Origin of the sequence: Magnetospirillum sp. SS-4, from assembly GCF_902729425.1 — a bacterium.
Classification (GTDB): domain Bacteria; phylum Pseudomonadota; class Alphaproteobacteria; order Rhodospirillales; family Magnetospirillaceae; genus Phaeospirillum.
In genome coordinates this window covers 7501-63293 of the sequence record NZ_CACVCH010000001.1, presented here as the reverse complement: position 1 = coordinate 63293, position 55793 = coordinate 7501, and the positions used below count along the sequence as shown (strand labels likewise).

Sequence of the window (55793 nt, the reverse complement as noted above, 5' to 3'; positions counted from 1 at the left end):
GCCGACACCACACCCAATGTGGAAATGGTCGCCTTCGCCGATCTCCGGCCGGATGCCCTGGCCTTGGCCCGCAATGCCGGCACGGTGCAGAATCTGAAGGACCGTCGCTTCGATCTCTACTCGGTCACATGGCGCCGACGCGGATAGCCCGCGCAACCGCTCCAGAACACCTTTTACGCTTGGTTCGTTCCCATCATTCCGGCTGACCTGCCTTGGAAGTTTCATCCAGCCGTAAGTAGAGCCTTGGGCGAAGTTACGCCGTGTGGCCCGGCCCCATTGCATGTGGAGCGCTTCCTGGGCGAGATTCGTGCCGGGGAATCCGGGCAAAAGCTTCACGTATAAAACTATTTCCCGGCGCGACCAGATGCTTTATACATAAAGCAACGTGGCGGAAGGGCCGCCACGCCAAGGGAGCTACGCCGATGGACGAGTCCAAGAAGATCAAGCTGCTGTCCAACATCCTGCGCGCCTCGCATTTCGAGTGGCGCCGCGCCGCGCTGAAGACCAATCCCGGCCAGGACCCCATGGAACTGATCGGCGCGTTCTGGACCGAGGTCGCCATCGACACCGCCAGATTCTATGCCCGCAACATCGATCCCAAGGGCGACGTCGCCCGCCAGTTCGCCGACCTGTTCGTCGGCAGCAGCCAGGCCATGGACGAGGACTGCACCTATACCGGCGTCGACGAGGCCGGCTGCCACACCGTCACCCACACCGATTGTCCGTGGTATCACTGGCACAAGAAGGAAGGCCTGCTGGCCGAGGACCGGCCCGGCTGCGACCGCTGGCTGGAGAAGACCGCCGCCGAGGTCAACGCGGCGCTGGGAACGTGCATCCGCTTCGCCACCGACGAGACCATTCCCGATGGTGGCGCCGTCTGTCGGCGGCGGTTCTGGGTCGAGGGTTGAAGACGCCGCCCCAATGGTGCTACCCCTGAGTGGGGAACCCTAATATAGCAGGTGGGCGGTGAGCGGGACGATCAACTCGGTTCGCAACGTGGTCATCCTCAGCGGGTGCCAGGCGTTGTCCATGAGCGGCTCGGTGCTGGTGTTCGCGGTGGTGGCCCTGGCCGGGGCGACGCTGGCGCCGTCGCCGGAACTGGTGACCCTGCCGCTGGGACTGCACTTCGTCTCCATGATGGCGGCGACCATTCCGGCCTCGCTGGTGATGGGGCGGCTGGGCCGGCGCTTCGGCTTCACCCTGGGCCAGTCCATCGGGCTGGTCGGCGCCTTGCTGTCGGTGTGGGCCTTGCTGTCCGGCTCGTTCTGGGGATTCGTGGCCGCGGCGGTTCCCATCGGCGTTCATAACGGTTTCTTCCAGTATCTGCGCTTCGCCGCCGCCGACACCGCCAGTCCCGACTTTCGTCCCCGGGCCATCTCCTATGTCATGGCGGGGGGCGTGGTCGCCGGCTTTCTGGGGCCGGAACTGGCCAAGCGGACCGCCGAGGGATTGCCGGTGATGTTCGCCGGGTCGTATCTGGCCCTGGCCGGGCTGTGCGTCCTCAGTATCGTCGCCCTGCAAGCCATCCGCATTCCGCGGCCGGCGCAACTGGCCCGGCACGAGACTGGACGCCCGCTGCGTGAGATCGGCCGTCAGCCCGTTTTCGCGGTGGCGGCGCTGTCGGCCATGATCGGCTACGGCGTGATGAATCTGGTCATGGTCGCGACGCCGCTGGCGATGGTCGGTTGCGGCTTCACCTTCTCGGATTCGGCCGAGGTCATCCGCTGGCATGTGCTGGGGATGTTCGTGCCCAGCTTCTTCACCGGCAGCCTGATCCGCCGCTTCGGCGTATTGCGCGTCATCGCCGCCGGAGGGGCGCTGTTGCTGGCGGCGCTCGCCATCAATCTTTCGGGAACCGCCTTCACCAGTTTCTGGGGGGCGCTGGTCCTGCTGGGCATCGGCTGGAACTTCATGTTCATCGGCGGCACCACCTTGCTGGCCGAGTGCCACCGGCCGGAGGAGCGGGCCAAGACCCAGGCGTTCAACGACCTGCTGGTGTTCAGTACCACGGCGGTCACCAGCTTCGCCTCGGGCGCGGTTCAGGGCGCGCTGGGCTGGCAGGCGGTCAACGCCCTGTCGCTGATCCCCGTCCTTCTGGCGCTGGGGGCGGTCGCCTGGCTGGTCCGCTCGCGTCAGGCCGCCGGCGGCTGACCGTCGAGAATGCCGTGGGCGGTCATGGTGTAGAAGGTCTCGATGATCTGCTCCACCGTCACGTCCTTGGACGGGTCGTACCAGCGCGACAGCCAGTTGCACATGCCGAGAATGCCGAAGGCCACCATCTTCGGATTGAGAGCGCTCTTGAAGGCGCCGCGCTCCTGGCCCTCGGCCACCAGCCGGGTCCACAGGTCGCTGTATTCGCTCCACGATCGGCGCAATTCCTTCAGCTTGGGATCGTCGTCGAGGAAATGTTCCTCGCGCAGCGCCACCGTCATTTCCAGGTAATTGGGGTTGAAGCTGTCCAGGTGATTGCGGATGGCCGCCCGCAGCTTGTCGGCGTCGCTGACGTTGGAATTGATGATTCCCTGCAAGGCCATCGTCATGGATGTGCTCTGCGGTAGTATGATCCTAAGCAATATTTCTCCGCGACTGCGGAAGTAGTAGTATATCGCTTCGCGCTTGACGCCAACTGCCTTGGCGATATCCTCGATAGACGTCCTGTTTACGCCTTGTCGCTCGAACACTTCCGTCGCTCGTCTTAGAATTTCTATTCGACGGCTCATGTTGGACTGACCTCTCGGCTGGCATCACCCTAGTGTCACCCTAGCGGCAGAGCGGGCGGAACGCAACGAATTTTACATAGTCGTAAAATTGTGTTTTACAGGTGCGTAAAACCGGAGTAGCGTTCCTATAGACATGAAATGACTGAGCGCCTCGCGGGGGCGTCAGCGACGGGACCATCCAGGAGGGAGGAGTTCATGCTCGACCAGGGCATCGTGGGCAAGACTTACGCCCCGTTCACGGTGGAGGTGGAAAAGGGCCGCCTTCGCCTGTTCGCCAAGGCCATCGGCGAGACCAATCCGGTCTATACCGACGAGGCCGCCGCCAGGGCCGCCGGCTACCGCTCGCTGCCGGCGCCGCCGACCTTCGGCTTCACCATCGCCATGGACGCCGAGCAGCCCTTCCTGATTCTGGACGACCTGGGGGTCGACAAGACCCGCTCGATGCACGGCGAGCAGTCCTTCGTCTATCGGGGCGACATCTGCGCCGGCGACGTCATCACCGGCCAGCAGACGGTGCTGGAGATGTATTCCAAGAAGGGCGGCGCCCTCTGGTTCATCGTCACCGAGACCGCCCTGGTCAACCAGGACGGGCAGCCGGTCTGCGACCTGCGCACCACCATCGTCGTCCGGACCTAGAGGAGAGCCGCCATGACCGTCCGCTTCCAGGATATCTCCGTCGGCGATGCCATTCCCGACCTGGTCAAGCCGGTGATCACCCGCACCCAGCTGGCGCTGTTCGCCGGTGCCTCGGGCGATCACAATCCCATCCACCTCGACGACGAGCAGGCCAGGAACGGCGGCCTGCCCGGCGTCATCGCCCACGGCATGCTGTCCATGGCCTTCCTCGGCCAGGTGCTGACCAACTGGGCGCCGCAGAAGGCGGTGCGCTCCTATTCGGCCCGCTTCACCGCCATGGCCTTTCCCGGCGACACCATCACCTGCAAGGGCGTGGTCAAGGCCAAGGGCGAGGAGGCCGGCGAGGCCTATGTGGACCTGGACATCACCGCCCTGAACCAGAAGGGCGAGCAGACCCTGGCCGGTCAGGCCCGCATCGCGCTGTCATAAGGAAATCCTTCCATGACCTATGTCGCCGAGATCCCCTATGGCTGCTACTGGACGACGCCGTTCGTCCGCTGGCAGGGCAGCTTCGCCCATCTTCACTCGGTGGAGTTCGCCGCCCATGTGGCCAAGGCCGAACTGAAGAAGCGCGGCATTCCCGCTTCCGCCTTCGATTACGGCGTGATGGGCATGTCGGTGCCGCAGAAGCATTGCTTCTACGGCCTGCCGTGGCTGATGGGGATGATCGGGGCCGAGCATGTGGGCGGGCCGACCCTGTCGCAGGCCTGCGCCACCGGCGTCCGCTGCCTGCTGGCCGCCGCCCAGGAAATCCAGTCGGGACTGGCCGCCTCGGCCCTGGCCTTGACCTGCGACCGCACCTCCAACGGACCGCACATCTACTATCCCGCCCCCCAGGCGGCCGGCGGCACCGGCGAGTCCGAGGACTGGGTGATGCAGAACTTCTCGTTCGACCCGTTCACCCGCAAATCCATGCTGGTGACCGCCGAGAACGTCGCCGCCGAGTTCAAGGTGGACACCGGCCGCCAGCACGAGCTGGTGCTGCGTCGGGAAGAGCAGTACCGCGCCGCCACCGCCGATGATTCCGCCTTTCTCAGGCGCTTCATGACCCTGCCGTTCGAGGTACCGTCGGCCAATTACAAGAAGGTGGCGGGCAGCCTGTCCGGCGACGAGGGCATCAACTTCTCGACCGCCGAGGGGCTGGCCCGGCTGAAGCCGATCCTCGACGGCGGCACCGTCACCTTTGGCGGCCAGACCCATCCCGCCGACGGCAATGCCGGCATCGTGGTCGCCGCGCCCGGCCGGGCGCGCGAGATGTCGAAGAATCCCAAGATCGCCATCCGCCTGCTGGGCTTCGGCCTTGCCCGCGTCCAGCCCAGCCTCATGCCCAAGGCGCCGGTCCCCGCCGCCCGGCAGGCGCTGGCCCAGGCGGGTCTGGACATCCGCCAGATCGATGTGGTCAAGCTGCATAATCCCTTCGCCGTCAACGACATCGCCTTCGCCGCCGAGATGGGCATCGACGTCATGACCATGAACAATTTCGGCTCGTCGCTGGTCTGGGGCCATCCCCAGGCGCCCATGGGTGCCCGCGGTGTCATCGAGGTGATCGAGGAACTGGTACTGAAGGGCGGCGGTTACGGCCTGTTCAGCGGCTGCGCCGCCGGTGACACCGCCATGGCGGTGGTGTTGCAGGTCACCGACGCCTGAGGGAGCGGGAACCATGACGACGATGCCCCCCCCATCCTTCGAGACGGCCCTCACGGGCCTCCTCAGGATGAGGATTCGGGATGACCTCACCCTGAGGAGCAAAGCGTCTCGAAGGGCGAGGTCACCGCAAGACGGCTCTTGCCGGAATGCACCACTCGGGGAGGAGAGGTGATGAACGTCGCGGATTGGATCGATCGCTGGGCCGGATTTCACGGCGACAAGCCGGCGCTTCGCTGCGAGGAGCGCGCCTGGAGCTATGCCGAGCTGTCCCGGCGCATCGGCCAGGTCGCCCATGTGCTGGACCAGGGGCTGGGGGTCCGTCATGGCGACCGGGTGGCGTGGCTGGGACTGAACAGCCCGGAATCCCTGGTGCTGCTGTTCGCCTGCGCCCGGCTGGGGGCCATGTTCATGCCCATCAACTGGCGGCTGGCCCCGGCCGAGGTCGACGTTCTGTTCCACGACGCCTCGCCGACCGTGCTGGCGGTCGAGCCTGATTTCGCCGCCTTGATCGAGCAATACGGCAAGGGCTTCGGCGATTGCCGCCGGGTGTGCACCGGCGGCCCGCGCCCCGGCTGGCTGGACTGGGACGCCATGGCCGAGGCGGCGATTCCGCTGGCCGACAAGGGCACCGGCCGTTATTCCGACCTGCTGCTGCTCTGCTACACCTCGGGCACCACCGGCACTCCCAAGGGCGCCACCCTGACCCAGGAAGCGGTGCTGTGGAACGCGGTCAATTCCATCCACATGCACGACCTGACCAGCCAGGACCGGGTGCTGACCACCCTGCCGCTGTTCCATGTGGGCGGGCTCAACATCCTGACCCTGCCGGCGCTGCATTCGGGCGCCACGGTGACGCTGCACCGCAAGTTCACCCCCGAGGCGGCGCTGGCCGCCATCCGGGCCGAGCGCATTACCCTGACCGTGCTGGTGCCGACCCAGCTGGACATGATGATGGCCAGCCCGGATTGGGCCAGGACCGACTTCTCGTCGCTGCGCTGCGTCACCACCGGATCGACCATCGTGCCGGTGCGGCTGCCGCAGGCGCTGGCCAAGGATGGCATCAAGCTGATCCAGGTCTACGGCTCGACCGAGACCGGCCCCATCGCCGCCTATCAGCGTCTCGCCGACGCCGGGCGCCTGGGCGTCACCGGCAAATGCGCCATCCATTGCGAGCTGCGCATCGTCGATCCGGTGGGGTCCGAGGTGGGCCGCGGCGAGGCCGGCGAGATCCTGGTCAAGGGTCCCAACGTCATGGCCGGCTATTGGCGGGACGAGAAGTCCACCGCCAGCGCGCTCCAGAACGGCTGGTTCCATACCGGCGACGTCGGCGAGCTGGACGACGACGGCTATCTGGTGGTCAAGGACCGCAAGAAGGACATGATCATCTCGGGCGGCGAGAACATCTATCCCGCCCAGTTGGAAATGGTCCTGGCCGAATGCCCCGATATCGCCGAGGCCGCCGTGGTCGCCCGTCCCGACGAGCGCTGGGGCGAAGTGCCGGTGGCGGTGGTGGTGCCCCGGCCGGGGGTCCGGCTGACCGTCGAGCGGGTTCTGGCCCTCTTCGAGGGGCGGGTGGCCCGTTACAAGCATCCGCGCGGCGTGGTGTTCCTGGACCAGTTGCCGCGCACCAGCATCGGCAAGCTGATCAAGGCCAGAATTCGCGAAATCGTCAAGGACATGCCCTGGCAGACGTCCAAAGAGCCGGAGAAATCCCTATGACCCTGAAGATTGGCATCGACGTGGGCGGCACCTTCACCGACTTCTTCGTCGCGGAAGAGGGCGCCGAGCCCATGATCCACAAGGTGCTCTCCACCCCCCACGACCCCTCCATCGCGGTGGTGCAGGGGCTGGAGGAGATCGCGGCGATGATGACCCCGCCCGAGACCCTGACCCATTTCGCCGGGCGCATAGACACCATCGTGCATGGCACCACGGTGACCACCAACGCCACCTTGACCCACACCGGCGCCAAGTGCGGCCTGATCACCACCAAGGGGGTCAAGGACGCCCTGGAGATGCGGCGCGGCATCAGGGAAGAGCAGTACAACAACCGCTACACCAATGTGCAGCCGCTGGTGGAGCGTTACCTTCGCGTCGGCGTGACCGAGCGCGTCGACCGCGACGGCGCCGAGCTGGCCCCGCTCAGCCTCAAGGAGGTCGAGGCCGCCATCGAGCTGTTCAAGGCCGAGAAGGTCGAGGCGGTGTCCATCTGCTTCCTCAACGCCTTCGCCAATCCCGAGCACGAGCGCCAGGCCGCCGAACTGGTCCGCGCCAGGCTGCCCGGCGCCTACCTGACGGTGTCGACCGACCTGCTGCCCTCGATCCGCTTCTACGACCGCATCAGCACCACGGCGCTGAATTCCTATGTGGGGCCGAAGCTCAGCCACTATCTGGACCAGTTGATCGGGCGGCTGAAGGATGCGGGCTTTCGCAACCTGCTGCTGATCATGCAATCCAACGGCGGCGTGATGACGCCGCAGGTGGCCCGCGACAATTCCGCCCTGACCCTGCTGTCCGGTCCGGCGGCGGGACCGGGAGCCGGTCTGGCCTATGCCCGCGTCCACGGTCAGAACAAGTGCATCACCGTCGACATGGGCGGCACCAGCTTCGAGGCCTCGCTGGCGGTGGACACTCCGGTGATGGTCAACGAGGGCGAGATCGACCGCCACCGCATCGCGCTGCCCATGCTGGGCATCCACACCATCGGCGCCGGCGGCGGCTCGATCGGCTGGATCGACGAGGGCGGCATGCTGCGCATGGGGCCGGCCTCGGCCGGCGCGGCGCCCGGCCCGGCCTGCTACGGCCGGGGCGGCAAGCGCCCCACCTCCACCGACGCCAATCTGGTGCTGGGCTATCTCAACGCCGAGTACTTCGCCGGCGGCAAGATGAAGATCGACCTTCAGGCCGCCCGCGACGCCATCGAGGAATACGTGGCCAAGCCGTTGGGCATGTCCATCGAGGACGCGGCGGCCGGCATGTACCGGGTCATCTGCAACAACATGGCCCAGGGCGTGCGCGAGGTCACCATCAAGCGCGGCTTCGACCCGCGCGAGTTCCCGATGATCGTGGCGGGCGGCGCCGGGCCGATCCATTCCTGCCTGATCTGCGAGGAACTGGACATGCCGTTCCAGATCGTTCCCCGCGAATCCTCGATCCTGTGCGCCTACGGCATGCTGATGAGCGATCTGAAGCACGATTTCGTGCGCACCTTCGTCTCGCGCCTCGACGCCATCGACTGGCCGCGCCTGAACGGGCTGATCGACGACATGGTGGACGAGGGCCGCAGGCTGCTGAGCGAGGAGCGCATCGGCACTGATCGCCAGCAGGTCCACGTCAAGTTCGACTGCCGCTACCTGAAGCAATACCACGAGGTGTCGTTCGAGGTGCCGGCCGAGGCGGTCAAGGCCCGCGACATCGCCGCCATCACCACCTTGTTCCACGCCGAGCACAACCGGCTGTACGGCTATTCGCTGGAAGCCCAGAAGGCCCCGGTCGAGATCATCAACGTCCGTGTCCAGGCGGTGGGCCACACCGACAAGCCGGCCCAGCCCAAGGAACCCTGGCACGGCACCGACCCCAGGGCGGCGCTGAAGGGCGAGCGTCCGGTCTACATCCCCGAGGCCAAGGCCTTCCGGACCATTCCGGTCTATGACGGCCACAAGCTGCGCCACGGCAACCTGATCGAAGGCCCGGCCATGATCGAGGAGATCACCACCGCCATCTTCGTCAGCGAGGCCAATTCCTGCGTCTGCGACGCCACCGGCTCCTTCGCCATCTTCCGCAAGGGCCGCGAGGATCTCGTCGTCTCCACTCTGAAGAAGGGCTGACCGCCATGACCAAAGTCGATCCCATCCTGCTGTCGGTCTATGCGCGCACCTTCAAGTCGATCACCGACGAGATGAGCATATCGGTGCAGAAGACCACCCGCTCGCCCATCCTGTGCGAGGCCAAGGACTTCGTCACCGGTCTGTACGACGCCGACGGCAACATGCTGGAGCAGACCGAGAACCTGCCGATCCTGGCGTTCTCGCTGGCCCCGGTTTGCAAGTACATCCTGGAATACTTCAAGGGCGACATCCACCCCGGCGACGTCATCTTCCACAACGACGTCTTTTCCATGGGCAACCAGAACAACGACGTCGCCGTCTACAAGCCGATCTTCCTGGACGGAACCCTGGTGGGCTGGACCGCCGTCAAGGGCCATCAGGCCGACATCGGCGGCAACGTGCCGGGCGGCTACAATCCCAACGCCAAGGAAGTGTGGCAGGAGGCGCTGCGCATCCCGCCGGTCAAGATCTACGACAAGGGCGTGTTCCGCAAGGACGTTTGGGACCTGATCTTCGCCAACATCCGCCTCGACATCGTCCAGCACGACATGCGCGCCCAGATGGGCGCCTGCACGGTGGGCGAGCGCCGGTTCCTGGAATGCCTGACCAAGTACGGCCTTTCCAGCTTCCTGGCCCACAAGCAGGCGCTGTTCGACGCCACAAGGCGGATGATGGAGGCCGAACTGGAAAAGATCCCCAACGGCACCTATTCCGGCGAGGGCAAGGTCTATTACGACGGTCATCACGAGGGCACGGTGTTCACCATCCGGGTCGACATCACCGTCAGGGACCGTTCCATCACCTTCGACTATACCCGGTCCGATCCGCAGACCGACGGCTTCGTCAACGGCACCTTCACCTCGTCGGCCTCGGCCACCGTGCTGACCCTGCTGCAAATGGTGAACCCGGACATCCCCCACAACGAGGGCATGATCAAGCCGATCGAGATCATCATTCCCGAGGGCACCATCCTCAACGCCAGCTATCCCAAGGCCACCACCTTCGGCAACCATCTCTGCCCGCCCAACGCCGATTCCATCATCCGGGCGCTGGCCCCGGTGATCCCGGACCGGGTCACCGCCGGCTGGAACAACCTGCTGTGCTCGCTGACCACCGGCATCGACCCCAAGCGCGGTGAAAAGTACGTCGATATCGGCTTCATGGGGCTGAAGGGCGGCTCGGGCGCCATGCTGGGCACCGACGGCTATGACCATATCGGCATGATCGACGCCTCGGGCGGTCTGTTGGACCAGGATTACGAGATGTTCGAGCAGACCACGCCGCATCTGCTGGTCAAGCACGAATACACCGCCGATTCCGCCGGCCCCGGCCAGTGGCGCGGCGGCCTGGGGGTCGAGACCGAGTTCGTCATCGGCTCGGACGATACCCAGTTGGTCACCTTCGGTGACGGCGATTTCGAGCCCGCCTTCGGCCTGTTCGGCGGCGGCGATTCGACGTTGAACCTGATCGAGCTGATCTATCCCGACGGCAAGCGGGTGGTGCCGCGCAACAAGGACCTGATCACCGGCGTGCCCAAGGGGACCGTCTATCACCAGCTGGCCGGCGGCGGCGGCGGCTATGGCGACCCCACCAAGCGCGACCGCGCCCAACTGGAGCGCGAGATCCGCAACGGCGTCATCTCGACCGGGCAGGCGCGTTCGGCCTATGGCTGGAAGGGCTGAGACCGATGGACTTCGACCTGACCGAGGATCAGCGGGCCATTCAGGAGACCTTCGCCCGCTTCGTCGATCGCGAGGTGGCCCCCGCCGCCGCCGCGCTGGACGAAGCGCACGAATTCCCCCGGGCGCTGTTCGCCCGCCTCGGCGAGCTGGGCTTCTTCGGCATGCGCTATCCCGAGGAGGTTGGCGGTCTCGGCATCGATCTCGCCACCTTCTGCCTGGCGCTGTCCGAAATCGCCAGGGGCTCGCTGTCCCTGGCGGGCGCGGCGGCCATGCAGGCTTTGATGGGAACCAATTTCCTGCACCTGCTGGGCAATGGCGACATCAAGGACCGCCTGCTGGTCCCGGCGCTACGGGGCGAGAAGATCGGCGCCATCTGCATGACCGAGCCCAATGCCGGCTCGGATCTCAGTGGCATCAGCACCACGGCGACCAAGGTGGATGGCGGCTGGAAGATCAGCGGCCAGAAGACCTGGATCACCTCGGCGCCCATGGCCGACTTCTTCACGGTGTTCGCCAGGGCCGGCGCCGAGCGCAAGCTGACCATCTTCCTGGTGGAGAAGGGTTTCCCCGGCCTGACGGTGGGGCGTTCCATCGAGAAGATGGGGGTGTGGGCGCTGCCGACCTCCGAGGTCGCCTTCGACGAATGCTTCGTCCCCGACGGCAACATGCTGTCCAAGGAGATCGGCGACGGCGAGGGCCACCTGCGCACCATCTTGTCGGAAATCCGCATCATCACCGGCGCCATGGCCAACGGGGTGGCGCGGGCCGCCCTGGCCGAGGCGATCCGCTATGCCGGCGAGCGCAAGCAGTTCGGCAAGCCCATCGCCGCCTTCCAGGCGATTCAATTCAAGCTGGCCGAGATGGCCACCGATCTGGAGGCGGCCGAGCAGCTGGTCCGCTACGCCGCCTGGCTGAAGGACAACCGGCGTCCCCACGCCCAGCAGGCGGCCATGGCCAAGCTGTTCGCCACCGAAGCCGCCGCGCGGACCTGCGATCAGGCGGCCCGGGTGCTGGCCTCCTACGGCTTCGCCATGGAATACCCGGTGCAGCGCTATCTGCGCGACATCCGCTTCACCCTGATCGGGGGCGGCACCAGCGAAATCCTCAAAATGATCATCGGCAAGGAGCTTGCGTCATGACAGATCGTCGCATCCGCGTGCTGATCGCCAAGCCGGGACTGGACGGCCACGACCAGGGCGCCAAGATCGTGGTGCGCGGCCTGATGGCCGCCGGCTTCGAGGTCATCTACACCGGCCTGCGCCAGACTCCCATCGCGGTGGCCAACGCCGCGCTTGAGGAAGGCGTCGACGTCATCGGCCTCTCAAGCATGGCCGGCTCGCACATGCCGTTCTGCCGCAAGCTGAAGGTGCTGCTGGAGGAACGCGGCCTCCAGGACAAGGTGTGGATGATCGGCGGCAACGTGCCGGCCTCCGACCATGCCGAACTGCGCCAATTGGGCTTCACCGGCATCTTCCCGACCAGCAGCAAGCTCGACGAGATCGCCGCCTTCATCAAGGAGCAGGTGAAATGAGTGCCGACCGCCCCACCCAGCGCCGGGTCGTCAACGAATCCGGCATCGAGATCAAGACGGTCTACACGGCCGAGGACGTGGAGGCCACCGGTGGCCTCCAGCATGTGGGCGACCCCGGACAATACCCGTTCACCCGGGGCATCCACGCCCAGATGTACCGCAAGCGGCCGTGGACCATGCGGCAATACGCCGGCTTCGGCAACGCCCACGACACCAACCAGCGTTTCAAGTACCTGATTGCCAACGGCCAGACCGGGCTGAACGTCGCCTTCGACCTGCCGACCCAGATCGGCTTCGATTCCGACGATCCCATGGCCGAGGGCGAGGTCGGCCGGGTCGGCATGGCCATCGATACCCTGAGGGATTTCGAGATCGCCTTCGACGGCATCGACCTCGACGCCATCACCGTGTCGCTGACCATCAACGGCGCCGCCGCCATCCTGATCGCCATGTTCCTGGTGATGGCGGAAAAGCGCGGCTATGACGTGAAGAAGCTGCGCGGCACCGCCCAGAACGACATTTTGAAGGAATTCATCGGGCGCGGCACCTGGATCTTCCCGGTGGAGCATTCCATCCGGCTGGTGGGCGACACCATCGAGTACTGTGCCCAGCACGCGCCGAAATACAGCCCGGTCAGCGTCTGCGGCTATCACATCCGCGAATCCGGCGCCAATCCGGCCCAGGAAATGGCCTATGCCTTCTGCATCGCCAAGGCCTATGCCGACGAGACCCTGAAGCGCGGCCTCGCCATCGACGAGTTCGCCGGCCGGCTGTCATTCAACTTCAACATCTTCGGCAACCTGTTCGAGCAGGTGGCCAAGTTCCGCGCCGCCCGCGGCCTGTGGGCCAGGATCATGAAGGAGGAATACGGCGCCCAGGACCCCGGCTCCATGTGGATGCGCATGATCGCGGCCGGCGGCGGCGGCGGCCTGACCCACGAACAGCCCGAGCTGAATATCGTGCGCGGCGCCTATTACGCCCTGATCAGCGCCCTGTCCGGCACCCAGACCATGGCGCTGTGCTCGTACGACGAGGCCTACACCATCCCCACCGAGTATTCGGCCCGCATCTCATTGCGCACCATGCAGATGCTGGTCGAGGAAATGGGGCTGGCCGACACCGTCGATCCGCTGGCCGGGTCGTGGTTCGTCGAGACCCTGACCAACCAGATGCGCGACAAGATGGTCGAGATCATGGCCGATATCGACGCGCGCGGCGGCATCGTCAAGCAGATCGCCGACGGCACCGCCCAGGCGGCGGTCTCGGCCCAGGCCTACCAGATGCAGCGGCGCATCGAGACCGGCGATTTCCGCAAGGTCGGCGTCAATTGCTACCGCATCGAGGAGGAAGACCATGACGTGGAATTCCATCCCTACGACGAGGCCGACGCCAAGGCCCAGGTCGACGCCCTGAACAAGGTCCGGGCCGAGCGCGACAACGCCCAGGTGGCGGCGGCGCTCGACCGGCTGGAAAAGGACGCCCGCGCGGGTGTCAACGTCATGCCGGCCCTGGTGGACGCGGTCAGGACCTATGCCAGCGTCGGCGAGATGACCCAACGGCTGGTGGCGGCCTTCGGCCGCTACCGCGAACCGATCGTGTTTTGAATGCGTCCGTCATCCTTCGAGACGGCCCGTTCGGGCCTCCTCAGGATGAGGATGTGTGAATGCCTCATCCTGAGGTGCGAAGCCTCGAAGGATGAGGTCGGGATAGATCATAGGACACAAGGATGAACGGCCAATGACCGCCATCGAACGATACCTCGCCCCCGCCAGCCTCGACGACGCGCTTGCCGCGCTGGCCGGCGGCAACGCCACCATCCTGGCCGGCGGGACCGACCTGATGGTCCAGTCCCACGGCGGCAAGACGCGGCTCAGGCCCGTTCTGCTCAACATCCGCCGCCTACCCGAACTGGCCGGCCATTCGATCGAGGGCGAAAGCGTCCGCATCGGCGCGCTGACCACCATCAACCAGTTGCGGGAAGACGCCACCCTGGCCAAGGCGTTGCCGCTGCTGGCCGAGGCCGCCGACCGCTTCGCCTCGGACCAGGTGCGCAACATGGCCACCATCGGCGGCAATGTCTGCAACGCCTCTCCGGCCGGCGACACCCTGGTGCCGCTGCTGGTGCTGGATGCCGAGGTGGAACTGGCCTCCGCCTCCGGCCGGCGCCGCCTGCCCATCAACGGCTTCTTCACCGGACCGGGCCGGACCCTGCGCCAGCCCGAGGAACTGCTGACCGCCATCTACGTTCCGATGCCCCGGCTGCGCACCGTGTCGCGCTTCGTCAAGTTCGGCACCCGGCCGGCGCTCGATATCTCGGCGGTGTCGCTGGGCTTCAAGGCCGAGTTGACGCCGGCCGGCCTCGCCAATGTCCGGGTTGCCTTCGGCGCCGTCGGCCCCACTCCGATGCGCGGTCCCGGGACCGAGGCGCTGCTGGAAGGTCAACGCCTCACCCCCGCGCTGATCGCCAAGGCGGCCGAAACCGCCATGGCCGAGATCACCCCCATCGACGACGTGCGGGCCACCGCCTGGTACCGCCGCGAACTGGTCCACAACCTCCTGCGGAAGGTGCTGAACGATGTCGCCGACCATTGAGATCACCTTCACCCTGAACGGAATGCCCAAGCGGATTTCCGTCGATCCCACCCTCAGCACCCTGGTCATGCTGCGCGAGATCCTGGGCCTGACCGGCACCAAGTACGGCTGCGGCGAGGGCGAATGCGGCGCCTGCACCATCCTGGTTGACGGCAAGTCGGCCAACGCCTGCCTGATGTTCGCCGCCGATTGCGACGGCCGCGCCATCGTCACCATCGAGGGCGTCGCCATCGACCGCTCGGCCGATGGCTTGCGCCAGGCCTTCGTCGACCATGGCGGCGTCCAGTGCGGCTTCTGCACCCCCGGCATGGTGGTGCAGGCCAAGCACACCCTGGACAAGCAGCCCCATGCCGACCGCGCCACCATCAAGCGCGGCCTGGAAGGCAATATCTGCCGCTGCACCGGCTACAAGAAGATCGTCGACGCCGTCGCCGCCGTGAGCGGCACCAATTCGTGAGGCAATCGCCATGACCGTGATCGAGAAGGACAGCCTGATCGGCAAGCGCCTCACCAAGATGGACGCTCCCGAGAAGACCGCCGGCAAGACCCGCTATATCCACGACATCAACCTGCCGGGCCAGTTGGTCGGCATGATCCTGCGCACCGACCGGGTCCACGCCATCATCAAATCCATCGACACCTCGGCCGCCCGGGCGCTGCCGGGCGTCCACGCGGTGCTGACCGCCAAGGATCTTCCCCAGAAGGGATTGGGCGTCAACAAGGACAACCCGCCGCTGAAGGGCGAGCGCGTCCGCTGCGAGCGCGACGAGATCGCGGCGGTGGCGGCCGAGAGCGAGGAAATCGCCGCCCAGGCCCTCCGGCTGATCAAGGTGGAATACGAGGACCTTGCGCCGCTGTTCGATCCCGAGGCGGCGCTGCGGCCCGGCGCCCCGGTGATCCACGAGTCCAAGCCCGACAACGTCGCCATGGCGTTCGACTACAGCCACGGCGACGTCGTGGCGGGCGAGGCCGAATCCGACGTGGTGGTGGAAGATACCTTCACCCTGCACCGGGTGACCCATTGCTGCATGGGCGTCAGCGGCATCATCGCCGATTTCGAGGCCACCTCGGGCAACCTGACGCTGTACTCCAACACCCAGGTGCCGTTCCTGCACAAGCGCGAGTTCGCCGAGGTGCTGGGCATGGACCCGGGTCGCATCCGCATCATCCAGCCGCCCATCGGCGGCGGCTTCGGCTCGAAGCTCGACATCTATCCGTTCGAGCCCATCTGCGTCTATCTGGCCCAGGCCACCCGTCGGCCGGTCAAGCTGGTGTTCACGCGGGCCGAGGAATTCCTGGCGTCGCCCACCCGCCAGCCCGCCATCGTGCGGCTGCGCTCGGGCGCAAAGAAGGACGGCACGCTCACCTTCCGCACCGTCGACATCTTGCTGGACAACGGCGGCTACACCTCGTGGGGGGCCACCATCCCCTTCGTGATGATGCAGACCTTCTCGTCGCTCTACCGGGTGCCGCACTGCCTCTATCACACCAAGGCGGTCTACACCAACAACCCCTATGCCGGCTCGTTCAGGGGCTACGGCAACCTCCAGGCCACCTTCGCCATCGAAGCCCACATGGACAAGATGGCCGACGCCATCGGCATGGACGCCCTGGACTTCCGCATGAAGAACGCCCAGGTGGCGGGCGAGGTCACCCCCCAGGGGATGGATTTCAAGACCTGCGGCCTTCAGGACTGCCTGACCCTGGCGGCCAGGGACAGCGATTTCGCCGCCAAGCGCTCCGCCTACGCCGCCCGGAAGGGCGCCGTCGGCGGCGTCAAGCGCGGCATCGGCATGGCCTCGATGCTGCATGTGGGCGGCGGCGCCAAGATCTATCCGTCGGACGGTTGCGGCACCAACATCAAGCTGGACGATTTCGGCCACGTCACCATCATGACCGGCGCCTCCGAGATCGGCCAGGGCTCGGAAACCGTGCTGGCGCAGCTGGTGTGCGAGGAGCTGGGCGTGCCCATGAGCGCGGTCACCGTGGTCAACAACGACACCGACATCACGCCCTGGGACGTGGGCGTCCACGCCAGCCGCACCACCTTCATCGCCGGCAATTCGGCGGTGGGCGCGGCCCGGAAGGCCAAGGCCAAGATCCTGGCGGCGGCGGCCGGCCTGTCCAACCTGCCCGCCGAACAGCTTGACCTCAGGGGCGGCCACGTCATCCGCGCCGAGGACGGCGAATCGGTGATGCCGCTGGCCAAGCTGCTGCGCTCGCTGCATTTCTCGGACAAGGCCGAGCTGGTCACCACCAGCCATTACTACGAGCCGCCCAGCGTCCATCAGGACAAGGGCTTCAAGGGCAACGTCTCTGCCGCCTATGCCTGGGCCACCCAGGTGGTCGAGATCGAGGTCGACACCGATACCGGCATCGTCACTCTGCTGAAGGTGTGGGCGGCCCACGACGTCGGCCGCGTGCTCAACCGCCTCGGCATCGAGGGCCAGATCGAGGGTGGCATCGTCATGGGACAGGGCTATGCCCTGACCGAGGACATGATCATGGTGGAAGGCCACCTGAAGAACGCCGGCTTCACCGATTACAAGCTGATCACCGCCCCCGAGATTCCCGAGATGAGCATCGAGTTCATCGAGACCATGGACGGCGAGGGTCCCCAGGGCGCCAAGGGCGTCGGCGAGGCCCCGGCGATCTGCATGGCCGCCGCCATCGGCAACGCCATCGAGAACGCCACCGGCGTGCGGCTGACCAGTCTGCCCTTCACGCCCGAGCGGGTCTATCGCGGCCTGAAGCAGGGAGCGGCGTCGTGAAGCGCCGCACCATCCTCTCAATGGAACAGGCGCTGTCGCTGCCCTATGCGACGCTGCGCTTCGTTCACCTGGGCTGGCGGGTGATCCGGATCGAATCCTTCGGCTCCGGCCCCGGCCTGCCCGGCGATCCCAACCGCTATATCGGCAGCGTGGTGGCGGACGACGACCGCCGCTCGTACTTCGTCGCCCCCAATGTGGGCAAGGAAGCCATCGCGCTCAACCTCAAGGACCCCAAGGGCCAGGAGGTGCTGCACCGGCTGATCCGGGAACTGGACGCCGACGTGTTCTGCTGCAACACCCTGCCGTCGCGTTATGAACAGCTCGGCATCGATTACGACCGGCTGAAGACGGCCAAGTCCGACCTGATCTGGGCCGGCATCTCGGCCATGGGGCCGGATTATCCCGACATCCCCGGTTATGACCCGGCGCTTCAGGCCATGGTCGGCTACATGGAGCTGACCGGCGAGGCCGATGGCCCGCCCACCCTGGCCGGTGTGCCGGTGATCGACCTGAAGGCCGGCGACGAGGTGTTCGCGGGCGTTTGCCTCGCGCTGGCCGAACGCGCCGAGACCGGGCTTGGCACCCGCATCGACGTCTCCATGCTGCAAGCGGCGGCGTCGTGGCTGATCACCACCCTGCCGCTGGTGGATTTCGGCTGCCAGCCCAATGAGATTACCCGCTGCGGCAACGAGCACCGCAAGTTCATTCCCACCAACGCCTATCCCACCAATGACGGCTACATCTTCGTCGCCATCGGTTCGGACGTGCAGTGGCGCCGCCTGACTGAAAGCCCGAAATTCGCCGCCCTGGCCAAGCCGGGCCGCGAGACCAATGCCGGTCGCCACGCCGACCGCGAGGCCATCCACGCGGACATGCGGGCCGTCACGTCCCGTTTCAACGCCGGCGAACTGGCCGACGACTTCCGCAAGGCCACCATTCCCAATGCCGCCATCCATACCATTCCGCAGGTGCGCGCCCTGGCGGCGCTGGCCGACAAGCTGACCGCCACCCGCCTGCCCGACGGCCGGCAGGTCCGCATGCAGCCCAAGGCGGTGGACCTGCCCGGCAGCGCCGACGACTTCGCCTTTCCGCCCCATTACGGCGAGCACACCCGGTCCATCCTGGCCGAGGCGGGGCTGGGCGGGGATTACGACTCACTGGCCCAGGCCGGCATCGTGCCGGCCCAGGCCTAACCAACAAGAACGCTGGGAGGTGACATCATGAAGAAATTGGACGGCAAGGTCGCGCTGGTGACCGGATCGGGACGTGGAATCGGCCAGGCCATCGCGCTGAAGCTGGCCCGGGAAGGCGCCAAGGTGGTGCTGAACGACATCGACGAGGCCCCGGCGGCCGAGACGGTGGCCGCCATCAAGGCGCTGGGCTCGGACGCCATCGCCGTGGTGGGCGACGTCACCGCCAAGGATTTCGGCGACCGCTTCATCAAGGCGGCGCTGGAAGGATTCGGCCGCATCGACATCATCGTCAACAACGCCGGCTATGCCTGGGATTCGGTCATCCAGAAGATGAGCGACGAGCAGTGGTACGCCATGATCGATGTCCATGCCACCGCGCCGTTCCGGGTGCTGCGTGCCGCCGCCGACTACATCAAGAACGCCGCCAAGGCGGAAAAAGAAGCCGGCCAGTTCGTCGCCCGCAAGGTGGTCAACGTGACCTCCATGGGCGGCATCTGCGGCAATCCCGGCCAGATCGCCTATTCCGCCGGCAAGTCGGCGGTGGTCGGCATGACCCGGACCATGGCCAAGGAATGGGGCCGCTACGGCGTCAACGTCAATTGCGTCGCCTTCGGCTGGATCAAGACCCGCATGACCGCCCCGGCCGGCTCGGGCGAGAGCAGCGCCGTCATCGCCGGCCGCGAGATCAAGATGGGCGTCAATCCCGAATTGCTCGACACCATGGCCCGCCAGATTCCGCTGGGCCGTGGCGGCACGCCGGAAGAAGCCGCCGGTTCGGTCTATCTGCTGTGCCTGCCCGAGGCCGATTACATCACCGGCGAGATGGTGATGGTCTCAGGCGGCTTCAACATGTGACATCGCCCGGCGATGCCGGGCAATATGGCCATACCGCCCGGCACCGCCGGGCAAAGCGCAATTCCGCGCCAATAAAAGCAAGATCGGGTTGGGAGTAGTCATGTCCTAGGGAGGGAACAACCATGTCAGTATCGAGACGTTTTCTGTTGGGGACGGCCGCCGCCGTCCTCGCCATTCTGCCGTTCAAGGTTCAGGCCGCCGACCCGATCCGGATCGGGGCGGTGCTGTCCATTACCGGTCCGGCCTCGTTGTTGGGTGATCCCGAGGCCAAGGTCCTGAAGATGTACGTGGATCAGCTCAACAAGGAAGGCGGCGTCGCCGACCGCAAGATCGATCTGATCACCTACGACGACGAAGGCAAGGCCGACAAGACGCTGGTGCTGGTGCGCCGGTTGATCGAGGCCGACAAGGTCAGCGTGATCATCGGGCCGACGCTGACCGGCAACACCATGGCGGTGATCCAGCATGTGGAGCGCGAACAGGTTCCCATGATCTCCATCGCCGGCGGCGGCGTCATCGTCGATCCGGTCAAGAAGTGGGTGTTCAAGACCCCGCATACCGACAAGATGGCCACCGAAAAGGTGTTCATGGACATGAAGAAGCGGGGCATCAGCAAGATCGCCCTGATCTACGGCCTGGACGGCTATGGCAAGTCCGCCAGCAACGCCACCAAGGAACTGGCGCCGTCGCACGGCATCTCCATCCTGGCCGACGAGGTCTATGGCCCCGCCGACGTGGACATGACCGCCCAGCTCACCAAGATCAAGAACACTCCCGGCGTCCAGGCGGTGTTCAATCTGGGCTTCGGCCAGTCCGCGGCCATCACCACCAAGAACTACAAGCAGCTTGGCATCGGCCTGCCGTTCTACGAATCCCACGGCGTCAACTCGAAGAGCTATATCGACCTTGCCGGCATCGACGCCACCAACGGCGTCAGGCTGCCGGCCTCGGCGGTGCTGGTCGCGGAACAGTTGCCCGCCAACGATCCGCAGAAGGCGGTGACCATGAAGTTCAAGACCGAGACCGAGGCGGCGTTCAAGACCGAGGTCTCCACTTTCGGCGGTCATGCCTATGACGCGCTTCAGATCGCCCTGTCGGCCGTCGTGCGGGCCGGGTCGACCGACCGCGCCAGGATCAGGGACGAGATCGAGAAGACCAGCGGCTATATCGGAACCAGCGGCGTCGTCAGCATGTCGCCCACCGATCATCTGGGGCTGACCCTGTCGTCGCTGCGGCTGCTGGAAATCAAGAACGGCCAGTGGACCCTGGTGGACTAAGACCCTGGTCCGACGACTCGTGCGGGCCGGAGGCCCGCGCTCCGCGAGGATGCACCACTTCCGGAGCGCGGGCATCTTGCCCGCATGGGCTGTCGATAGGATGGAAGGAAATCCGCATGCCCCATGACGACGACCGCGCCCGGCCGTCGCCGCCGCTGTGGAGCAGCGGGTTCCGCCCCATGTTCCTGGTCGGCTGCGTCTGGGGGGTGGCGGTGGTGGCGCTGTGGCTGCTGGACCAGCACGGCGGCTTCGCCAATCGGCTGGGACGGCCGCTGTGGCACGGCCATGAAATGCTCTACGGTTTCGCCGGCGCCATCAGCGGCGGCTTCATCCTGACCGCCCTGCCGTCCTGGGCGGGAACCTCCGCCATCGCCGGTTCCCGGCTGCTGCTGCTGCTGGCCGTCTGGGGGCTGGGACGGCTGGGGCTGTTTCTGCCGCCGTTGCCGGCGGCCATGCTCGATCTTCTCTATCTGCCGCTGCTGGCCCTGATGGTGACGCCGGGGGTCTGGCGGGCCTCCAACCGGTTCTATCGCCTGTTGCCGCTGATTCTCGCCGCCCAGGTCGCCGGCAATCTGGCCTTTCATAACGCCATCCTGACCGAGGCGCCCGATCAGGCCCGCCTCGGCCTGCGGCTGGGCCTCTACGGGCTGATGCTGCTGTTCAGCTTCGTCGGCGGCATCCTGACCCCGATCTTCACCGCCACCGCCATCGGTGGCGACGCCGTCTTCCGCCGATGGCTGGAAGTGGCGGCGCCGCTGGCCCTGGCCCTGCTGGCCCTGGCCGATCTCGGCGGTCTGCCGCACGGCGCGGTGGCGGCCATCGCCCTGGCGGCGGCCCTGTTCCAGGCATTGCGCATGGCCGGCTGGCGGGGGTGGGCGGCGCGGGGCAATCCATTGCTGGCCGCCATGCATCTCGGCCATGCCTGGCTGGTGGCGGCGCTGGTCCTGAAGGCGGCCGAGGCGGCGGGGCTGGGGCCGGCCCCCTCGGCCATGGTTCACGCCTTCACCCTGGGCTGCATCGGCCTGACCAAGCTCAGCCTGATGACGCGGGTGGCGCTGAAGCACACCGGCCGGCCGCTGAGGGTGGTTCCGGTGATGGCCTGGGGCTTCGCGGCCATGGGGCTGGCCGCCCTGGCGCGTCTGGGCGCCGAACTGGGGCTGGCGCCTCTGGCGCTGCTGCCGGTCTCGGCCGGACTGTGGCTGCTCGGCCTCGGCGTCTGGCTGGTTCTCCATGCCCCCATGCTGGCGCGGTCCAGTCTGGGGCGGTCATGAAACACTGAAAGGATACGTCATGGAATTTCTCAATCCGCCGGAATGGCCCCGGCCCAGCGGCTACGCCAACGGCATCTCGGCCCGGGGGCGCATGATCTTCACCGCCGGAGTGGTCGGCTGGGACGAGCACAACACGTTCCGTTGCCCGGACCTGCCCGGCCAGTTCGAGCAGGCTTTGCGCAATATCGTCCGCATCCTGGAGGTAGGGGGGGCCAAGCCCCACCACCTGGTCCGGCTGACCTGGTACATCACCGACCGCGCCGAGTATCTGGCCGGCATCAAGGCCATCGGTGCCGCCTATCGCGCCATCATCGGCGACCATTTCCCGCCCATGGCGGTGATCGAGGTCAAGGGGCTGATCGCCTCGGCGTCCAAGGTGGAGATCGAGGCGACCGCCGTGGTTCCCGACGACAGCTGATCCCGGGTGTTCGGGGCTTCGGCGGCGCGGATCAGCGCCAGATCGGCCGGCCCGACCCGGGCAGGCCGAATTCGGCCCAGCGGCGGGTGACGGTGTCGATCACCTCGTCGCTCATGCGGATCTTCTCGCCCCATTCGCGATGGGTCTCGGGCGGCCACTTATTGGTGGCGTCCAGGCCCAGCTTGCCGCCCAGTCCGGATTCCGGGCTGGCGAAATCCAGGTAGTCGATGGGGGTGCCCTCGATCACCGTGATGTCGCGGGCCGGGTCCATCCGGGTCGAGATCGCCCACATGACGTCCTTCCAGTCGCGGGCGTTGATGTCGTCGTCCACCACGATGACGAACTTGGTGTACATGAACTGTTTCAGGAAGCTCCAGATTCCGAACATCACCCGCTTGGCGTGGCCGGGATAGGCCTTCTTGATCGAGACCACGGCGATGCGGTACGAGCAGCCCTCGGGCGGCAGCCAGAAATCGACGATCTCGGGAAACTGCTGGGTCAGCAGCGGAATGAACACCTCGTTCAGGGCTTCGCCCAGCACGCTGGGCTCGTCCGGCGGCCGGCCGGTGAAGGTGGACAGGTAGATGGGGTCCTTGCGCATGGTGATGGCCGAGATGCGGAAGACCGGGAAATCCTCCACCGAGTTGTAATAGCCGGTGTGGTCGCCATAGGGTCCCTCGGGGCCGCTTTCGTCGGGCATGACGTGGCCTTCCAGCACGATCTCGGCCTCGGCCGGAACCTTCAGCGGCACCGTCCTGCATTCCACCAGATCGACCTTGCGGCCGCGCAGCAGGCCGGCGAACTGGTATTCCGACAAGGTTTCGGGCACCGGCGTCACCGCCGCGATGATGGTGCCGGGGTCGGCGCCGATCACCACGGCGGCCGGCATCGGCCCCTTGCCCGCCGCGGTCCAGCGCTGGAAGTGCTGGGCGCCGCCCCGATGCTTGAGCCAGCGCATCAAGGTGGTGTCGCGGCCGGTGACCTGCATGCGGTAGATGCCGAGATTGAAGCCGTCGCGCTTGTCGTCGCCGGCGTTGGGGCCTTGGGTCACCACCAGCGGCCAGGTGATCAGCGGCGCCGGCTCGCCCGGCCAGCAGCCCTGGATGGGAAGCCGCGACAGGTCGATCTGATCGCCGGTCAGCACCACCTGCTGGCACGGCGCGCTGCCGACCGTCCGGGGCCGCATGGCCATGACGGTACGGGCCAGCGGCAGCATCTCCAGCGCTTCGCGCCAGCCGCCGGGCGGTTCCGGCTGCTTGAGGAAGGCCAGGGTCTCGCCCACCTCGCGCAACTGGTGCGGTTCGCGGTCCATGCCCCAGGCGACCCGCTCGACCGTGCCGAACAGGTTGACCAGGACCGGCATGGGATATTTCGAGCCGTCGGAGCGCACCACATTCTCGAACAGCACCGCCGGCCCGCCCTCGGCCAGCAGGCGGGTCTGGATCTCGGTCATCTCCAGATGGGGCGACACCGGCGCCGCGACCCGCTTCAGCCGGCCTGTCCGTTCCAGGCGGGCGATGAAGTCGCGCAGCGAATCATAGGGCATTCCGGGTCTCCTCCAGCGGTTCCGACAAGGGACGACGAACACGCTTTGGCGTCAAGGGGCGATGAGTTTGTGCTATGATGACGAAGGAGAAAATAAGGGATTGGCCTGACTTCACCCTGGCTGGTTTTACCTGTAGGGTTACCGTGGAATCGAGAGAAGCGAGGCCCCATGGCCGTATCTCAGAAGGAAGAGCGCTACCGCACGTTGATCGAGCTGGGCATCGCCCTCTCGGCGGAGCGCAACCACAACCGGCTGATGGAGAAGATTCTCCACGGCGCCAAAAGCATGTGCAACGCCGATGGCGGCACCCTCTACCTGATGGCCGACGCCAAGGACAGCCTGTGCTTCGAGATCATGCTGAACGATACCCTGAACATCGCCATGGGGGGGACCACCGGCAAGCCGATCCCGTTCCCGCCGCTCCGGCTCTATGACGATCAGGGGGCGCCCAACCACAAGAATGTCTCCAGCTACTGCGCCCTGTCCGGCACCACCATCAATATCGCCGACGCCTACGACGTCGACAAGTTCGACTTCGCCGGCACCAAGGCGTTCGACGCCAAGACCGGCTATCGCTCGAAATCATTCCTGACGGTGCCGCTGAAGAACTACGAGGGCGAGGTGATCGGCGTGCTTCAGCTGATCAACGCCCGCGACCGCCGCAACAAGATCATCGTCTTCGGTCCCGACATCACGCCCCTGATCGAAGCGCTGGCCAGCCAGGCGGCGGTGGCGCTGGACAACCAGCGCCTGATCGAGGCCCAGAAGAACCTGTTCAAGAGCTTCATCCAGGTGATCGCCGGGTCGATCGACGCCAAGAGCCCCTATACCGGCGGCCACTGCCACCGGGTGCCGGCCATCACCTTCATGATGGCGCAGGCCGCCTGCGACGCCACCGACGGCCCGTTCGCCGACTTCTCGCTGACCGAGGACGAGTGGTACGAACTGGAGGTCGCCGCCGGCCTGCACGATTGCGGCAAGGTGACCACGCCGGAATACATCGTCGACAAGGCCACCAAGCTGGAGACCATCTACAACCGCATCCACGAGGTGCGCATGCGCTTCGAGGTGCTGAAGCGCGACGCCGTCATCACCTATCTGGAAGGCATCGTCGCCGGCGAGGAGGATGCCGACACCCTCAAGTCCCGCATGGACGAGGACCTGGCCCGTCTCGACGACGACTTCGCCTTCATCGCCGAGTGCAACGTGGGCGGCGAGTTCATGGCGCCGGAAAAGGTCGAGCGCATGAAGGCGATCGGCGAGCGCACCTGGGTCCGGACCATCGACGACACCCTGGGGCTGTCCATCGACGAGATGCGGCGCCGCACCGGCGACGAGCCCAAGCCGCCGGTGGCGGAGCGCCTGCTTGCCGACAAGCCCTGGCACGTCATTCCCCACGAAGTCGCCGTGGACATCGCCCATTACGAGGCCGAGGGCTTCAAGATGAAGCCGCTGGAGAACCGCTACGACCTGGGCGAGATCTACAACCTGTCCATCGGACGCGGCACGCTCACCAACGAGGACCGATTCAAGATCAACGACCACATCGTTCAGACCATCTTCATGCTGAAGGCGCTGCCCTTCCCCAAGAACCTGTCCCGGGTGGCGGAATGGGCCGGCGGCCATCACGAGAAGATGGACGGAACCGGCTATCCCAAGGGGCTGAAGCGCGACGAGATGTCGCTGCCGGCCCGCATCATGGCCATCGCCGACATCTTCGAGGCGCTGACCGCCGCCGACCGCCCCTACAAGAAGCCCAAGACCTTGTCGGATTCGCTCAAGATCATGTCGTTCATGGTCAAGGACCAGCATATCGATCCCGATTTGTGGCGGCTGTTCCTGACGTCCGGCATCTGGAAGGACTATGCCGAGAAATACCTCCGGCCCGAGCAGGTCGACGAGGTCGATATCGACAAGTACATGCCCAAGCCGGCGGCGTAGTGGTCGGGTTCCGGGCCTATATCGCCGCCAGCCTGGATGGCTACATCGCCGCGCCGGACGGCTCGATCGCGTGGCTGAAGCCGTTCGACGACCTGGATTACGGCTTCGACGCCTTCATCGCCTCCATCGGAACCCTGGTGATGGGGCGCACCACCTACGATCACCTGCACGCCATGGGCCACTGGCCGCATGGCGACACCCGCACCATCGTGGTGACGTCGCGCGGCATGGAAACCGCCCCCGACAACGTGGAATCCTGGGTCGGCGATCTCGGCCGTCTGGTCGAGGAACTGCGGACCACCTCGCCGGGCGACGTCTGGGTGGCGGGGGGCGCCAAGGCGATCCGCGCCTTCCTCGATCTCGGGGCCATCGATCATTTCGATCTGTTCGTCATGCCGGTGCTGTTGGGCGACGGCAAGGCGCTGTTCGAACGTTCGGAACAGACCAACCGCCTGACCCTGCTGGGGGCCAGGACCCATCCCAACGGCGTCGTCCGCCTCAGCTATGTGGTTGGCGGGGGACAGGTCCGCTGAGGTCCTGCCATCTGGGGGATTGCGGGATCGTCGCGACGTTGTAGACTCGTGTCCGGTTGATCATCAGGAGGAACACCATGGGCAAGTCCAAGCTCGCCAAGGGCGGCGGTATCGACATCGGCATCGACGAGAAGACCCGCCAGAAGATCGGCGACGGGTTGGCGCGGCTGCTGGCCGATACCTACACGCTGTATCTCAAGACCCATAACTTCCATTGGAACGTCACCGGTCCGATGTTCAATACCCTGCACCTGATGTTCGAGGCGCAGTACACCGAACTGTCGCTGGCGGTGGATCTGATCGCCGAGCGCATCCGCGCCCTGGGCTTTCCCGCGCCGGGCAGCTATCGCCAGTTCGCCGCCCTGACCTCGCTGAAGGAGGAGGACGGCGTCCCCTCGGCCGAGGACATGATCCGCATTCTGGTCAAGGATCAGGAAGCGGTGGTGCGGACGGCGCGTTCCATCTTCCCGCTGGTGGACGAGGCCCACGACGAGCCGTCGGCCGACCTGCTGACCCAGCGCATGCAGGTTCACGAAAAGACCGCCTGGATGCTGCGCAGCCTGCTCGGCTAACCCTTGCGGCCATAGCCGGGCGAGAACGGCAGGATCAGGCCCCACAGGCGGGCCAGATCGTCGGGCGAGCGGATGAGATGCTCGCCCTCGCCCGGCCGGTCCTCGATCACGATGGCGCCGTCCTCGATGGCGACGCGCCGCCACACCGGCGATCCGAAGCCCATGTGGCGTCCCACGAAGTCGTCGCCGAAGCGGATCGGTTCGGCATGGGCGCGATCCTCCAGCCGGAACGGGGCCAGCAGGCGGGCAGGCTCGTCGCGGCCCCGCCTCGGCGCGAAATGGGCCATGACCGAACGGTAACGGTCGCGCTCGGCCAGATCGGCGGTATAGACGAAGCTGCCGGGGTCGCGGGCCCAGGCGACGCCGTCGATCTCGATCTCCACCGACAGTTGGTCGTTGTGGGCGTGGCCGCCCTGGCCGTTCTGGCCGATGGGGCCGCAGCGCACGGCAACGAAGGTCCTGGCGTTGCGCCAGAGGAACAGTCCGAAATCGGGATAGGCGATCGCTTCAAGCCCGCTCAGCGCCGCCGGGTCGGGCGGCTTGATCCGCAGGCGCAGACAGGGGCCGTCCTCGGCCGGGCCGGCCGGCAGCGCCGGCCTCGCCGGGGGGGGCGCGGCAAACCGCCGGCCGCCGGCCAGCGCCGCCACCACCCGGGTGACCGGTTCGGCATGGGGGGGAGAGGGCAGGTCCAACTCGAACAGCCCCTTGGCGGCGGCGATCACGGGCGCCATGTCCAGCGGGCGGTCCCCGGCCTCCAGCCGGACGAAGCGGCCGGAATCGTTGTCGCCGACCTGGATCATCTCGCCCGAAGGCTTGGCGACGTCGGCGGCGAAGCGGGCCGCTCCCGCCAGACGCGCCATGGCCTCGCCCGACAGGCGCTCGCCCCGGCCCAGCAGCAGCGCCGCCGTGACGGTCGCCATCTCGGCCGACAGGCGGTGATAGGCGGTGGAGGCCTCGAAATTGGCGCCGTCGGGGGTGAACTGGCGCAGGATCTCGGCATTCAGTTCGGCGGCGGCGAAGTGTCGCCATTCCACGCTTTCCGGGCTGTCGGGCAGGGCGTGGGCGATGACGGCCAGACCGCAGATATCGGCCAGATAATGATTGCCGCGATGGAGTTCGCTCCATTCCAGATGGGCCATCACATGACGGCCATGGGCCAGCAGCGATGCGGCCAGCTCGGTCTCGAACGTCTCGTCGAACGCTGCCCCCCTGGCACGGAACATCTCCCAGGCCAGGATCAGATTGACGGCGCGGATGGCCACGTCCATGGCGCAGGCCCAGTTGACCCCCCAGCCGGGTGGATTGGAACCGATGAAATCCAGCGCCTGGGCCCGGAATTCGGCGGCGAGGGCGGCCACGGTGCCGGCATCGGCCAGCAGCGCCAGCCGGGGCAGATGCTGCATCCGCGCCAGTTCCCACGGCAGCTTGACATCGACGCCCGGCAGATGGGCGTAGGCGATGCCGCCGCCCCAGGTGGCCGGCGACCAGCGGAAGCCAGAGACGAAATCCACATGCCAGTCGATGGGATCGTAGCTATCGGGAATCAGGTCGAGGATAGCCCTGGCCCGCGCCCGGTTGCCGGGGTTGAGTCCTGCCGCCACCGCGCCGCGCCAATCGTCTAGCAGGGGAGGGTGGGGGCCGTAGCGATGGGGGCCGAAGCCGTTATAGCGCTGCCCATGCGTCACCCGCACCGGGCCGGAGCCCAGCAGGTCGAAGCGATGTTCCAGCAGCAGCCTCGTTTCACCAAAGGAATCCGGAATCGAGACGTCCAGCGTGTCCAGGCAACGGCACAGCCGGCCGGGCGATGGCGGATAGGAACAGCGGTCGCGGCGCAACCATCCCTGGATATGGCGGTCGGCCAGCCGCCGGGCGAATCCCGCCGCCTTGGCCAGGGCGATGCGGGGCGGCAGGGACAGGGCCAGACGGATCAGGTGACCCGGACAGGCTCTCATCCCTCGATCCGCCCGGCCTCGGCGGGGCCCCGGCCGGCCACCACCAGATCCAGCACCGCGATGAACAGTTCCGCCTGACGCTGGCGGGTGTGGCGGGGCGCCGCCACCAGGCTGGCCGCCGCCAGGCCGGCCAGCAGGCCGTCGTCGCCCTCCAGCCGCCGGGCGGCGTCGGCCAGCCCTTGCGGGTCGGCGGCAGGCACGAACAGCCCGGCCCCGTCGTCTTCGATGATGCGCGAGGCCTCGCCCTCGGGGGCCACCAGCAGCAGCGGCAGGCCCATGCCCATGGCCTCGAAGATCTTGGACGGAATCACCTCGGCGAAGGCCGGCGAGTCCTTCAGATGCACCAGCGCCACGTCGCACAGCGACCATACCCGGGGCATCATCTCCTTGGGCTGGGGCGGGCCGAACACCACGTTGTCCAGGCCGCGCCGCGCCGCCTCGTCCATCAGCATCTGGCGCTCGGCGCCGGCCCCGACCAGCAGGAACCTGATGCGGGGAACATCGCGAAGCCGCTCGGCGGCGTCCAGCACGTTGATCAGGCCGTGCGCCATGCCGTGGGTGCCGACATAGCCGATGACGAAGGCATCCGCCAGGCCCCATCGCGCCGCCAGTTCGGCATCCCTGGGGCGAGGCGCGTAGCGCGGCAGATCGACGCCGTTGATCACCACCGCGATCTTGTCGGCGGGGATGGCGCGGCGGATCAGGTCGTCCTTGAAGGCCCGCGTCAGCGCCACCACCGCCGCCGAGCGGCGGTAGAGGAACAGTTCCAGCCTTTCCAGCCAGCGGATGGCGAGGCTGTCCCTCATGGCGCCGACGGCGGTGATGGAGCGCGGCCACAGATCGCCCAGTTCGAACACGAACGGCACGCCGCGCAGGCCGGCCAGCATCCAGCCGCCGACGGCGGCGAAGAATTGCGGGCTGGTCGCGACCACCACGTCGGGCTTGCGCTCGAACAGGCCAAAGGCGACGGCGGAGGCCATGAACGACACGAAATCCAGGATGCGGCGGGCGAATCCCTCGTTGGGGGCGATATAGGTCTTGAGCCGCACCACCCGGATGCCGTCCAGGTCGCCAACCTGTCGCCAGCGGTTCTCCCAGCCGTCGAACAGCTTGCCGCCGGGGAAATTGGGGGCGCAGGTCAGGACCGTGACCTCGTGGCCGGCCTTGACCCAGTACAGCGCGCGTTCCGACACCCGGGTGGCGGCGGCATTGGTTTCGGGTGGAAAGTTCTCGGTCAGGAACAGGATGCGCATACCCGTTCTCTACCTCAAACCGCAGTGTCCGTCATCCCCCGCGGTTCAGGCGTTCTCAAGGGCCTTCCTGCGCTGTTCCACCACTTTGTCGGCGATGCGGCCGGCGATCTCCTGGAGGTGGTCGAAGGCCCACGAGAAGGTTCCCACGCCCATGGTCAGCGAGCGCAGTTCCACGATCAGGTCGTCCATCTCGGCCTGGGGCAGGTAGGCGTTGACAGTGTCCCAGCCCTGCCAGCCCTCCTTGGCGTCATAGCCGAGAATCTGGCCGCGCCGGCCCGATACGATGCGCTGGGCCTTGGCGGTGTAGTCGCTGGGAACCGAGATTTCCACCAGCAGGATCGGCTCCAGCAGCACCGGATCGCATTGCGGCATGCCTTCGGTCATGGCGATGCGGGCCGCGGTCTTGAACGCCATGTCGGAACTGTCGACCGCGTGATAGCTGCCGCTGGTCAGGGTCACCGACAGGTCGACCACCGGAAAGCCGAACGGCCCCTGGGCGAGGAATTCGGCGACGCCGTGTTCCACCGACGGGATGTACTGGCGCGGCACCACGCCGCCTACGATCTTGTCGACGAAGTGGAACCCTTGCCCCCGCGGCAGTGGCGCGATGTCCAGATAAACGTCGCCGAACTGGCCGTGGCCGCCCGACTGCTTCTTGTGGCGGCCATGCACCGAGACCGATTTGCGGATGGTTTCCTTGTAGGGAACCGTCGGCTTCCTGGTCACCACCTGCATGTTGAAGCGGCTCTTCAGGCGGTCGATGGCGACCTGAAGGTGAATCTCGCCCTGGCCGCGCAGCACCAGTTCGCCGAACTCGCCGTGTTCGAGGATGAGCGAGGGGTCCTCCTCCGACAGCTTGGCCAGGGCGCCGCTCAGCTTGACGTCGTCGCCTTTCTTCTCGGCGGCCAGGGCGAAGGCGAACAGCGGCGCCAGGGGCTGGGGCCAGGTCGCCATGCCGGAATCGGCCTCGCCGATGACGGCGCCGGTCGCGACCGGATCAAGGCGGCCGAACGCCACCAGATCGCCGGGGCCGGCCTTGGCCACCTTGGTGGGGATGCCGGCGGGCATGGCGTAGAGGCCTCCGATACGCGAACCGTCCACCACCTGATTGTCGGCGAATTCGCCGCGCCAGATGCGGGCGAAGCTGAGCTTGCCGGTATGGGCGGCATGCACGGTCTTGAACACCTGGGCCAGGGCGCCGCCCTCGGCCTTGATTCCTTGCCGGACGGCGGTGACGGCGGGGGCGGGCACGTCGTGGCGCAGCGCCTTCAGCAGGCGATGGATGCCGCCATCGTTCTCGGCCGAGCCGAAGAACACCGGCACGATCAGATCCTCGGCCAGATCCTTGCCGAGGTCCTGGTAGATCTCGTCGGTGGGGGGCTGGATGTCCTCCAGCAATTCCTCCATCAGGTGGTCGTCGAAATCGGCCAGATGCTCCAGCAATTCCTGGCGTGCCCTGGCCTCTTCGCCCTTCAGCGCCTCGGGAATCTGGATCATCGCCGAGGCCTGGCCGGGGCGGTACCTGTAGGCACGCTCGCTGACCAGATCGATATAGCCGGTGACGGACTCGCCGTCGCGAATGGGAATCTCGCGCATCACCAGCGGCCGGTCGGAAACCGCCTGAAGCGCGTCCAGGGTTTCCTTCAGCCTGGTGCCGGCGGCGTCGATCTTGTTGACGAACAGGATGTGGGGGATCTTGCGCTCGTCCAGGAATTTCAGCACCGGCGCCACCATCACGGCGCGGGCCGGGTCGGGTTCGCACACCACGATGGCCGCGTCCACCGCCATCAGGGCGTTGTAGGCGTCCTGCTGGAACTCCACCGAGCCGGGGCAGTCGACGAAGGTCCACGTCTCGCCCAGATATTGGGCCGAGGCGATGTTGGGCTCGACGCTCATGAAGCGGGCGCGGGCCTCGGCGCTGGCGTCGCCGACGGTCGAGCCGTCCTTGACGCGGCCCTGGCGTCCGATGGCGCCGGCGGCGAACAGCATCGCTTCGAGAAGGCTGGTCTTGCCGCTGGCGAACGGGCCGACCAGGGCGCAGGCACGCGGCAGGGATGGCGATTTGGCGGTCATGGCCCCTCCGGATATTCAGCGATCGGACGCGATGCCGGTTTTCCGCACCGCCCAAGCCCCATGGTTCCAGGTGAACCCCTTGCTGGCAACAGGAAATCCCGTGGATGACGGTCGCGCCAGCGGAGATTCAGCGGGTGAGGTTGCGGATGTTGCGCACGAAGATGTTGAGCAGGCCGCGGATGAAGGGGTCGGCCTTGGCCAGCTTCTCGCGGAAGCTGTCGCGCGAGATGATGATGCAGGAGACGTCGGTCAACGCCTTGGCGCTGGCCATGCGGGGCTGGTCGTCCACCAGCGCCATTTCGCCGAACAGTTCGCCCTTGCCGATGGTGGCGATGGTCATGCCGTGTTTGATGATCTCGATCTGCCCATCCTGGATCAGATAGGCGCGATCGCCGGAATCGCCTTCGTTGAAGATCTTCGCCCCGGCGTAAAAGACCTTGCGTTCGAGAATTCTGTCGTTACGCATGCCCGCCATCCTAATCCTGATCGCATGACTTTATTCGTGTTCGCGTCCGGAGTCATCCCCCAAGGCGTATCCATCCGCAAAGTGTATCTGCCCATCGACAGGACGCCATGGCTCGTCCTAGACTTGGGCCATGAAGCCCGACGCAAGCGGATGTTCTGTTTTGCTCCAGCCGGCGCGGCGGCCATGACCGCCGACGACCGGGTCCGTTCGCTCGCCCGCCTCCGGGCCTTGATGGCGATGACCGTGGCCAACGGCTGCACCGAGGAAGAGGAACTGTCGGCCGCCCGCATGGTGGCCAAGATGGTGGAACAGATCGATGGACAGATCGGCGGTTCCGCCGCCGCCGACCCGTCGTGGGCAACGCGCGAGCGCGACAATCCGCAATATCAGGCCCTGCTGGAAAAGAACACCCTGGAAGGGCTGCTGAAGTCGGCGCTTCAGGAACTGGCGCTCAACCACATCAACACGGTTTCGCCGTCCAGGCGCGACCTGCGGGGACGGCCGGTGGAATATGTCCGCACCGGCGACATTCTGCTGCCGTATTTCACCATGATGCTGGGCGGTGCCGGCGCCTCGCGCATGGCCCGCGCCATGGTCGCCGACATGGTGGACGAACTGGTCTATGACGGCCTGCTGCCCGACCGTTTGGCCCTGCCCAGGGAATAAGGCGGCGGGCGTGCCGTTTCGGGCGAAGCAGCGCATTGACTCCGCCGGCCGGCCGGCTTATACACGACCGCTCATTTTCAAGTCCTGTTCGTATCGGAGTACCTCCCGTGAAGCGTACCTATCAGCCGAGCAAGCTCGTCCGCGCCCGTCGCCACGGTTTCCGCGCTCGCATGGCCACCGTCGGCGGCCGTCGCGTCATCAACAACCGTCGCCGCCAGGGCCGCAAGAAGCTGTCCGCCTAGGATTCGTCCAAGGCCATGACGGCGCGGCTCGATCGGCTTAAGAAACGGGCCGATTTCCTGCGGGTCGCGGCCTTGAGGCGCAAATGGGCCGCCCCCGGCCTGATCCTTCAGGCCGCTCCCGCCACGGGACCGCAAGCCGACTCGGTTCGAGTCGGCTTCACCGTTTCCAAGAAGGTGGGGAACGCTGTGGCGCGCAACCGGGCCAAGCGGCGCCTGCGGGCCGCGGTGGACGCGGTGTTTCCCTGTCAGGCCGCCCTGGGGCTGGATTATGTGGTGATCGGCCGGCGCGAGACCATCGATCGGCCATATTCTCTTCTCTTGCAGGATTTGCGGGCGGCGCTAAAACGTGTCGGCGGAGTTCGGGCATTGGCCCAGGCCCCGTCCGAGACTGCACGAGGAGAGGCATGAACCCCGTCGGACTGGCGATGCGCGGAGCAATTCGCGCCTACCAATTGCTGGTGTCGCCGATTCTGCCGGCGAGCTGCCGGTTCATACCCTCGTGCTCGGCCTATGCCATGGAGGCGATCCAGATTCACGGCCCGCTGGGCGGGTCGATGCTGGCGGCGCGGCGGATCTGCCGCTGCCATCCGTGGAACGAGGGCGGGTTCGACCCCGTCCCCGGGCCATCGCACTCCTCTCGCTCCTTTTGACCGAATGCGGCGGCAAGGCCGCCCCGTCCCGAATGCCGGATAGGATGTCATGAACGATCAGCGCAATCTCTTCCTCGCCATTGCCGTTTCGGTCGCCATCATGATCGGCTGGCAGTATTTCCTCCCGCCGGCACCGCCGCCGCCGCCCGCGCAGCAGAGCGCAGCCCAGGCCGACGGGCGGCCGTCGCCGTCCACCGCCCCCGCCGCCCCGTCTTCCGGCGGTACCGCGATGGCGCCCCAGGTCCCGGGGGCGCCGGGTCCCGTCGCCGCCACCGCCGCCAGCCGGTCCGCCGCCCTGGGCAAGAGCGGCCGCGTCGCCATCAAGACTCCCGCCGTTCACGGCTCCATCGCGCTGACCGGGGCCCGTATCGACGACCTGACCCTGGTCCGCTACCGCGAGACCCCCGATGGAGCCAGCCCCGAGATCAACCTGCTGTCCCCGGCCGGGTCGCCCGAGCCCTATTGGGCCGAGTTCGGCTGGGTTCCCGCCGATTCCTCGGTCAAGGTGCCGGGGACCGATTCGGTCTGGACTCTTCAGTCCGGCGGTGAACTCACCCCGGCGACGCCGGTGGTCCTGACCTGGGACAACGGCGAGGGGCTGCGCTTCGTCCGTACCTATTCCGTCGACGCCGATTACATGTTCACCATCGGCCAGCGGGTCGAGAATCACGGCGCCGCCCCGGTGACCCTGCACCCCTTCGCCCTTTTGGCCCGCACCGGCACCCCGAAGGTCGAGGGGATGTACATCCTGCACGAGGGGCCGCTGGGGGTGTTCGACGGCACCTTGAAGGAACTGAAGTACGACGACCTCAAGAAGGAAGGGACGGCGCGGCTCAAGACCACCGGCGGGTGGGCCGGCATCACCGACAAGTACTGGCTGGCCGCCCTGGTGCCGCCGGGCAAGACCGAGGTCACCGGCCGCTTCGTTCATCAGCGCCTGGACAATGCCGACCGCTTCCAGGTGGATTATCTGGCTTCCGCCCGCGTCGTCGAACCCGGCAAGTCGGCCGAGGCCGGCTTCCACCTGTTCGCCGGGGCCAAGCAGGTCAGCCTGCTGGACGGCTATTCCGAGAAGCTGGGCATCGACCGCTTCGATCTCGCCATCGATTTCGGCTGGTTCTACTTCCTGACCAAGCCGTTCTTCTACCTGCTTCAGATCCTGCACACGTCGTTGGGCAACATGGGCCTCGCCATCCTGGCGCTGACGGTGCTGCTGAAGCTGGCCATGTTCCCGCTGGCCAACAAGTCCTACGTGGCCATGAGCAAGATGAAGAAGCTGCAACCGCAGGTCCAGGCGTTGCAGGCCCGCTTCGGCGACGACAAGGTCCGTCTCCAGCAGGAGATGATGGCGCTCTACAAGGCGGAGAAGGTCAATCCGGTCTCGGGCTGCCTGCCCATCCTGATCCAGATTCCGGTGTTCTTCGCGCTGTACAAGGTGCTGTTCGTCACCATCGAGATGCGCCACGCCCCGTTCTACGGCTGGATCAGCGATCTGTCGGCCCAGGACCCCACCAACATCTTCACCCTGTTCGGGCTCATTCCGTGGACGCCGCCCTCGATCATGCATCTGGGCATCTGGCCGTTGATCATGGGCCTGACCATGTACCTGCAACAGAAGCTGAATCCGCAGCCCACCGATCCGGTCCAGGCGAAGATGATGCAGTTCCTGCCGGTCGTCTTCACCTTCCTGCTGGCCAATTTCGCCTCGGGTCTGGTGATCTACTGGGCCTGGAGCAACACGCTGTCGATCCTTCAGCAATGGGTGATCATGCGCAAGGTGGAGGAGGGCAAGTCCTGACCACTGTCCCCGACAGCGAGTCCGAGGCGGAGCGGGCCGGCCTGATCGAGGCCGGCCGTCTGCTGTTCGCGCGCGAATGCGTCTTCATGCGCGGGGCGGTGGGGCTGGACAGCCTGCCCGACTGCACCTTGCCGGAGGTCGCCTTCGCCGGCCGCTCCAACGTCGGCAAGTCCAGCCTGATCAACGCGCTGACCGGCCGCAACACCCTGGCGCGCACCTCCAACACCCCCGGACGCACCCAGGAACTGAACTTCTTCGACCTGGGTCAGCGGCTGATCCTGGTGGACATGCCGGGCTACGGCTTCGCCAGCGCCCCCAAGGGGCTGGTGGAGAAATGGACCCGGCTGGTCAACGGCTTCCTCAAGGGCCGGCCGGTTCTGCGCCGCAGCGTCGTCCTGGTGGATTCCCGCCATGGCCTCAAGGACAGCGACCGCGACATGATGGCCATGCTGGACAAGGCCGCCGTGGTCTATCAGGTGGTGCTGACCAAGATCGACAAGATCAAGCCCGCCGAGCTGGAGGCGGTGCGGGCCAGGACCTTGGACGAAATCTCCAGACGGGTCGCCGCCCATCCCCTTCTGATCGCCACCTCGTCCGAAACCGGCGCCGGCATCGCCGAGCTGCGGGCGGAACTGACCACCCTAGCCTTGGGAGCGTCCTCATGAGCACCTCCGACGCCGCCGACATCCTGCACGACCGCAAGGCCTGGCTGGACCGCGCCAAGACCCTGTCCGAGGCGCTGCCGTTCATGCGCCAGTTCTCGGACCAGACCCTGGTCGTCAAGTTTGGCGGCCACGCCATGGAATCCGACGATCTGGCCCGGCTGTTCGCCCGCGACGTGGTCCTGCTGAAGCAGGTGGGCGTCAACCCGGTGGTGGTGCATGGCGGCGGCCCGCAGATCGACGCCATGCTGAAGCGGCTCGACATCCAGACGCCCCGGGTCGACGGCCTGCGCTTCACCGATCAGGCCACCGTCGAGGTGGTGGAGATGATCCTGTCGGGCAAGATCAACAAGCAGATCGTCTCGGCCATCAACGAGGCCGGCGGGTTCGCCGTCGGCCTGTCGGGCAAGGACGGCCACCTGATCCGCGCCCGCAAGCTGCGCCGCACCGCCAAGGACCCGGAGTCCAACATCGAGAAGGTGCTGGACCTGGGCTTCGTCGGCGAACCGACCGAGATCACGCCTCACATCCTCGATTTCTTCCGCAAGTCCGACATCATTCCGGTGGTGGCTCCGGTGGGCATGGGATCGGCCGGGGAGACCTACAACATCAACGCCGACACCGCCGCCGGCGCCATCGCCGCCGCCACCAATGCCCGCCGCCTGCTGATGCTGACCGACGTGGCCGGGGTGCTGGACAAGTCCGGCAACCTGATTCCCGAGATGACCGCCGCCCAGGCCAAGGCGTTCATGGCCGACGGCACCATTTCCGGCGGCATGATTCCCAAGGTGGAAACCTGCCTGGACGCCGTCGCCCGGGGCGTTGACGCCGCCGTCATCCTGGACGGCCGCGTTCCCCACGCCGTGCTGCTGGAACTGTTCACGCCCCACGGCGTCGGAACCCTGATCAAGGCCGGCTGAGCCGCCGTCATCCCCCCCCATGGGGCGCCCCGGCTTCGCCGGCGGCGCGCATCGGTCGCGTCCCATCTTCGAGGACGGCCCCGGCGGGCCGTCCCGATGGAGGGCAGTCGCCGTCACCTCCCTTTCCTGTTCCGTCCCATCCTTCGAGGGTTCGCGCCTTGGAGGCGGACATTCTTTTGATATACAGGAGGTCATGGATGTGGCGGATGGTAAGTGTAAGGTCATCGTATGATGAATCAACCAAATGCCGGCCTCGATACTTCCAAACGGTTGTTAATTACGTGTAGTTTGAATGATCCTTTGTGTGCTGATGGCATACTATGCGGATTTTCTATTTTTTCGGGCAATCTTTCCCTCTTGCGTTTGTAAAACTACTAGGTCAAGTATTGGGACGATTCAATGATCAGAGGGAAACATGTCCCGAAGAAAGGCAAATCGAGGCCGCACACCTGCCGGCGCTCCCAATCCAATCGATATTCATGTCGGATCGCGCATGCGATTACGGCGGACTCTGCTGGGATTGAGTCAGGAGAAGCTCGGCGAGATGATCGGGCTCACTTTTCAGCAGGTGCAGAAGTATGAGCGGGGCGCCAATCGCGTCAGCTGCTCGCGCCTGTTCGATCTGTCCCGGTCCCTGGATGTCCCGGTGTCGTATTTTTTCGACGATATGCCGCTTGACGTCAGCAATCTCAGCCCGGTGCAGATGGCGCGGGAACCTCCCACCGAGGAACCGGCGGCGGCGGCGGCCGACCCCCGCTTGCGGCGCGAGACCCTGGAACTGGTCCGCAATTACTATTCCATCACCGATCCCGACGTGCGGCGGCGGATCTATGATCTGGCCAAGGCGCTGAGCAACCGGACCGGCGACGACGGCTGACAGCGACAGCGTGCTTTCCAGCCGGGCGGGCCCGGAAAGCACGTCTCTCCCTCAGTCTCGCGGGGCGGACTCGATGGGCAGGGGATAGGGGCGGCGTGGCGGCAGGCGGTGAATCAGGACCGCCACCACCACCAGGGTCAGCGCCCCCACCAGTACCGGCATCAGCAGGAAGCTCCAGCCGGGATGCTCCATCATCACCACCAGCGGGTCGGCTCCCGCCGGCGGATGCGTCAGGCGCGCCAGCGCCAGCACCACCATCACCACCGCCACGGACAGCGCCATCGCCACCCAGCCTGCCGGCAGGTAGTGATCGAACAGCAAGCCGATCACGGTGGCGATCAGGTGGCCGCCGACCACGTTGGCGGGCTGCGACATGGGCGAGTCGGGCATGCCGAACACCAGCATGGCCGACGCCCCAAGCGGCGCCGTCAGCAGCGGCGCTCCGCCCAGGTCGTTGAGGGTTGCGATAAGTCCCAGCGACACCACGGTGCCAATGGCGGCCTTGACCCAACTGGGAATGCAGGCGGCGGGCTGATGGCGAAAGAAATAACGGCGCGGCATTCGTGTCCCGTCGGAACCAATGATGCGCGGACAATATATCTTTATGGCGGTCCGGCACAAGCCCCGCTCACGGCCACAGCCAGCGCCGGTCCAGTTCCGTCCAGGACGGACAGCCCAGTTGAACCAGGGTGCGGCTGAAATCCGCCGCCAACAGGTCCGCCGCCCGTTCCGCTCCGGCCGCTCCGCCGGCGGCGGCGCCATAATAGAAGGCGCGTCCGGCGAAAACGAAGTCGGCTCCCATCACCCGGGCGCGGGCGATGTCTTCGCCCGAACGGATGCCGCCATCCATCACCACCGTGGCCGCGTCCCCCAGCGCGGCGCGGATGGCGGCCAGGGATTCGATGGCGGCTGGGGCCGAATCCAACTGGCGTCCGCCGTGGTTCGAGACCCAGACGCCGTCCGCGCCGATGTCCAGGGCGGCGGCCGCGTCGTCGACGGCCAGCACTCCCTTGACCAGCAGCTTGCCCGGCCAGTCCTGCCGCAATCCGCGCAGGTCGTTCCACGACAGGTCGCCCTTGATCTGGGACGAGACGAATTCGGTCAGGGTCTGGCCGGTGATGTCACCGGTATAGGGGGCCAGATTGGGAAAGCCGGGCGAGCCGGCCCGCAGCGTCGCCAGAGCCCAGGCGGGACGGGCCGCCACTCCGGCCAGGAAGCGGAGGCCGGGACGGAACGGCAGGACGAAGCGGTTGCGGACGTCGCGGCGGCGGTCGCCGGCCCGGGGCACGTCCACCGTCACCGCCAGCACCCGGATACCGGAATCCCAGGCGCGGCGCAGCAGGTCGCGATTGATGTCGGGGCGGCGGGAATAGTAAAGCTGGAACCAGACATTGCCGGGAGCGGCCTCGGCAATGGCCTCGATGGTGGTCGAGGCCACCGTGCTGACCACCATGGGCAGGTCGCGAATTCGGGCCTGGGCGGCAAGGGCGAAGTCGGCGTCCGGCCACAGCAGGTTGCCCATGCCCACCGGAGCGATGCCGAAGGGCTGGGCGTAGGTCCGGCCGAACAGGACGGCGGAACTGTCGGGATCGACCGCGCGGCAGAATCGCGGCATCAGCCGTACCGCCTCCAGCCGTTCCCGATTGCGGCGCAGCCCGCCTTCCTCGCCGGAACCTCCGTCCAGAAAGCCGAAGGCGAAGGCCGGCAGGCGCCGCCGCGCCCGTTCGGCCAGATCGGCGACGCAACTCATGGTCTTCATCGCGCCCGCTCCCGTCAGATGCAGTAGTCGTCGGCCGGCGGGCTGGGCAGGCGGACGGTGAAGTCGCCTTCCAGCAGGGCCGCCAGCCGGTGGAGATCGGCCAGCACGTCCATCACCACCGCCTCGGCGCCGCCGCCCAGCATCACCCCGAATCCCCACTGGCCGCGCCACAGTTCCAGTCCGGTGCGGCCGATCTGGTCGATGGGGTCCTGGGGGTCGTCGACGGCATAGCTGACCATGAAGGGAATGCCCAGGGTGTCGAGCAGGATGGCCGCGTCTATGGCGTAGCCCGGCCCGCGATGGTCGTCGGCGGGGGGATCGATGAACACGAAGCCGGGGCGGTTGGGCAGGTTGATGCGGTTGCGCAGGAACAAGAACCAGTCATGGCTCCAGAACCGCACCCAGCCGCTTTCCCGGTTGGCCTTGGCCGCGGCGATGGCGGCGGGGTCGATGTCGTTGACGTCGGCCTCGAACACGACGCGGGGCAGGGCGGCGACGATCCGGCCGGCCAGCACCCACGAGCCCGGATACGAATCCGGCGACTGGGTGACCGCCTCGTGGAACCAGCGGCCGGAGAATTCGCCCCTCGCCGCCAGCACAGGGTCAAGCGCGCTGGTCCGTTGCAGCCGCCCGCCGCCGGCATGGGTGTCGGAAAACGAGAACGGCACCTCGTCCTGGGACGGCGGGGCGCGTTCGGCCGCCGTCCTGGCGCAGCGGGCCACCGCGTTCGCCAGGATGAAATGGGTCCAGATACCGCCGCGTCCGATCATGACCGATGTTCCGTCCGAAGGCCGCCGGCAGTAAAGCATGGATGGAATCCCTCAGCCATCCCCCTTTGTCGCCCGCCATCCGGCGGCAAGGGGGTGTCCCTCGTCGCCGGGGACTGGTAGAAGACTCCCATGTCCCTGTTCCGCTCCATCGCCACCGTCGGCGGCTTCACCATGGCGTCTCGCGTCACCGGCCTGATGCGCGAGATGACCATTGCCCATTTCCTGGGGGCGGGAGCCGTCGCCGACGCCTTCTTCGTCGCCTTCCGCTTTCCCAACCTGTTCCGTTCGCTGTTCGCGGAAGGGGCCTTCAACGCCGCCTTCGTGCCGCTGTTCACCGGCAAGCTGGCGGCCGAGGGCGAGGACGCCGCCCGCCTGTTCGCCGAACGCGCCATGATGGTGCTTGGCCTCGCCCTGGCGGTGTTCGTGGCGGTGATGGAGGTGGCGATGCCGTGGGCCATGCTGGGGCTGGCCCCCGGCTTCGCCGCCACCCCGGGCAAGATGGCGCTGGTGGTGGAGCTTTCGCGCATCTGTTTTCCCTATCTGCTGTTCGTGTCGCTGGTGTCGCTTCAGGCCGGGGTGCTGAACTCGCATGGGCGCTTCGCCGCCGCCGCCTTCGCGCCGGTGCTGCTCAACCTCACCGCCATGGCCGGATTATGGCTGCTGACCCCGCATGCGCCCACCGCCGGCCATGCCATGGCCTGGGCCACCTTCGCCGCCGGCATCTTGCAATTCCTCTGGCTGTATTACAGCCTCGGCCGCGCCGGCATCAGGCTCCGGCCGCGCCGGCCGCGCCTGTCGCCCGAAATCGGGCTGCTGTTTCGGCGTATCGTGCCCGGCGCGGTCGGAGCCAGCGTCTATCAGGTCAATCTGGTGATCAACACCATGATCGCCTCGATGGTGGCCGACGGCGCCGTCAGCTATCTGAATTACGCCGATCGGGTGAGCCAGCTGCCGCTCGGCGTGGTCGGCATCGCCATCGGCACCGCCCTGCTGCCGCTGCTGTCGCGCCAGATCAAGGACGGCGACCTGGAGCAGGCGCGGCAGAGCCAGAACCGCGCCATGGAATTCGGTCTGTTGCTGACCCTGCCGGCGGCGGTGGCGCTGGCGGTGATCGCCCAGCCCATCATCCGGGTGCTGTTCGAGCGCGGCAGCTTCGGCCCCGGCGAGACCGCCGCCACCGCCGCCGCCCTGACCGCCTTCGCCCTCGGCCTGCCGGCCTACGTCCTGGTCAAGGCGCTGGTGCCGGCCTTCTTCGCCCGCGGGGACACCGCCACCCCGGTCAAGGTGGCCGGCGGCGCCATGGTGCTGAACGTGGTTCTCAATCTGGCGCTGGTGGGGAGTCTTGCCCATGTGGGCATGGCCCTGGCCACCGCCCTGGCCGCCTGGTTCAACGTCGCCGTGCTGGCCGTGCTGCTGAAACGGCGGGGCTTCTTCGCCATGGACCAGCGCTTGCGGGGGCGGTTGCCGCGCATCCTGATCGCCTCGGCGGTGATGGCGGCGGCGTTGTGGGCGGCGCGGCGGGTGTTGTGGCCGCTGGCCGACGGCCAACTGGCGGCGCTGGGTCTGCTGGTGGCGCTGGTCACCGGAGGGCTGACGGTCTACGCCGTGTCGGCCCAGGTGCTGGGGGCGGCGCGGCTGTCCGAGATCCGGGCGATGATGCGGCGGTCGAAATAGGCGAGGTTACTTCAGTTTCCAGGCGATCTCGGCCTCGCACTGCATCAGCCACGCCACCCGCTTGAGACGGGCGCTTTGCGCCGCCGCCTCGCGCCGTTCCTTTTCGACGCGGTCGTCGACGCGGTTCTGCTCGCGCGACAGCCGCATCATGCGTTCCTCCAGCGAGGGGTTCTCGCGCATTTCGCGTTCCAGCTCCATGTCGGCGCGGGCGCGCCGCGCCGGCTGGGTCAGCAGGTCGTCGCGTTCCCGGGTCACCGCCGCCAGCTGGGCCTTCCAGAACGAATCGCCATAGATGGCTGCGCTGAAGGCGGCCGGCCCGCCCGAGGGCTGGCAGGATTCGTCCAGCGCCACCTTGTCGGGCGGCAGCACCGCCCAGAAGAACAGGGCGGCGCCCCCCGCCAGTATCAGCATGTCCCTGGCCCGAATGCGAAACATGGCCGTACCTCCATCCGCCGCACCTCCATTCGAAAGAGTAACGCCGCGCCATCCGCGCGACAATCGCCTCGAACGCCGGGGCAGGGTTGCGCCATTCCTGCCTGGATGCTAACGTCCGCCACGCTTGGAAACACCTGTGTTTCCGCCGCCATACCGGAGCTTCGAAGGCCCATGTCCCTGGACAAAGCGACTGTGCGCAACATCGCCAATCTGGCGCGCATCGAGGTTCGCGACGAGGAACTTGACCACCTCGCCGGCGAGCTTTCCAACATCCTCCACTTCGTCGAGCAACTGGCCGAGGTCGATACCGACGGAATCCAGCCCATGACCGCGGTGGCGGCCTTGACCTTGCCCATGCGGGCCGATGCCGTCACCGACGGCGGCTATCCCGACCAGGTGCTGGCCAATGCCCCCGAGGCGGAGGAAGGCTTCTTCACCGTTCCCAAGGTGGTGGAATGAGCACCCATAAGCCGGAGTTGGTGTAATGGCCTATATCATCAAGGGTGAAACCGGGGATTGGGAGATCGTCATCGGCCTGGAGGTCCATGCCCAGGTCATTTCCAACGCCAAGCTGTTCAGCGGCGCCGCCACCTTGTTCGGCGCCGAGCCCAACACTCAGGTCAGCTTCGTGGACGCGGGCTTTCCCGGCATGCTGCCGGTGATCAACGAGGTGTGCGTCGAGCAGGCGGTGCGCACCGGCCTTGGCCTAAGGGCCCGCATCAACCTGACCAGCGTGTTCGCCCGCAAGAATTATTTCTACGCCGACCTGCCCCAGGGCTATCAGATCAGCCAGTTCGACCTGCCCATCGTCGGCGAGGGCGAACTGATCCTCGACCTGCCCGACGGCTCGACCCGCACCGTCGGAATCGAGCGCCTGCACCTGGAACAGGACGCCGGCAAGTCCATTCACGACATGCATCCGTCGAAGTCGTTCATCGACCTGAACCGCTCGGGCGTCGCCCTGATGGAGATCGTCTCCAAGCCCGACCTGCGCAGCCCCGAGGAAGCCGGCCTCTACCTGACCAAGCTGCGCTCGATTCTCCGCTATCTCGGCACCTGCGACGGCAACATGCAGGAAGGCAGCATGCGCTGCGACGCCAATGTCAGCGTCCGGCCGGTGGGCTCGACCGAATTGCGCACCCGTTGCGAGATCAAGAACGTCAATTCCATCCGCTTCGTCCAGCAGGCCATCGAGTACGAGGCGAGGCGCCATATCGACGTCTACGAATCGGGTGGCGAGATCCGGCAGGAAACCCGGCTGTTCGATTCCGTCAAGGGCGAGACGCGCTCCATGCGCTCGAAGGAACATGCCCACGACTACCGCTATTTCCCCGATCCCGACCTGCTGCCGCTGGTGATCGGGCAGGACTTCGTCGACGCCATCAAGGCCGGCCTGCCGGAACTGCCCGACGCCAAGAAGGCCCGCTTCATGGCCGAATACGGCCTCAACGCCTACGATGCCGGCGTGCTGGTGGCCGAGCGCGTCTCCGCCGATTTCTTCGAGACCGTCGCCAAGGGCCGCGACGCCAAGATCGCCTGCAACTGGGTGATGGGCGATTTCTTCGCCGCGCTCAACGCCACCGGCAAGACCATCGAGGACCCGCCGGTCTCCGCCGCCGATCTCGGCCAATTGATCGACCTGATCAAGGACGGCACCCTGTCGGGCCGCCTCGCCAAGGACGTCTTCGCCCTGATGGTGGGAACCGGCAAGGCGCCAGCCGTCCTGGTCGAGGAAAAGGGCATGAAGCAGGTCACCGATTCCAGCGCCATCGAGGCGGCGGTGGACGCGGTGATTGCCGCCAATCCCGACAAGACGCAGCAGGTCAGGGACGGCAAGACCGCGCTCTTGGGCTGGTTCACCGGCCAGGTGATGAAGGCGACCCAGGGCAAGGCCAATCCGGCCATGGTCAACGAAATGCTGTCGAAGAAGATCGTGGGGTAGGGAGGGTGAGCGGGCCCCTCCTTTCCTTTCCGCTGATCGTCTGCGGCATCGACGAACTGCCCCTGCACGCCGGCGCCGGGGTCAGCCATGTGCTGACCATCCTGGACCCCGGCTGGCCCGATCCCGATCATTTCGCCGCCTATGGGCCGCATCGCCGCCGGGTGTGGCGGTTCCACGACATCGTCAACGAGCACGATGGACAGCGGCATCCGGCCGAGTCCGACGTCCAGGCCATCCTGGATTACGGCGGGATGCTGGAGGGCGAGACGGTGGACCGTCTGCTGATCCACTGCCATCTCGGCCTGTCGCGCTCCACCGCCGCCGCCGTCATCCTGATGGCCCGCCGCCATTCGGGGCGGGAGGACGAGGCCTTCGCCCACCTGCGGACGATCCGCCCGTTCTCCTGGCCCAACTCGCGCATGATCGGCATGGCCGACGCCATGCTGGGCCGCGACGGCGCCCTGGTCGCCGCCATGCGCCGTCATCACGCGGACATGGCCCGCGCCCGTCCCGACATGATGGTCTATCTGCGGCAAAGCGAGCGTGGCGCCGAAGTGCCGCCCGAAGCCTAAAAAACAGGCTGAAGCGCCTGTAAAAGCGGCAGTTTCGCTGTTCACCCAGCCCCGATCAGGCGCTTTTCCCGGTGGCAGAACTGGCACGATGCGTGCTAAATGAGTCGCGCTCCAGCCGAGTCGCGCCCGGCGCGCCGCCCGTATCACAGGCTGCGCCTCCGACGCGGGTTTCAGCGCCAACTCAACCGACGGCGGTTTCATGAAGAAGATCGAAGCGATCATAAAGCCCTTCAAGCTCGACGAGGTGAAGGAAGCCCTTCACGAGGTCGGATTGCAGGGGCTCACCGTGACCGAGGCCAAGGGCTTCGGGCGGCAGAAGGGACATACCGAGCTCTATCGCGGGGCCGAGTACGTGGTGGATTTCCTGCCCAAGGTCAAGATCGAACTGGTCATCGAGGACAATCTGGTGGAACGCGCCGTCGAGGCGATCCAGCAGGCCGCCCATACGGGCCGCATCGGCGACGGCAAGATCTTCATCTCGACGGTGGAGGAAGCCATCCGCATCCGCACCGGCGAACGCGGCACCGACGCCATCTAGGCCCGGCCCCATTTTTATTCGCAGACACACCCAACCATCAGGAATGTGACCATGTCCGACGACGTCAAGAAGGTCCTCGATCTGATCCAGGAAAACGATGTCAAGTACGTCGATTTCCGTTTCACCGATCCGCGCGGCAAGTGGCAGCACACCGCCCAGCATGTCTCCACCGTCGATGCCGAGATGCTGAACGAAGGCATCATGTTCGACGGCTCCTCCATCGCCGGCTGGAAGAGCATCAACGAGTCCGACATGATCTTGAAGCCCGACGCCTCGTCGGCGGTCATGGACCCCTTCGCCGCCCAGCCGCAGCTGATCATCAACTGCGATATCGTCGAGCCCGCCACCGGCCAGCTCTATGACCGCGACCCCCGCTCCATCGCCAAGCGCGCCGAAGCCTATGTGAAGTCCTCGGGCGCCGGCGACACCACCTATTTCGGCCCCGAGGCCGAGTTCTTCGTGTTCGACGACGTCAAGTTCGAACTCGGCATGAACAAGGGCTATTACGAACTGCGCTCGGAAGATGGCGTCGAGGCCCAGGGCCGCGACTTCGCCGAGGGCAACCTGGGCCACCGTCCGGGCGTCAAGGGCGGCTATTTCCCGGTTCCGCCGGTGGACGGCCATGTGGACATGCGCGCCGAGATGCTGACCGTGATGGGCGAGATGGGCCTGCCCATCGAGAAGCACCACCACGAAGTGGCCTCGTCGCAGCACGAGCTGGGCGTGAAGTTCGGGGGCCTGGTCCAGGCCGCCGACTGGATCCAGATCTACAAGTACGTGGTCCACAACGTCGCCGCCTCCTACGGCAAGTCGGCCACCTTCATGCCGAAGCCGATCTATGGCGACAACGGCTCGGGCATGCATGTGCACCAGTCGATCTGGAAGGCCGGCAAGCCGCTGTTCGCCGGTTCGGGCTATGCCGACCTGTCGGACACCGCCCTTTACTACATCGGCGGCATCATCAAGCACGCCAAGGCCATCAACGCCTTCACCAACCCGCTGACCAACAGCTACAAGCGCCTGATCCCCGGCTTCGAGGCTCCGGTGCTGCTGGCCTATTCGGCCCGCAACCGCTCGGCCTCCTGCCGCATTCCCTACTCGGCCTCGCCGAAGGGCAAGCGCGTCGAGGTTCGCTTCCCCGATCCGGGCGCGAACCCCTACCTGGCCTTCGCCGCCATGCTGATGGCCGGCCTGGACGGCATCGCCAACAAGATCCATCCCGGCGATCCCATGGACAAGAACCTCTATGACCTTCCCCCGGAAGAGCTGAAGCAGGTTCCCACCGTGTGCGGCAGCCTGCGCGAAGCCCTGGAAAGCCTGCGGGCCAACCACGACTTCCTGTGCAAGGGTGACGTGTTCTCGAAGGAATTCATCGACGCCTATATCGAGCTGAAGTACGAGGAAGTCTATCGCTTCGAACACACCCCGCATCCGGTCGAGTTCCAGATGTACTACTCGGTCTGATCCGGTCCTTCGGGCTTGATCGCGAAACCCCCGCCAGGAAACTGGCGGGGGTTTTTCCGTGCCCAGACGTTCAGGGGCAAAGACCTGAGCGGGCATCCCGTCCAACGGTGAGGCAACATCCTCCCGTGCCGGGACGTTCGCCTCCCAGGTCGAGCAGCAGGCGTGTCCAGCCACCGCCTAGGTATGGGGTTGACCATGGCGGCTGTTTCGATTATTGCGTTTGTTGTGGTTGGTTGCCATATAAAAGAGGTGCGGGATACAACCTGCGCCAACCAATGACCGAAGGCGGGAGAGATCGATGTCGGACCTGAAGGCCTACGATCCCGTTGTACCGACGGAAGCCGAGGCCCGGATTGCCGAGGCGTCCGGGCGTATTCTGGCGGGCCATGCCAGGGGCGAGTTGCGGGTTCAGTTGGATGACGGCCAGACCCTGGTGCTGCCTCAGTCAGTGGCGCGGCTGCTGACCCACATCCTGACCGAGATGGCGGAAGGCAACGCTGTCACCATGATCCCCATCCATGCCGAGATGACGACGCAGGAGGCCGCCGACTTCCTCAACGTCTCGCGCCCCCATTTGATCGGGCTGCTGGAGCGTGGAGACATCGCCTTCCACAAGGTCGGCACCCATCGCCGCATCAGGTTCCAGGACGTCAAGGGCTACAAGAACCGCCTGACCGCCGACCGCTCTCAGGCCCTGGATGAATTGGCTCGGGCCTCCCAGGAACTGGGGATGGGCTATTGATGGCTGGCCGCTTCGCCGTCGTGCTGGATGCTTGTGTGCTGTATCCGGCCCCGTTGCGTGACCTGTTGATGCAGTTGACCCTGGCCGATCTGTTTCGCGCCCGTTGGAGTGACCAGATCCATGAAGAGTGGATATCCAACCTGTCGGCAAATCGCCCAGACCTGACCCGCGACAGGTTGGAGACGGTTCGCAACCTGATGAATGCCCATGCTTGGGACAGTCTGGTCTCTGGGCATGAGCCGCTGATCAACCTGATCCACGGCTGTCCCGACCCTGATGACCGTCATGTCATCGCCGCCGCCTATCACTGCCGGGCGAACGCCATCGTCACCTTCAATCTCAAGGACTTTCCCGACGCCGCCCTGGCCCCCTATGGGCTGGAGGCGATCCACCCTGACGACTTCATTCGCTCTCAGCTCGACCTGGATTTGGCCAGGGTGCTGGAGTCCGTCCGCACCTGCCGGGAGCGGTTAAAGAACCCGCCTAAGGCGATCCACGACTATCTCGACACCCTGGAAGCCCAGACCCTGCCCAAGACCGTGGCCGAACTGCGCCGCTATGCCACCATCTTGTAGGCCTCTATGCCTTGGGCATCAGGTGCGACAGGCCCACCCAGAAGTCCAAGTCCTTGAAGGTGCCCAGCCACTTGGGCGGAGTGAATATCTTCCCGTCATAAGTTTCTGACGTGATGTTGATGATCTTGTGGACGACGATGCGGACAACCTTCACCGTGTCCACTCTCGCTTCCTCCAACTGCGACACGCAGGTTTGGCGGAAGTTGTGGAACACCATTCCATCACGATCAATCCCCGGCATTCGGGGAGCCAGACCACGAAACAGTGGCGATAGGCTCCTTCCCTGGCCTATCCGTCAGGTCCGGCGGATGCCACGGAATGATGGGGTAAGGGTCACTTCTCCGGCCCGGCGAACAGCGAATCCGTCCGCACCGTGCGGCTGGGGCCGCTCAGTTCGAAGGTGACGGGCATGCTCCGGCCGGTGATCTTGTCGGCCGGGGCGCTGACATAGACGCGGAAGGTGCCGACGCTGTCGCGCGCCACCTGCAACTCGGCGCGGGTCACGTTGCTCTCGCCGCCGACCACGTCCATGGTGGCGCCGTCGAGTCCGGCCAGGGTCAGGCCGAAGGTGCGGGGCTCGGCCTTCATGTTCAGCACCTTGTAGACATAGCCGTTGCGGATGGAGCCGTCCGACATCTGGACGAACAGCGGCGAACGTTCGTGCAGCACGTTGACGTCGACGTCGGGCCTGGACGCCAGCCGCGCCAGCATCACCGTGGCGGCCAGCAGCATGATGCCGCCATAGATCAGGGTGCGGGGACGGATGGGGCGGTATTGCGGCTTGGCGCCGCTTCCGCGGGCGGCGATGTTGAAACTGGAATCGTAGGAGATCAGGCCGCGCGGCAGCTTGAACCGGTCCATCACCGTATCGCAGGCGTCGATGCACAGGGCGCAGCCGATGCAGGCCAGCTGATTGCCGTTGCGGATATCGATGCCGGTGGGGCAGGCCTGGACGCAGGCGCGGCAATCGACGCAATGGCCGCGCCCCTCGAAATTGGCGTCCCGGCCGGCCGGGGCGCGGGTCTCGCCGCGCCAGGCCTCGTAGGTGACGATCAGGGAATGCTCGTCGAACATGGCCGACTGGAAACGGGAATAGGGGCACAGATAGACGCAGACCCGTTCGCGGGCATAGCCGGCCAGCAGGAAGCAGAACCCGCCGATCACCGCGATGGTGCCGTAGACGGCGGTCGACGCGTTGCCGGTGAGGATGTCTCCCAGCATCTCGAAGGCGTCGCCGAACCACAAGGTGAAGCCGATGCCGCAGGCCGCCGCGATGATCAGCCAGCCCAGATTGATCAGGGCCAGACGTCCCAGCTTGGCCGGCGACATCTTTTGAGCGTCGAAGACGATGCGCTGGTTGCGGTCGCCGACCACCTGCCGTTCCACCCAGACGAACAGGTCGGTGTAGACGGTCTGCCAGCACAGGAACCCGCACCACACCCGCCCGGCCAGGGCGCTCATCAGGAACAGGGCGATGGCGGCGATCAGCAGGATGCCGGTCAGGTAATAGACCTCCTGCGGCCAGATCTCGATGAACAGGAAATAGGCCCGCCGCCCGGGCAGGTCGATCAGGATCGCCTGATCCGGCGCGCCGGGGCCGCGATCCCAGCGCAGGAACGGCGCCAGATGCCACCATCCCAGGGTCAGGAGCGTCGCCCACCATTTCAGCGAGCGGAAGGTCCCCTTGACGGCGCGGGGATAGGCCTTGCCGGTTTCCATGTAGACCGGCACCTCGCCCTGGTGCAGGGGGCGGGTCTCGGCGGCGGAGGTCGAGTCCATGGGGAAGCTTCCTCGAAAATATATATTAGAATAATACAATATAAAATATCCGCAGCAATGTCGCGGTTAAAATCCGCATGGGAGCCTTGCGTCGCCTCCACCTCGGGCGGACCACGACGATATCCGGCCGGAATAAAAATAGCTTGCTATCTTCATGTCGAGAGAATAAATAGCATGCTATGTTTATTCCGAGGGAGACGCATCATGCGACCAAGCCTGAAATTCCTTCACATTCTGGGAATCGCCCTGTTCCTGGGCAGCCTGCCCGGACACATCGTGCTGGGCGGCGTGCTTCCCGGCGGCGACATACCCGCTCTCGGAATCATGTTCTCGCGCCGGATCGTCCTGATCCTCACCCTGGCCGCGACCATTCCCGGTCTGGTGCTGGCGGTGGGAAGCGGTCTGATGCTTCGCTCCAGGCTCTCGCCGCCGCGCCCTTCGTGGCTCGGCTGGCACATGCGGGCTGGGTTGACGGTGCTGGCGGTCGGGTTGCTGGTCATCACCCCCCAGGTCTTCGCCCTGGCCGGGATGGCGGCGGAACTGGCCGAGGACCGGTTCGATCCCGCGGCCTGGGGCCGGGCCAAGCTGATCGAGGACGTGGCCGGCACCGTCAATCTGCTGCTGGCCCTGGCTACGATGGCGCTGGCCTGCTTCAAGCCGGATTGGCGGCGCGGCAAGGGTGTGGGAGAGTGATGGCGATGATGGTCATGGGGATGGTGGAGTGATGTTCCAGCGGGAAACCTCGTTCGGCTATCTGGTCAACCTGGCGGCCCGGCTGTTCATCCGGGCCCTGGACCGGCGCATCGGAAGCCACGGCCTGGTCCATGGGCAGTTTCCCGCCCTGTTGATGGTGTGGGAGCGCCCCGGCCTGACCCAGACCGAGATCGCCGCCGCCGTGTCGGTGGAGCAGCCGACCATGGCCAACACCCTGAACCGCATGGAGCGGGACGGGTTGGTGGAACGGCGGCCCGATCCCGACGACCGTCGCCGCACCCTGATCTTTCCGGCGGCGCGGGCGCTGGCCATCCGGGACGCGGTGCTGGCCGAGGCCGGCGCGGTCAACGCCCTGGCCACCAGGGGGATGGCCGAGGCCGACAGGGCCGAGGCCATCCGCCTGCTGCGATGGATGATCGGGAACCTGAAGGCCGACTGATCAGGCGGCCCTGACGCCGCTCAGGAACTGTTCGATGGTTCCCCTCAGGCGTTCCGACTGCTCGGACAAGGTGCGCGACGCCCCCAGCACCTCGTTCGAGGAGGTGCCGGTCTCGTCGGCCGCCGCCTGGACCTGACCCACATTGCTGGAGACCTCGGCGGTTCCCGCCGCCGCCTGCTCGACGTTGCGGGCGATTTCGCGGGTGGCGGAGTTCTGGGCGTCGACGCCGTCGGCGATTCCCGCGGAAATGGAGCCGATCTCCTCGATCACCCCGACGATGGCGCCGATGGTGTCGACCACCCGGCGGGTCTGGTCCTGGATGGTGGCGATCTGCTGGCTGATCTCGTCGGTGGCCTTGGCGGTCTGGTTGGCCAGGGTCTTGACCTCGTTGGCGACCACGGCGAAACCCTTGCCGGCCTCGCCGGCGCGGGCCGCTTCGATGGTGGCGTTGAGGGCGAGAAGGTTGGTCTGGCTGGCGACGTCGTTGATCAGGCTGACGACTTCGCCGATGCGCTGGACGCTGCCTGCCAACTGGGCGACCGCTTCGCCGGCCTGGGAGGCCTGAATGCCGGCATTGTGGGAAATCTCGCGCGAATGGGAAACCTGACGGCCGATTTCCGAGATGGAACTGGACAATTCCTCGGCGGCGGCGGCGACGGTCTGGACATTGACCGAGGCCTCCTCCGAGGCCGCCGCCACCGCCGTGGCCTGCCGGCTGGTCTGCATGGCGGTGGAACTCATGGATTCGGCGGTGGCCTGAAGCTGGCTGGCGGCGCTGGCCACCAGATGCACCATCTCGCTGGCGGCGCGGTCGAAGGAGGTGGTGAGGGATTCGATGGCGGCGGCGCGGCGGCGGCGCTCCTCCTCCGCCTTGCGGCCGGCTTCCTCCAGGTCGCGCTGGTGGATCAGGGCGGCGCGGAATACCGCCATGGCGGCGGCCATCTCGCCGATCTCGTCCGTCCGTCCCTCGGACGGAATCTCGACGGTGGTGTCGCCCTTGGACAGAACCTCCATGGTTCGGGTCATCGCCGACAGGGGGGGGACGATGGAGGCGGCGGTGCGCATGGCGATGACGATGGCGGCGGTGATGCCGACGACCAGGGCGACGATCGCCACCGTCATCATGGTGTGAATCTGGGATTCGGCGGCCTTGGCATCCTCTTGCAGCAGCTTCTGCTGCACATCGACCATGCCGCCGGAACGATGGCCGTCGGCGCCCTTGTCGCCGGCCAGCAGGACCACCAGCCGGCGGACCCGCGGAATCGCTTCGGTGACCAGGACCTGCACCCCTTCCTTGGTGGCGCCCAGGCCTTCCGCCTTTTCCTGCGCCGCCCGCAGGCCGGCCAGCAGATCCTTGGTTTCCTTCCAGCGTTCGATATTGCCGGGATCGGTGAAGCGGGGGGCCAGACTGTCCATGGCGGCGGTGCCTTTGGCGATCTCGCGCCATGCATCGGCACGCTCTCCCTTGAAGCTGTCGTTGCCGGTCAGCAGATAACCGCGCAACGCCGCCAGCGAGGCGTAAAGGTCGGCCTCGATCCTGACGCCGGTCTGGGCCACCGGCATGCGAAAGCCGATCATCCGGTCCGTGGTGGTCCGGACGCCGCCGGCCTCGAACACGGTGATGCCGGAGGCGAGGGCGATCAGGGCGCACAGGGTTCCGAAGCCAAGCCAAAGCCTTTGGCCGATACGAAGCGAGGTCAGGCCTTTCCCACTCACGGTGTCCTCCTTGAATGATGACGCGACATGCCAATCGTCCGGCGGCTTGATCCATATCAAATCAGACAAACAAAATCCATCATTTCGTATAGGTTCGTCATAGTCCTTGGCGCGAGAAGACGGGCTGGAGGCGGGTCCTGGGGATGTATTCGGCCGCCCTGTCCCGATAAATTGACACAACCATGCCTATCTCTATGGCACTATGTCGCATGGTGATCGCTTCCATGGGTGGGGTCGGGTAAATGGGGCTGTCGGATCTTTGGCGGAGCATCCGCCGGCGGTTCAGCCGTCTGGCCGAGGAAGAAAAACCCGACGAGCGCCCCCGGGCCGACGGGCGCAGGCCCATCCGCATGGCCCGGCGCAGCGGCTATCTCTCCGTCGACAGCTTCGCCGACGAACTGGTGCGGATGAAGGAGGCCGACGCCGCCGGACAGCACCGCCTGCATGTCTTTTCCCTCACCGATTTCCGTCAGGCGGTCGGCGGCAAGTGGGAAAAACTGGGCGGACTGGTGGAAGTGGCGGTCGAGTCCATCATTCGCCGGCATGTGGATACCGAAAAGGATATCTTCACCCGCCTGGATGCCGAGATCGCCTGCCTGGCCTTGCCGAACAGTTCGCGTTCCGAAACCCGGACCCGGGTTGCCGCCATCGCCCGCGACATTGCCGCTCACCTGTTTGGCGATGCGGTGATCGATGGCCGCAGGCCGCAGGTCTGGGCCGCCAACATGCCCATCGCGGCCGCCCTGACCGAGGATGGCGACATGGACCGCGCCGCCATCGAGGACGCCCTGGCCAAGGCTGGGGCCGCGCTCGCCGCCGGTCTGGGCGAGGCGGGAGGGGCGGAGGGGGCCGCCGCCCGGGCCATCATGGCGGCTCCCCACCGGGCGACGCTCGCCACCTTGATGGCCGACGATCCGCTGGCGAAGGGAGCCGACGCCCCCCGAACCGTGTTCGCCATCTCGGGCGGGCAGCGGGACCGGGCCGACCCGCCGTCCGGCCGTCCCGACTGGGCCGAGGATCAGGGCCGGAAACTGACGGGGGCCGACGCGCCCCGAAGCGTGTTCGTCGTTTCGGGCGGGCAGCGGGACCGGGCCGACCCGCCGTCCGGCCGTCCCGACTGGGTCGAGGATCAGGGCGGGAAACTGACCGGGGCCGACGCGCCCCGTCGGGTCATGACCGTCGGCGCCGGGGCCGGCGAGCGTCCGGCGGCCGCTCCGTCACCGACCGCTTCGCAATCGGTCGCCGCCGGAACCCCGAACTGGCTGGACAGCCAGATTCAGGACCGTGGGGCGGCCGTGGCCCGGATGACGCCGGAATCCTCGCTGACCCTGGTGTGGTCGCCGACCTGGGTGACGTCGCGCCGCGCCATCGGCGCCTTTCATGCCAGGGTCATCCGGGTGGACAAGGAGGGGGCGCCGTCGCTGGAAGGAGTGAACGCCTATGCCGGCCTGGCGCCCATCGAGGTTCTGACCCTCGACCGCTTCACCGCCACCCAGGCGGCTAAGGAACTGAAGGCCCTGTTCTTCGGACGCCAGAAGGTGGGGCTGACGGTGCCGGTGCACTGGATGTCGCTGGCGCCGCGCTGGCGCGACTGCATCCGCATTCCGTTCGAGGATTGTCCGCCGGTCGCCCGCCAGAAGCAGTTGAAGATGGAGGTGTTCGGCCTGTCGCCCTCGGTGCCGCCCCATGCCCTGCGCCGCATGTTCGAACCGCTGGAACGGGTCGGCTGCGACGTTATGGCGCGATTGCCGCTGTCGGCGGTCGACATGATTCCGTCGCTGTCCTTCCTCAAGGCGGTGGGAGTCGACCTGGCGGAACTGGGCGACGACGAACGGGTCGGCGACGACGAATTGTTCGCCCGCCTGGAGCTGTTCCGCGAAACCGCCAGGAAGTCCAGGATCGCCTGCTACGTCTGGGGCGTGCGGCGCCGGCCGCTGATCGCCAGGGTGGTGCAGTCGGGGTTCTCCCTGGTCAACGGCCCCGGCGTGATGTGCGACCTTGGCCATCCCCAGGTTCCGAAGCGGCCGGATGGCCGAGCCTGAAATCAGTTGGGTCTGGCGCCCGGCTTGCCCGGGGTGACCGCGACATGGGTGGCCGAGGGGA

The 55793-nt window shown here is 66.4% G+C and carries 56 protein-coding genes and 1 pseudogene (2 of these 57 only partly in view); 42 read left to right on the top strand and 15 right to left on the bottom strand.

Annotated elements, in window-relative coordinates:
- The 3 genes from MTBSS4_RS00300 to MTBSS4_RS00290 all read left to right on the top strand — a co-directional run.
- Positions 1-147, top strand: the 3' end of a protein-coding gene (locus MTBSS4_RS00300; RefSeq protein WP_173981387.1) for a carbon-nitrogen hydrolase family protein. Its footprint begins 1401 nt before the window's first position; only the last 147 of its 1548 coding nucleotides appear in the window; its start codon lies beyond the left edge, outside the window; its stop codon occupies positions 145-147.
- A gap of 275 nt (positions 148-422) precedes the next feature.
- The gene (locus tag MTBSS4_RS00295) at positions 423-908 is read left to right on the top strand and encodes a hypothetical protein (protein ID WP_173981386.1); all 486 of its coding nucleotides are present in this window, start codon (positions 423-425) and stop codon (positions 906-908) included.
- Positions 909-966: 58 nt separating this feature from the next.
- Positions 967-2151, top strand: coding sequence for an MFS transporter (locus MTBSS4_RS00290; protein WP_254432309.1), 1185 nt, complete (start codon positions 967-969; stop codon positions 2149-2151).
- Here the strand turns inward: MTBSS4_RS00290 and MTBSS4_RS00285 are convergent.
- Together MTBSS4_RS00285 and MTBSS4_RS22750 are read right to left on the bottom strand one after the other, a co-directional pair.
- A complete protein-coding gene (locus MTBSS4_RS00285; RefSeq protein WP_254432308.1) occupies positions 2133-2540 on the bottom strand; it encodes a hypothetical protein in 408 nt (135 codons plus the stop codon). The genes MTBSS4_RS00290 and MTBSS4_RS00285 overlap by 19 nt on opposite strands.
- Positions 2541-2576: 36 nt before the next feature.
- Positions 2577-2720, bottom strand: a pseudogene (locus tag MTBSS4_RS22750) (helix-turn-helix domain-containing protein); the annotation flags it as partial.
- Between the two features lie 195 nt (positions 2721-2915).
- On the opposite strand from MTBSS4_RS22750, the gene MTBSS4_RS00280 reads away from it, so the two are divergent.
- The 17 genes from MTBSS4_RS00280 to MTBSS4_RS00200 all read left to right on the top strand — a co-directional run bounded on the left by MTBSS4_RS00280 (position 2916) and on the right by MTBSS4_RS00200 (position 22420).
- Positions 2916-3356, top strand: a complete 441-nt coding sequence (locus MTBSS4_RS00280) for a MaoC family dehydratase N-terminal domain-containing protein (RefSeq protein WP_173981384.1) — start codon at positions 2916-2918, stop codon at positions 3354-3356.
- Between the two features lie 12 nt (positions 3357-3368).
- Entirely contained in the window at positions 3369-3785 is a 417-nt protein-coding gene (locus tag MTBSS4_RS00275) for a MaoC family dehydratase (protein ID WP_173981383.1), read from the top strand.
- Positions 3786-3797: 12 nt separating this feature from the next.
- Positions 3798-5003 (top strand): thiolase family protein, encoded by a 1206-nt coding sequence (locus MTBSS4_RS00270; protein WP_173981382.1) that lies wholly within the window; start codon positions 3798-3800, stop codon positions 5001-5003.
- Positions 5004-5174: 171 nt separating this feature from the next.
- Complete coding sequence (locus MTBSS4_RS00265; protein WP_173981381.1) at positions 5175-6722, top strand: long-chain-fatty-acid--CoA ligase; 1548 nt, start codon at positions 5175-5177, stop codon at positions 6720-6722.
- Complete coding sequence (locus MTBSS4_RS00260; RefSeq protein WP_173981380.1) at positions 6719-8830, top strand: hydantoinase/oxoprolinase family protein; 2112 nt, start codon at positions 6719-6721, stop codon at positions 8828-8830. The genes MTBSS4_RS00265 and MTBSS4_RS00260 overlap by 4 nt, the downstream gene beginning before the upstream one ends.
- Positions 8831-8835: 5 nt before the next feature.
- Positions 8836-10512, top strand: coding sequence for a hydantoinase B/oxoprolinase family protein (locus MTBSS4_RS00255; RefSeq protein ID WP_173981379.1), 1677 nt, complete (start codon positions 8836-8838; stop codon positions 10510-10512).
- 5 nt (positions 10513-10517) lie between these two features.
- Entirely contained in the window at positions 10518-11651 is a 1134-nt protein-coding gene (locus tag MTBSS4_RS00250; protein ID WP_173981378.1) for an acyl-CoA dehydrogenase family protein, read from the top strand.
- The gene (locus MTBSS4_RS00245; RefSeq protein ID WP_173981377.1) at positions 11648-12043 is read left to right on the top strand and encodes a cobalamin B12-binding domain-containing protein; all 396 of its coding nucleotides are present in this window, start codon (positions 11648-11650) and stop codon (positions 12041-12043) included. The genes MTBSS4_RS00250 and MTBSS4_RS00245 overlap by 4 nt, the downstream gene beginning before the upstream one ends.
- Positions 12040-13647, top strand: coding sequence for a methylmalonyl-CoA mutase (locus MTBSS4_RS00240; protein WP_173981376.1), 1608 nt, complete (start codon positions 12040-12042; stop codon positions 13645-13647). Before MTBSS4_RS00245 ends, MTBSS4_RS00240 begins: the two co-directional genes overlap by 4 nt.
- A 133-nt stretch (positions 13648-13780) precedes the next feature.
- On the top strand, positions 13781-14635 hold the full coding sequence (locus tag MTBSS4_RS00235) for a xanthine dehydrogenase family protein subunit M (RefSeq protein ID WP_173981375.1): 855 nt from the start codon (positions 13781-13783) through the stop codon (positions 14633-14635).
- Positions 14619-15092 (top strand): (2Fe-2S)-binding protein, encoded by a 474-nt coding sequence (locus tag MTBSS4_RS00230; protein WP_173981374.1) that lies wholly within the window; start codon positions 14619-14621, stop codon positions 15090-15092. Before MTBSS4_RS00235 ends, MTBSS4_RS00230 begins: the two co-directional genes overlap by 17 nt.
- Before the next feature lie 10 nt (positions 15093-15102).
- Positions 15103-17406 (top strand): xanthine dehydrogenase family protein molybdopterin-binding subunit, encoded by a 2304-nt coding sequence (locus tag MTBSS4_RS00225; protein WP_173981373.1) that lies wholly within the window; start codon positions 15103-15105, stop codon positions 17404-17406.
- A complete protein-coding gene (locus tag MTBSS4_RS00220; protein WP_173981372.1) occupies positions 17403-18599 on the top strand; it encodes a CaiB/BaiF CoA-transferase family protein in 1197 nt (398 codons plus the stop codon). Before MTBSS4_RS00225 ends, MTBSS4_RS00220 begins: the two co-directional genes overlap by 4 nt.
- A gap of 27 nt (positions 18600-18626) precedes the next feature.
- Positions 18627-19454: an SDR family NAD(P)-dependent oxidoreductase gene (locus tag MTBSS4_RS00215; RefSeq protein WP_173981371.1), complete on the top strand. Its 828-nt coding sequence runs from the start codon at positions 18627-18629 to the stop codon at positions 19452-19454.
- Positions 19455-19576: 122 nt separating this feature from the next.
- Positions 19577-20731, top strand: a complete 1155-nt coding sequence (locus tag MTBSS4_RS00210) for an ABC transporter substrate-binding protein (protein WP_173981370.1) — start codon at positions 19577-19579, stop codon at positions 20729-20731.
- A gap of 116 nt (positions 20732-20847) precedes the next feature.
- The gene (locus tag MTBSS4_RS00205) at positions 20848-22002 is read left to right on the top strand and encodes an NnrS family protein (protein WP_173981369.1); all 1155 of its coding nucleotides are present in this window, start codon (positions 20848-20850) and stop codon (positions 22000-22002) included.
- A 19-nt stretch (positions 22003-22021) separates the two neighbouring features.
- Positions 22022-22420, top strand: a complete 399-nt coding sequence (locus tag MTBSS4_RS00200) for a RidA family protein (RefSeq protein WP_173981368.1) — start codon at positions 22022-22024, stop codon at positions 22418-22420.
- 31 nt (positions 22421-22451) lie between these two features.
- Here the strand turns inward: MTBSS4_RS00200 and MTBSS4_RS00195 are convergent, their stop codons facing one another.
- Positions 22452-23966, bottom strand: a complete 1515-nt coding sequence (locus tag MTBSS4_RS00195; RefSeq protein WP_173981367.1) for a UbiD family decarboxylase — start codon at positions 23964-23966, stop codon at positions 22452-22454.
- Between the two features lie 168 nt (positions 23967-24134).
- On the opposite strand from MTBSS4_RS00195, the gene MTBSS4_RS00190 reads away from it, so the two are divergent.
- The 3 genes from MTBSS4_RS00190 to MTBSS4_RS00180 all read left to right on the top strand — a co-directional run bounded on the left by MTBSS4_RS00190 (position 24135) and on the right by MTBSS4_RS00180 (position 27012).
- Positions 24135-25907: an HD family phosphohydrolase gene (locus MTBSS4_RS00190; RefSeq protein WP_173981366.1), complete on the top strand. Its 1773-nt coding sequence runs from the start codon at positions 24135-24137 to the stop codon at positions 25905-25907.
- Positions 25907-26440: a dihydrofolate reductase family protein gene (locus tag MTBSS4_RS00185; RefSeq protein WP_173981365.1), complete on the top strand. Its 534-nt coding sequence runs from the start codon at positions 25907-25909 to the stop codon at positions 26438-26440. The genes MTBSS4_RS00190 and MTBSS4_RS00185 overlap by 1 nt, the downstream gene beginning before the upstream one ends.
- Before the next feature lie 77 nt (positions 26441-26517).
- Positions 26518-27012: a Dps family protein gene (locus MTBSS4_RS00180; RefSeq protein ID WP_173981364.1), complete on the top strand. Its 495-nt coding sequence runs from the start codon at positions 26518-26520 to the stop codon at positions 27010-27012.
- On the opposite strand, the gene MTBSS4_RS00175 is transcribed toward MTBSS4_RS00180, so the two are convergent.
- The 4 genes from MTBSS4_RS00175 to MTBSS4_RS00160 all read right to left on the bottom strand — a co-directional run bounded on the left by MTBSS4_RS00175 (position 27009) and on the right by MTBSS4_RS00160 (position 32756).
- The gene (locus tag MTBSS4_RS00175; RefSeq protein WP_173981363.1) at positions 27009-28964 is read right to left on the bottom strand and encodes a heparinase II/III family protein; all 1956 of its coding nucleotides are present in this window, start codon (positions 28962-28964) and stop codon (positions 27009-27011) included. The genes MTBSS4_RS00180 and MTBSS4_RS00175 overlap by 4 nt on opposite strands.
- Positions 28961-30217 (bottom strand): glycosyltransferase family 4 protein, encoded by a 1257-nt coding sequence (locus MTBSS4_RS00170; protein WP_173981362.1) that lies wholly within the window; start codon positions 30215-30217, stop codon positions 28961-28963. The genes MTBSS4_RS00175 and MTBSS4_RS00170 overlap by 4 nt, the downstream gene beginning before the upstream one ends.
- A gap of 45 nt (positions 30218-30262) precedes the next feature.
- A complete protein-coding gene (locus MTBSS4_RS00165) occupies positions 30263-32290 on the bottom strand; it encodes an elongation factor G (protein ID WP_173981361.1) in 2028 nt (675 codons plus the stop codon).
- A gap of 127 nt (positions 32291-32417) precedes the next feature.
- Positions 32418-32756 carry a cyclic nucleotide-binding domain-containing protein gene (locus MTBSS4_RS00160; RefSeq protein ID WP_173981360.1) on the bottom strand — a complete coding sequence of 113 codons (339 nt, stop codon included), beginning with the start codon at positions 32754-32756 and terminating at the stop codon, positions 32418-32420.
- A 183-nt stretch (positions 32757-32939) separates the two neighbouring features.
- On the opposite strand from MTBSS4_RS00160, the gene MTBSS4_RS00155 reads away from it, so the two are divergent.
- From MTBSS4_RS00155 to MTBSS4_RS00120, 8 genes are all read left to right on the top strand, one after another.
- Entirely contained in the window at positions 32940-33422 is a 483-nt protein-coding gene (locus tag MTBSS4_RS00155; RefSeq protein WP_173981359.1) for a hypothetical protein, read from the top strand.
- 107 nt (positions 33423-33529) lie between these two features.
- Positions 33530-33664: a 50S ribosomal protein L34 gene (gene rpmH / locus MTBSS4_RS00150; RefSeq protein ID WP_021132026.1), complete on the top strand. Its 135-nt coding sequence runs from the start codon at positions 33530-33532 to the stop codon at positions 33662-33664.
- Between the two features lie 15 nt (positions 33665-33679).
- Positions 33680-34072, top strand: coding sequence for a ribonuclease P protein component (gene rnpA / locus MTBSS4_RS00145; RefSeq protein WP_173981358.1), 393 nt, complete (start codon positions 33680-33682; stop codon positions 34070-34072).
- On the top strand, positions 34069-34314 hold the full coding sequence (gene yidD / locus MTBSS4_RS00140; protein ID WP_173981357.1) for a membrane protein insertion efficiency factor YidD: 246 nt from the start codon (positions 34069-34071) through the stop codon (positions 34312-34314). Before rnpA ends, yidD begins: the two co-directional genes overlap by 4 nt.
- A 49-nt stretch (positions 34315-34363) precedes the next feature.
- Positions 34364-36112, top strand: a complete 1749-nt coding sequence (yidC, locus tag MTBSS4_RS00135; RefSeq protein WP_173981356.1) for a membrane protein insertase YidC — start codon at positions 34364-34366, stop codon at positions 36110-36112.
- Complete coding sequence (yihA, locus tag MTBSS4_RS00130; protein ID WP_173981355.1) at positions 36073-36777, top strand: ribosome biogenesis GTP-binding protein YihA/YsxC; 705 nt, start codon at positions 36073-36075, stop codon at positions 36775-36777. The genes yidC and yihA overlap by 40 nt, the downstream gene beginning before the upstream one ends.
- Positions 36774-37694 carry an acetylglutamate kinase gene (gene argB / locus MTBSS4_RS00125; protein ID WP_173981354.1) on the top strand — a complete coding sequence of 307 codons (921 nt, stop codon included), beginning with the start codon at positions 36774-36776 and terminating at the stop codon, positions 37692-37694. Before yihA ends, argB begins: the two co-directional genes overlap by 4 nt.
- Positions 37695-38187: 493 nt before the next feature.
- Positions 38188-38571: a helix-turn-helix domain-containing protein gene (locus MTBSS4_RS00120; protein WP_368667752.1), complete on the top strand. Its 384-nt coding sequence runs from the start codon at positions 38188-38190 to the stop codon at positions 38569-38571.
- A 51-nt stretch (positions 38572-38622) separates the two neighbouring features.
- Here the strand turns inward: MTBSS4_RS00120 and MTBSS4_RS00115 are convergent, their stop codons facing one another.
- The 3 genes from MTBSS4_RS00115 to MTBSS4_RS00105 form a co-directional block, all read right to left on the bottom strand.
- Complete coding sequence (locus tag MTBSS4_RS00115; protein WP_173981352.1) at positions 38623-39132, bottom strand: HPP family protein; 510 nt, start codon at positions 39130-39132, stop codon at positions 38623-38625.
- A 67-nt stretch (positions 39133-39199) separates the two neighbouring features.
- Positions 39200-40330 (bottom strand): alpha-hydroxy acid oxidase, encoded by a 1131-nt coding sequence (locus MTBSS4_RS00110; protein WP_173981351.1) that lies wholly within the window; start codon positions 40328-40330, stop codon positions 39200-39202.
- A 14-nt stretch (positions 40331-40344) separates the two neighbouring features.
- Positions 40345-41100: a hypothetical protein gene (locus tag MTBSS4_RS00105; protein ID WP_173981350.1), complete on the bottom strand. Its 756-nt coding sequence runs from the start codon at positions 41098-41100 to the stop codon at positions 40345-40347.
- Between the two features lie 129 nt (positions 41101-41229).
- Here MTBSS4_RS00105 and murJ point away from each other — a divergent pair, with 129 nt between their 5' ends.
- Complete coding sequence (murJ, locus tag MTBSS4_RS00100; protein WP_173981349.1) at positions 41230-42774, top strand: murein biosynthesis integral membrane protein MurJ; 1545 nt, start codon at positions 41230-41232, stop codon at positions 42772-42774.
- A gap of 6 nt (positions 42775-42780) precedes the next feature.
- Here murJ and MTBSS4_RS00095 read toward each other — a convergent pair whose 3' ends face one another.
- Positions 42781-43209: a hypothetical protein gene (locus MTBSS4_RS00095; RefSeq protein ID WP_173981348.1), complete on the bottom strand. Its 429-nt coding sequence runs from the start codon at positions 43207-43209 to the stop codon at positions 42781-42783.
- Positions 43210-43380: 171 nt separating this feature from the next.
- On the opposite strand from MTBSS4_RS00095, the gene gatC reads away from it, so the two are divergent.
- From gatC to MTBSS4_RS00060, 7 genes are all read left to right on the top strand, one after another.
- Positions 43381-43668 (top strand): Asp-tRNA(Asn)/Glu-tRNA(Gln) amidotransferase subunit GatC, encoded by a 288-nt coding sequence (gene gatC / locus MTBSS4_RS00090; RefSeq protein WP_173981347.1) that lies wholly within the window; start codon positions 43381-43383, stop codon positions 43666-43668.
- Positions 43669-43693: 25 nt separating this feature from the next.
- Positions 43694-45151 (top strand): Asp-tRNA(Asn)/Glu-tRNA(Gln) amidotransferase subunit GatB, encoded by a 1458-nt coding sequence (gatB, locus tag MTBSS4_RS00085; protein WP_173981346.1) that lies wholly within the window; start codon positions 43694-43696, stop codon positions 45149-45151.
- 5 nt (positions 45152-45156) lie between these two features.
- On the top strand, positions 45157-45723 hold the full coding sequence (locus tag MTBSS4_RS00080; RefSeq protein ID WP_173981345.1) for a tyrosine phosphatase family protein: 567 nt from the start codon (positions 45157-45159) through the stop codon (positions 45721-45723).
- A gap of 199 nt (positions 45724-45922) precedes the next feature.
- A complete protein-coding gene (locus MTBSS4_RS00075) occupies positions 45923-46261 on the top strand; it encodes a P-II family nitrogen regulator (protein ID WP_173981344.1) in 339 nt (112 codons plus the stop codon).
- Positions 46262-46312: 51 nt separating this feature from the next.
- Positions 46313-47725 (top strand): type I glutamate--ammonia ligase, encoded by a 1413-nt coding sequence (gene glnA, locus MTBSS4_RS00070; protein ID WP_173981343.1) that lies wholly within the window; start codon positions 46313-46315, stop codon positions 47723-47725.
- 298 nt (positions 47726-48023) lie between these two features.
- Positions 48024-48467, top strand: coding sequence for a helix-turn-helix domain-containing protein (locus MTBSS4_RS00065; protein ID WP_173981342.1), 444 nt, complete (start codon positions 48024-48026; stop codon positions 48465-48467).
- Positions 48467-49042 carry a putative toxin-antitoxin system toxin component, PIN family gene (locus MTBSS4_RS00060; protein WP_173981341.1) on the top strand — a complete coding sequence of 192 codons (576 nt, stop codon included), beginning with the start codon at positions 48467-48469 and terminating at the stop codon, positions 49040-49042. The genes MTBSS4_RS00065 and MTBSS4_RS00060 overlap by 1 nt, the downstream gene beginning before the upstream one ends.
- A gap of 4 nt (positions 49043-49046) precedes the next feature.
- Here the strand turns inward: MTBSS4_RS00060 and MTBSS4_RS00055 are convergent, their stop codons facing one another.
- Together MTBSS4_RS00055 and ccoG are read right to left on the bottom strand one after the other, a co-directional pair.
- On the bottom strand, positions 49047-49205 hold the full coding sequence (locus MTBSS4_RS00055; RefSeq protein WP_173981340.1) for a hypothetical protein: 159 nt from the start codon (positions 49203-49205) through the stop codon (positions 49047-49049).
- 170 nt (positions 49206-49375) lie between these two features.
- Positions 49376-50821: a cytochrome c oxidase accessory protein CcoG gene (gene ccoG / locus MTBSS4_RS00050; protein WP_173981339.1), complete on the bottom strand. Its 1446-nt coding sequence runs from the start codon at positions 50819-50821 to the stop codon at positions 49376-49378.
- A gap of 204 nt (positions 50822-51025) precedes the next feature.
- On the opposite strand from ccoG, the gene MTBSS4_RS00045 reads away from it, so the two are divergent.
- Together MTBSS4_RS00045 and MTBSS4_RS00040 are read left to right on the top strand one after the other, a co-directional pair.
- Complete coding sequence (locus MTBSS4_RS00045; protein WP_173981338.1) at positions 51026-51514, top strand: hypothetical protein; 489 nt, start codon at positions 51026-51028, stop codon at positions 51512-51514.
- Positions 51515-51545: 31 nt separating this feature from the next.
- Entirely contained in the window at positions 51546-51974 is a 429-nt protein-coding gene (locus tag MTBSS4_RS00040) for a MarR family winged helix-turn-helix transcriptional regulator (RefSeq protein ID WP_217425473.1), read from the top strand.
- Here the strand turns inward: MTBSS4_RS00040 and MTBSS4_RS00035 are convergent, their stop codons facing one another.
- Positions 51975-53690, bottom strand: a complete 1716-nt coding sequence (locus MTBSS4_RS00035; RefSeq protein ID WP_173981336.1) for a methyl-accepting chemotaxis protein — start codon at positions 53688-53690, stop codon at positions 51975-51977.
- A 242-nt stretch (positions 53691-53932) separates the two neighbouring features.
- Here MTBSS4_RS00035 and MTBSS4_RS00030 point away from each other — a divergent pair, with 242 nt between their 5' ends.
- On the top strand, positions 53933-55732 hold the full coding sequence (locus MTBSS4_RS00030; protein WP_173981335.1) for a hypothetical protein: 1800 nt from the start codon (positions 53933-53935) through the stop codon (positions 55730-55732).
- 2 nt (positions 55733-55734) lie between these two features.
- Here the strand turns inward: MTBSS4_RS00030 and MTBSS4_RS00025 are convergent, their stop codons facing one another.
- Positions 55735-55793, bottom strand: the 3' portion of a protein-coding gene (locus MTBSS4_RS00025) for a M23 family metallopeptidase (protein ID WP_173981334.1). 1357 nt of this gene lie beyond the right edge of the window; the window shows 59 of its 1416 coding nt (coding positions 1358-1416); the start codon falls outside the window, past its right edge; the stop codon is at positions 55735-55737.

What these genes read in the sequence shown, in the direction of transcription:
- MTBSS4_RS00295 (WP_173981386.1), top strand. Translation starts at nt 423, where the DNA reads ATGGACGAGTCCAAGAAGATCAAGCTGCTGTCCAACATCCTGCGCGCC.
- MTBSS4_RS00285 (WP_254432308.1), bottom strand. Translation starts at nt 2,540, where the DNA reads ATGACGATGGCCTTGCAGGGAATCATCAATTCCAACGTCAGCGACGCC.
- MTBSS4_RS00280 (WP_173981384.1), top strand. Translation starts at nt 2,916, where the DNA reads ATGCTCGACCAGGGCATCGTGGGCAAGACTTACGCCCCGTTCACGGTG.
- MTBSS4_RS00275 (WP_173981383.1), top strand. Translation starts at nt 3,369, where the DNA reads ATGACCGTCCGCTTCCAGGATATCTCCGTCGGCGATGCCATTCCCGAC.
- MTBSS4_RS00270 (WP_173981382.1), top strand. Translation starts at nt 3,798, where the DNA reads ATGACCTATGTCGCCGAGATCCCCTATGGCTGCTACTGGACGACGCCG.
- MTBSS4_RS00265 (WP_173981381.1), top strand. Translation starts at nt 5,175, where the DNA reads ATGAACGTCGCGGATTGGATCGATCGCTGGGCCGGATTTCACGGCGAC.
- MTBSS4_RS00260 (WP_173981380.1), top strand. Translation starts at nt 6,719, where the DNA reads ATGACCCTGAAGATTGGCATCGACGTGGGCGGCACCTTCACCGACTTC.
- MTBSS4_RS00255 (WP_173981379.1), top strand. Translation starts at nt 8,836, where the DNA reads ATGACCAAAGTCGATCCCATCCTGCTGTCGGTCTATGCGCGCACCTTC.
- MTBSS4_RS00250 (WP_173981378.1), top strand. Translation starts at nt 10,518, where the DNA reads ATGGACTTCGACCTGACCGAGGATCAGCGGGCCATTCAGGAGACCTTC.
- MTBSS4_RS00245 (WP_173981377.1), top strand. Translation starts at nt 11,648, where the DNA reads ATGACAGATCGTCGCATCCGCGTGCTGATCGCCAAGCCGGGACTGGAC.
- MTBSS4_RS00240 (WP_173981376.1), top strand. Translation starts at nt 12,040, where the DNA reads ATGAGTGCCGACCGCCCCACCCAGCGCCGGGTCGTCAACGAATCCGGC.
- MTBSS4_RS00235 (WP_173981375.1), top strand. Translation starts at nt 13,781, where the DNA reads ATGACCGCCATCGAACGATACCTCGCCCCCGCCAGCCTCGACGACGCG.
- MTBSS4_RS00230 (WP_173981374.1), top strand. Translation starts at nt 14,619, where the DNA reads ATGTCGCCGACCATTGAGATCACCTTCACCCTGAACGGAATGCCCAAG.
- MTBSS4_RS00225 (WP_173981373.1), top strand. Translation starts at nt 15,103, where the DNA reads ATGACCGTGATCGAGAAGGACAGCCTGATCGGCAAGCGCCTCACCAAG.
- MTBSS4_RS00215 (WP_173981371.1), top strand. Translation starts at nt 18,627, where the DNA reads ATGAAGAAATTGGACGGCAAGGTCGCGCTGGTGACCGGATCGGGACGT.
- MTBSS4_RS00210 (WP_173981370.1), top strand. Translation starts at nt 19,577, where the DNA reads ATGTCAGTATCGAGACGTTTTCTGTTGGGGACGGCCGCCGCCGTCCTC.
- MTBSS4_RS00205 (WP_173981369.1), top strand. Translation starts at nt 20,848, where the DNA reads ATGCCCCATGACGACGACCGCGCCCGGCCGTCGCCGCCGCTGTGGAGC.
- MTBSS4_RS00200 (WP_173981368.1), top strand. Translation starts at nt 22,022, where the DNA reads ATGGAATTTCTCAATCCGCCGGAATGGCCCCGGCCCAGCGGCTACGCC.
- MTBSS4_RS00195 (WP_173981367.1), bottom strand. Translation starts at nt 23,966, where the DNA reads ATGCCCTATGATTCGCTGCGCGACTTCATCGCCCGCCTGGAACGGACA.
- MTBSS4_RS00190 (WP_173981366.1), top strand. Translation starts at nt 24,135, where the DNA reads ATGGCCGTATCTCAGAAGGAAGAGCGCTACCGCACGTTGATCGAGCTG.
- MTBSS4_RS00180 (WP_173981364.1), top strand. Translation starts at nt 26,518, where the DNA reads ATGGGCAAGTCCAAGCTCGCCAAGGGCGGCGGTATCGACATCGGCATC.
- MTBSS4_RS00175 (WP_173981363.1), bottom strand. Translation starts at nt 28,964, where the DNA reads ATGAGAGCCTGTCCGGGTCACCTGATCCGTCTGGCCCTGTCCCTGCCG.
- MTBSS4_RS00170 (WP_173981362.1), bottom strand. Translation starts at nt 30,217, where the DNA reads ATGCGCATCCTGTTCCTGACCGAGAACTTTCCACCCGAAACCAATGCC.
- MTBSS4_RS00165 (WP_173981361.1), bottom strand. Translation starts at nt 32,290, where the DNA reads ATGACCGCCAAATCGCCATCCCTGCCGCGTGCCTGCGCCCTGGTCGGC.
- MTBSS4_RS00160 (WP_173981360.1), bottom strand. Translation starts at nt 32,756, where the DNA reads ATGCGTAACGACAGAATTCTCGAACGCAAGGTCTTTTACGCCGGGGCG.
- MTBSS4_RS00155 (WP_173981359.1), top strand. Translation starts at nt 32,940, where the DNA reads ATGACCGCCGACGACCGGGTCCGTTCGCTCGCCCGCCTCCGGGCCTTG.
- rnpA (WP_173981358.1), top strand. Translation starts at nt 33,680, where the DNA reads ATGACGGCGCGGCTCGATCGGCTTAAGAAACGGGCCGATTTCCTGCGG.
- yidD (WP_173981357.1), top strand. Translation starts at nt 34,069, where the DNA reads ATGAACCCCGTCGGACTGGCGATGCGCGGAGCAATTCGCGCCTACCAA.
- yidC (WP_173981356.1), top strand. Translation starts at nt 34,364, where the DNA reads ATGAACGATCAGCGCAATCTCTTCCTCGCCATTGCCGTTTCGGTCGCC.
- yihA (WP_173981355.1), top strand. Translation starts at nt 36,073, where the DNA reads ATGGGTGATCATGCGCAAGGTGGAGGAGGGCAAGTCCTGACCACTGTC.
- argB (WP_173981354.1), top strand. Translation starts at nt 36,774, where the DNA reads ATGAGCACCTCCGACGCCGCCGACATCCTGCACGACCGCAAGGCCTGG.
- MTBSS4_RS00120 (WP_368667752.1), top strand. Translation starts at nt 38,188, where the DNA reads ATGCGATTACGGCGGACTCTGCTGGGATTGAGTCAGGAGAAGCTCGGC.
- MTBSS4_RS00115 (WP_173981352.1), bottom strand. Translation starts at nt 39,132, where the DNA reads ATGCCGCGCCGTTATTTCTTTCGCCATCAGCCCGCCGCCTGCATTCCC.
- MTBSS4_RS00110 (WP_173981351.1), bottom strand. Translation starts at nt 40,330, where the DNA reads ATGAAGACCATGAGTTGCGTCGCCGATCTGGCCGAACGGGCGCGGCGG.
- MTBSS4_RS00105 (WP_173981350.1), bottom strand. Translation starts at nt 41,100, where the DNA reads ATGATCGGACGCGGCGGTATCTGGACCCATTTCATCCTGGCGAACGCG.
- murJ (WP_173981349.1), top strand. Translation starts at nt 41,230, where the DNA reads ATGTCCCTGTTCCGCTCCATCGCCACCGTCGGCGGCTTCACCATGGCG.
- MTBSS4_RS00095 (WP_173981348.1), bottom strand. Translation starts at nt 43,209, where the DNA reads ATGTTTCGCATTCGGGCCAGGGACATGCTGATACTGGCGGGGGGCGCC.
- gatC (WP_173981347.1), top strand. Translation starts at nt 43,381, where the DNA reads ATGTCCCTGGACAAAGCGACTGTGCGCAACATCGCCAATCTGGCGCGC.
- gatB (WP_173981346.1), top strand. Translation starts at nt 43,694, where the DNA reads ATGGCCTATATCATCAAGGGTGAAACCGGGGATTGGGAGATCGTCATC.
- MTBSS4_RS00075 (WP_173981344.1), top strand. Translation starts at nt 45,923, where the DNA reads ATGAAGAAGATCGAAGCGATCATAAAGCCCTTCAAGCTCGACGAGGTG.
- glnA (WP_173981343.1), top strand. Translation starts at nt 46,313, where the DNA reads ATGTCCGACGACGTCAAGAAGGTCCTCGATCTGATCCAGGAAAACGAT.
- MTBSS4_RS00065 (WP_173981342.1), top strand. Translation starts at nt 48,024, where the DNA reads ATGTCGGACCTGAAGGCCTACGATCCCGTTGTACCGACGGAAGCCGAG.
- MTBSS4_RS00060 (WP_173981341.1), top strand. Translation starts at nt 48,467, where the DNA reads ATGGCTGGCCGCTTCGCCGTCGTGCTGGATGCTTGTGTGCTGTATCCG.
- ccoG (WP_173981339.1), bottom strand. Translation starts at nt 50,821, where the DNA reads ATGGACTCGACCTCCGCCGCCGAGACCCGCCCCCTGCACCAGGGCGAG.
- MTBSS4_RS00045 (WP_173981338.1), top strand. Translation starts at nt 51,026, where the DNA reads ATGCGACCAAGCCTGAAATTCCTTCACATTCTGGGAATCGCCCTGTTC.
- MTBSS4_RS00040 (WP_217425473.1), top strand. Translation starts at nt 51,546, where the DNA reads ATGTTCCAGCGGGAAACCTCGTTCGGCTATCTGGTCAACCTGGCGGCC.
- MTBSS4_RS00030 (WP_173981335.1), top strand. Translation starts at nt 53,933, where the DNA reads ATGGGGCTGTCGGATCTTTGGCGGAGCATCCGCCGGCGGTTCAGCCGT.